The sequence below is a fragment of the Actinomyces slackii genome (genome assembly GCF_900637295.1).
Taxonomy (GTDB): domain Bacteria; phylum Actinomycetota; class Actinomycetes; order Actinomycetales; family Actinomycetaceae; genus Actinomyces; species Actinomyces slackii.
Genome location: NZ_LR134363.1, coordinates 3,107,054 through 3,163,930, shown reverse-complemented (window position 1 = coordinate 3,163,930; position 56,877 = coordinate 3,107,054). Strand labels below are relative to the sequence as shown.

Below are 56,877 nucleotides of genomic sequence, written 5' to 3'. Positions count from 1 at the left end.
GCGTCGCCCGCGTCCTGCTCATGGAACTCAACCGCATCGCCTCCCACGTCGTGGCCGTGGGCACCGGGGGCAACGAGATGGGCGGCACCACGCTCATGACCATCGCCTTCCGCTGCCGCGAGAACATCCTCAAGGCCTTCGAGATGGTCTCGGGACTGCGCATGAACCACGCCTTCATCCGCCCCGGGGGCCTGGCCCAGGACCTGCCCGAGGGCTTCACCGCCTTCGTGCGCTCGACCATGCCCGATATCAAGAAGGACCTCCACGAGCTCGAGCTGCTGCTCATGGCCAACCCCATCCTGAAGTCCCGCTTCATCGGGGTCGGGGAGATCTCACTGGCCGGGGGCCTGGCCCTGGGGCTGACCGGCCCCTGCCTGCGCGCCGCCGGCTACCCCCTGGACCTGCGCAAGTCCAATCCCTACTGCGGGTATGAGACCTACGACTTCGAGGTCCCCACCTACGACCGCTCGGACTGCTTCAACCGCCTGCGCATCCGCATGGACGAGTGCTACGAGTCCCTGACCATCATCTCGCAGTGCCTGGATCGCCTCGAGGAGATCGCCGAGCGGGGGGAGGACCCCTCCAACACCACGATGGTGGCCGACCCCACCATCGCCTGGCCCGCCCGCATGGCCATCGCCACCGACGGCCAGGGCCAGTCCCTGGAGCACGTCCGCCAGATCATGGGCACCTCCATGGAATCCCTCATCCACCACTTCAAGCTGGTCACCCAGGGATTCTCCGTGCCCGCCGGCCAGGTCTACCAGACCGTCGAGCACGCCAAGGGGGTCCTGGGCGTCCACGCCGTCTCCGACGGCGGAACCCGCCCCTACCGGGTCCACTTCCGGGACCCCTCCTTCTCAAACCTGCAGTCGGTGGCCATGATGGGGGAGGGCGGCATGATCGCCGACCTCGTCCCCGCCCTGGCCTCCATCGACCCCGTCCTGGGAGGCGTGGACCGCTGATGAGCACAACCAACAAGGCCGTGGCCGCACCCGGCCAGAGCCCCGCCCCCGGACAGGCCGCCCAGGCCCTGGGCTACAGCCCCGACGTCGCCGCCCGGCTCGAGGCCGACATCGCCGAGATCACGTCGCGCTACCCCGCCGGCTACGAGCGCAGCGCCCTCATCCCCATGCTCCACCTGGTTCAGTCCGTGGACGGCTACGTGTCCCCCGCGGGCATCGCCCTGTGCGCCGCCGAGCTGGGGCTGACCCGCTCCGAGGTCTCGGCCGTGGCCACCTTCTACAGCCAGTTCCGCCGCCACCCCGCCGGCACCTACCACGTGGGCGTGTGCACCAACGCCCTGTGCGCCGTGATGGGCGGGGACGAGATCTGGCAGGCCGTCTCCCAGGCCACCGGCCTTGGCGCCGACGAGACCAGCGAGGATGGGACCATCAGCCTGGAGCGCCTGGAGTGCAACGCCGGCTGCGACTACGCGCCCGTGGTCATGGTCAACTGGGAGTTCTTCGACAACCAGACCCCGCAGACCGCCGTCGCCATGGTCGAGGCCCTCCAGCGCGGGGAGGCCGTCTCCCCGACCCGCGGCCCGGATGCCCTGCCCACCTTCCGCGACAACGAGCGGCTCCTGGCCGGATTCGAGGACGGGCACGCCGATGAGGGCATCGGCGCCGGCGAGCCCTCCCTGCGAGGGCTGCGCATCGCCCGCGACAAGGGCTGGACCGCACCGAAGGAGGAGAGCAAGTGAGCGCTGAGACCAGCCAGGCCGCTGAGTCCCAGGGGCCCCAGGGCCCCTCCTACACCGAGTCGGGCACCCTGACCCCGGTGCTGACCGACATCTGGGACGCCCAGCGCTCCTGGAGCATGGAGACCTACCGCGCCCACGGCGGCTACCGCGGCCTGGCGCGCGCCAAGACCATGAGCCCCGAGGAGCTGGTGACCCTGGTCAAGGACTCCGGGCTGCGCGGCAGGGGAGGCGCGGGCTTCCCCACCGGGCTGAAGTGGTCCTTCCTTCCCCCTCCCGACGGCCTGCCCCGCTACCTGGTGGTCAACGCCGACGAGTCCGAGCCGGGCACCTGCAAGGACATCCCCACCATCCTGGCCAACCCCCACTCCCTCATCGAGGGCGTGGCCATCACCTCGCGCGCCATCGGCTGCGACCACGCCTTCGTCTACCTGCGCGGGGAGGTCTCCCACGTCTACCGCCGGCTCCTGGCGGCCGTGCGCGAGGCCACCGAGTCCGGGGAGCTGGACACCGGATTCGGGCTCGACGGCGACCAGCCGCTGCGCATCACCGCCCACGCCGGCGCCGGGGCCTACATCTGCGGTGAGGAGACCGCGCTGCTGGACTCCCTGGAGGGGCGACGCGGCCACCCCCGCCTCAAGCCGCCCTTCCCGGCCGTGGCGGGCCTCTACGCCCGGCCCACCGTGGTCAACAACGTCGAGACCATCGCCTCGGTGCCCGCCATCGTGGACCGCGGCGCCCAGTGGTACGCCGCCATGGGCACCGAGAAGTCCAAGGGTCACGGCATCTTCTCCGTGTCCGGGCACGTGGCCCACCCCGGCCAGTACGAGGCCCCCTTCGGCATCACCATGCGCGAGCTCATCGAGCTCTCCGGCGGCATCCGCCCCGGCCACGAGCTGAAGTTCTGGGTGCCGGGGGGCTCCTCCACCCCGATCTTCGGGCCCGAGGAGCTCGACGTCCCCCTGGACTACGAATCGGTCGCCGGCGCTGGTTCCATGCTGGGCACCCGCGCCCTGCAGGTCTTCGACGAGACCGTCTCGGCGGTGCGCGTGGTCACCCGCTGGACCGAGTTCTACCAGCACGAGTCCTGCGGCAAGTGCACCCCCTGCCGCGAGGGCACCTACTGGATGCGTCAGATCATGCTGCGCCTGGAGGCGGGCCGGGGCCTGCCCGGCGACGTCGAGAAGCTCGAGGACATCGCCTCCAATATCGCCGGGCGCTCCTTCTGCGCCCTGGGCGACGCCGCAGCCACCCCGGTGCTCACCGGCATCCAGCGCTTCCGCACCGAGTTCGAGGCCGGCTGCACCACGCCCGCCTGGGAGCTCTTCCCCTACGCCGCCTCCTCCATCGCAAAGGCACGGTGAGCCATGACCGAGACGACCACGGCCAAGCCCGCGGCCCCCGCCGAGCCCCCCGTCGAGATGGTCTCCATGACCATCGACGGCCAGCCCGTGAGCGTGGAGAAGGGCACTCTGCTCATCCGCGCCGCCGAGCAGGTGGGCGTGCGCATCCCCCGCTTCTGCGACCACCCCCTCCTGGCGCCCTCGGCCAACTGCCGCCAGTGCCTGGTGGAGGTGGCCATGCCCGGGCGCGACGGCGTCGTGCGCCCCATGCCCAAGCCCCAGCCCTCCTGCGCCATGACCGCGATGGAGGGCATGGAGATCTCCACCCAGGCCACCAGCGAGGTCGCCGCCAAGGCCCAGGCCGGCACCATGGAGTTCCTCCTGGTCAACCACCCCCTGGACTGCCCGGTCTGCGACAAGGGCGGGGAGTGCCCCCTGCAGAACCAGGCCCTGGAGCTCATGGCCTCCGGCGCCCAGTCCGCCACCCGCTTCACCGACGTCAAGCGCACCTTCCCCAAGCCCCTGCGCCTGACCAGCAATGTGCTGCTGGACCGCGACCGCTGCATCCTGTGCCAGCGCTGCGTCCGCTTCGCCGACCAGATCCCCGGCGACCCCTTCATCGCCCTTCAGGGGCGCGGCGGAGGCCACCCGCCCGCGGACATGGACGGCGTCCCCGAGCACTCCGGCGGCCTGTACTCCGAGCAGATCGGGCGCTTCGACACCCAGGTGCTGGACTTCTACGAGGCCGACTCCACCGGCGACCCGGCCCTGTCCACCATCCGCGGGGAGCACGGCCTGAGCGCCGCGGCAGGCCTGGCCGGCCCCGGGGGCGACCCCGGCGTGGTCTCAGGCGCGGCCGCAGGCCCGGGCATCGAGGCCGGACGGGCGGACCTGGATGTCTCCGGGCGCCCCTTCGCCTCCTACTTCTCGGGCAACATCATCCAGATCTGCCCGGTGGGGGCGCTGACCAGCGCCCGCTACCGCTTCCGCGCCCGGCCCATGGACCTGGTCTCCACCGACTCGGTCACCGAGCACGACGCATCGGGATCGGCCATCCGCGTGGACATGCGCCGCGGCACCGTGCTGCGCCGCCTGGCCGGCAACGACCCGGAGGTCAACGAGGAGTGGATCACCGACAAGGACCGCTTCGCCTTCCCCTGGTCCAGCCTGGAGGACCGCCTGACCACGCCCCTGGTGCGCGATGAGGACACCGGCGAGCTGGTGCCCACCAGCTGGTCCGACGCCCTGGACGTGGCCGCCACGGGCCTGGCCCGGGCCGCGGGCGACGGCGGTGTGGGCCTGCTGCCCGGCGGGCGCCTGACCCTGGAGGACGCCTGGGCCTGGTCGCGATTCGCCCGCACCGTGCTGGGCACCAATGACATCGACCAGCGCGTGCGCCACCACAGCGCCGAGGAGGACTCCTTCCTGGCCAAGCGGGTCGCCGGCACCGGCCTGGGCGCGGTGACCTACCGCTCCCTGGAGAGGGCCGGGCAGGTCCTCCTGGTGGCCTTGGAGCCCGAGGACGAGTGCGGCTCCCTCTTCCTGCGCCTGCGCAAGGGGGTGCTGGCCGGGGGCGTGAGCGTCGCCAGCCTGACCGCCCGCCTGACCGCCGGCAGCCGCAAGCTCTCCGCCCAGACCATCCTGACCGCCCCCGGCCAGGAGGCCCGCGCCCTGGCGGTCCTGCCCAAGACCCACCCCGAGCTGGTCGAGGCCCTGGGGGCGCCCGGGGCCACCATCCTGGTGGGGGAGCGGGCCGCCGCCGTGCCCGGGCTGCTGGCCGTCATCGACGCCCTGGCCGCCGCCACCGGCGCCCGCCTGGCCTGGGTGCCGCGCCGCGCCGGAGAGCGCGGAGGCATCGAGGCCGGCCTGCTGCCGGGCCTGCTGCCCGGCGGCCGCCCCGTGGACCAGGCCGAGGCCCGCGCGCAGGTCGAGAGCGCCTGGGGCCTGCCCCCCAGCCAGCACCTGCCCAGTGCCGCGGGCCGGGACGCCACCGCCATCCTTACCGCCCTGGCCGAGGGCGAGCTCGGCGGCGCCGTCATCGGCGGCATCGACCTGCGCGACTTCCCCGACCCGGGCCTGGCGCGCACCGCCCTGGGCTCGGCCGGCTTCCTGGTCCAGCTCGAGGTGCGGCGATCCGAGGCCGGCGAGCACGCCGACGTCGTCCTTCCCGTGGCCCCCGCGGTGGAGAAGAACGGCACCTTCGTCAACTGGGAGGGCCGGGTGCGGCCCTTCGGCCAGGCCCACGTCTCCCGGTCCCGCACCGACCGCCAGGCCCTGGGCATGCTGGCCGCGGAGATGGGCCATGACCTGGGCGTGGACGACCTCGAGGTCCTGCACTCCCAGATCGAGGCCCTGGGCCTGTGGGACGGCCCCCGCCCCGCCATCGACGCCTCCGGCGTCGCCGACCCCCAGGACTCCCAGGACGAGGCCCCGGGCGTGCCCGCGGTCCTGGCCACCCACAAGCCCATGCTGGACGCCGGGCGCCTCCAGGACGGCGAGCCCTTCCTGGCCGCCACCGCCCTGCGGCCCGTGGCCCATGTGGGCGCCGATATCGCCGCGCGCCTGTCCCTGACCCCCGGCGCCCCCGTGGACGTCACCACCGCGGCGGGAACCATCACCCTGCCGGCCGTCGTGGGCGGCGTGGCCGACGGCGCCGTCTGGCTCCCCGAGTGCTCCCAGGGATCCACGGTTCACCAGACCCTGGATGCCGGCCACGGCTCGCCGGTGAGGGTCGCGGCGGCAGGGCCAACCAGTTCCCCGACCCCCGCGGAGGTGCTCCGATGACCGCCACCCAGATCCTGGCCGCCACCACCGTGGGAGGCTCCGGAGGCGTGACCGCCGACTTCTCCCAGGAGACCTGGTGGCTGACCCTCATGAAGGCCGGATTCATCGCCGGCTTCCTCATCGTCAGCGTCATCATGGTCCTGTGGGTCGAGCGGCGCGGACTGGCGCGCATGCAGACCCGCCTGGGCCCCAATGTCAACGGCCCCCTGGGCCTGCTCCAGGCCGTCGCCGACGCCGGCAAGCTCATCCTCAAGGAGGACTTCTGGCTCAAGGGAGCCGAGAAGCTCGTCTACATCCTGGCCCCGATCATCGCGGCCTTCAGCGCCTTCATGGTCTACGCCGTCATCCCCTTCGGGCCCGAGGTCACCATCTTCGGGCGGGTCACCCCCCTGCAGCTGACCGACTTCCCCGTGGCCGTGCTCTACATCCTGGCCATCACGGCCTTCGGGGTCTACGGCATCATCCTGGGCGGCTGGTCCTCCCACTCCACCTACCCGCTGCTGGGGGCCGTGCGCAGCGCCGCCCAGGTCATCTCCTACGAGCTGGCCATGAGCCTGTCCATTCTCACGGTCTTCCTGGCCTCGGGGACCATGTCCACCTCCGGCATCGTCAGCGCCCAGGAGCGCATGTGGTGGGCCGTGGCCATGATCCCCTCCTTCATCATCTACGTCATCTCCATGGTCGGGGAGGTCAACCGCCTGCCCTTCGACCTGCCCGAGGCCGAGGGCGAGCTCGTGGCCGGGCACATGGTGGAGTACTCCTCGATGAAGTTCGCCTGGTACTTCCTGGCCGAGTACATCAACATGTTCAACGTCTCGGCCGTCTGCGTCACCCTCTTCCTGGGCGGCTGGCGCTCCTTCATCCCCACCGCCCTGTGGGAGGGGGCCAACTCCGGATGGTGGCCCATGCTGTGGTTCATCATCAAGGTCTGGATGGTCATGTTCTTCATGGTCTGGACCCGCGGCACCCTGGTGCGCATCCGCTACGACCACTTCATGAAGCTCGGCTGGAAGCTGCTCATCCCCGTGGCCCTGGCCTGGTTCGTCCTGGTGGCCATCGTCCAGGCCATCCGCACCTTCTCCGACATCCCCGTCCAGTCGCTGCTGGTGGGCATCGCCATCGTGTTCGTCATCGCCATGGCCGTGCTCTACATCGTGACCTGGATGCAGGAGCGCGAGGAGGAAGAGGCCCTGGCCCGCGGCGCCTACGGGGATGACGACGACGAGGACTGGGACGACGAGATCACCGCCCCCGGCGAGGAGCTCCTCGCCCACGCCGGCGGATTCCCCGTGCCCCCGCTGCCCGGGGAGTCGCTGCCGCCCTCGCCCCGCGCCCGGCGCGCCGAGGCCGCACAGGATGCTCACGATGCTCAGGAGGCTCTGACGGCGACCGCTGAGCCGGACGACGCCCCGCAGGGCCAGGCGCCTCGGGACGGCGCCTCCGCCCTGCCCTCACTCGCCCTCGGCATGGAGGCCGACCCCCAGGAGGGAAACGATGACTGACCAGCCCGATCAGCCCACCCGGCCCGACTCCGACCACGAGGCCTGGCTGCGCGACGCCCCCGCCCGGGGACTGGCGGCCCTCTTCGCCCCGGTGGCCGGCTACGGGGTGACCATCTCCTCGATGTTCCGCCCGGTGGTCACTGAGCAGTACCCCTTCGAGCCGGCCCAGGTCATGCCCCGCTACCACGGGCGCCACCGCCTCAATCGCTACGAGGACGGCCTGGAGAAGTGCATCGGCTGCGAGCTGTGCGCCTGGGCCTGCCCGGCCGACGCCATCTACGTCGAGGCCGCCTCCAACGAGCCCGGCCAGCAGTACTCGCCCGGCGAGCGCTACGGCCGCGTCTACCAGATCAACTACCTGCGCTGCATCTTCTGCGGACTGTGCATCGAGGCCTGCCCCACTCGGGCCCTGACCATGTCCACCGACTTCGACGAGCTGGTCGGCCCCACCCGCACCGGCCTCATCTACGAGAAGGAGGACCTGCTGGCCCCCGTGCCCGCAGGCGGACTGGAGTCCCCCCACCCCATGGTGGCCGGCACCGAGGACGGCGACTACTACCGCGGCGCCGTCACCGGCCCCACCCAGGAGCAGATCGACTGGGTGCGCGCCCACCGCCCCGAGGACCCCAGCCTGTCCACCGCCCAGCCCGTCCCCGGCCCGGAGGACCCCGCGATGAAGGAGGCCCTGCGATGAGCGCCGCAAGCGCAGCGATCGCCCAGCTCGCCGGATCGGCGTCGCTGCCCGCAGCCGCGGGCGGCACCGGCGATCCGGGGCGGATGGCCACCGGGGAGGTGGTGCTCTTCATCGCCGTCGCCCTCATCACCGTGGCCTGCGGCCTGGGGGTGCTCACCGCCAAGCGCGCCGTGAGCGCCGCCGTCAACATGATCGGCATCATGATCAGCCTGGCGGTCCTCTACATCGCCAACAGCGCCCCCTTCCTGGGCATCACCCAGATCGTCGTCTACACCGGGGCCGTCATGACCCTCGTGCTCTTCGTCGTCATGCTCGTGGGCGTCGGCGGGGAGGAGCCCATGGGCGGGACCACCTCCCGCATCCAGCGCCCCATCATCGCCCTGCTGGGCCTGGGCCTGGCCGGGCTCCTGGCCGCCATCGTCTGGCGCACCGCCTGGCCCCAGGCCCAGGGCCTGGCCGGAGGGGATGCCGCCACCCCCGACCGTCTGGCCGAGGTGCTCTTCGGAACACACGTGGTGACCATGGAGCTGACCGCCCTGCTGCTGGTGGTCGCCGCCGTCGGCGCCCTGACGCTGACCCACCGCCAGCGCATCCGCGCCAAGCGCAGCCAGGGGCAGATCGCCGAGGACAAGATGCGCGACTACGCCGCCACCGGCGCCCACCCCGGGCAGAAGCCCATGCCCGGCGTCTACGCCTCGACCAACACCGCCGCCGCCCCCGCCCTGGACGCCCAGGGGCAGGTGGTCGAGGAGTCCATCCCGCGGGTGCTGCGCGCCCGCGGCCAGGGCCTGGAGCTGTCCGAGGCCTCCCCGGAGATGGGCGCCGCCCAGCGCTCCGGCGAGATCATCGCCCGCGAGGACGGCGCCGTCGGGCTCTCCGGCATGGCCTCCATGCCCGGTGCCCGTGCCCCCCGGGTGGCCCAGCCCACCGCGAAGGACCGTCCCCAGGACGGCGCCGCGCAGAAGAATGAGGAGGAGGGCCAGTGAGTCTGCCCATCACCGCCTACGTCGTCCTGGCCGCGGTCCTGTTCACCCTGGGGGCGCTGACCGTGCTCCTGCGCCGCAACGCCCTCATCGAGCTGATGGGGGTCGAGCTCATGCTCAACGCCGTCAACCTCGTCCTGGTGACCTTCTCCCGCCTCCACGGCGATCTGACCGGTCAGGTCTTCGCCTTCTTCGTCATGGTGGTCGCCGCCGCCGAGGTCGTGGTGGGGCTGAGCATCGTCGTGTCCATCTTCCGCACCCGCAGGTCCACGTCGGTCGACGACGAGAACCTGCTCAAGAACTGAGAGGACCGTGGTGACAGCCATGACCGCACTGAGTGCCGCTGCCCCCGTCCTGACCGGGCCCGCCAGCGCTCTGGCCCAGGCCGAGGGCGGCTCCGTGGTCGGCGCCGCCGCACCGGCCACGGGCGCGGCCGCCCTGGCCTGGCTCCTCATCGCCGTGCCCGCCGCCAGCGCCGCCCTGCTCCTGCTGGCCGGGCGCCGCTCGGACGCCTGGGGCCACTGGCTGGGCCTGGCCGCCGCCCTGTTCTCCGCCTGCCTGGGGCTGGGGATCCTCGCCCAGGTCCTGGGCCTGCCCGCCGACCAGCGGGTCATGGAGGCCGACCTGTGGCGCTGGTTCGCCTCCGGGGACCTGGCCGTCGACGTCGGCCTGCGCATCGACCCGCTGTCCCTGACCTTCGTGGTCCTGGTGACCTTCGTCGGCTTCCTCATCCACCTGTACTCGGTGGCCTACATGAGCCACGACCGCGACCGGCGGCGCTTCTTCGCCTACCTCAACCTGTTCGTGGCCGCCATGCTCACCCTGGTGCTGGGGGACAGCTACATCGTGCTCTTCGTGGGCTGGGAGGGCGTGGGCCTGGCCTCCTACCTGCTCATCGGCTTCTGGAACACCGCTGAGGCCGACGCCCCCCGCGCCGAGCGGGAGAAGTCCCTGGAGAACGCCACGGCCGCCAAGAAGGCCTTCATCATGAACCGCGTGGGCGACCTGGGACTGCTGGCCGCCATGATGGTCATGGTCGCCCAGGTCGGCTCGGTGTCCTTCGACGCCGTCCTGCCGGCGGCCGCCCACGGCGAGATCCCCAGCGGATGGCTGCTCGCCGCCGGCCTGCTGCTCCTGGTGGCCGCCTGCGGGAAGTCCGCCCAGTTCCCCCTCCAGGCCTGGCTGGGCGACGCCATGGCCGGCCCCACGCCGGTCTCGGCACTCATCCACGCCGCCACCATGGTCACCGCCGGCGTCTACCTCATGGTGCGCTCCGGCGCCATCTTCGAGGGCGCCCCCTCCGCCCAGCTGGCCGTTGCCGTCATCGGCGCCATCACCCTGGTGCTGGGCGCCGTGGTCGGCTGCGCCAAGGACGACATGAAGAAGGTCCTGGCCGCCTCCACCATGAGCCAGATCGGCTACATGATGCTGGGCGCCGGACTGGGGCCCATCGGCTACGCCTTCGCCATCTTCCACCTGCTGACCCACGGCTTCTTCAAGGCCCAGCTCTTCCTGGGGGCCGGGTCCGTCATGCACGCCATGGGCGACCAGGTCGACATCCGCCGCTTCGGAGCCCTGCGCCGCGCCATGCGGATCACCTGGATCACCATGGGCATCGGCTGGCTCGCCATCCTGGGCATCCCGCCCTTCTCCGGCTTCTGGTCCAAGGACAAGATCATCGAGGCCGCCTTCGTCGGGCAGGGGGCCCAGCCCTGGATCCTGGGGAGCGTGGCCCTCATCGGCGCCGGCATCACCGCCTTCTACATGTCCCGACTGTTCTTCATGATCTTCCACGGCACCGCCAGGTGGACCACCGAGGAGGACCTGGAGGGCGAGGTCCACCCCCACGAGTCGGGCTGGCTCATGACCCTGCCGCTCATCATCCTGTCGGTCTTCTCCCTGGGACTGGGAGGGGTGCTCAGCCTGGGCGACGGCTTCGTCACCTGGCTGGAGCCGGTGACCGGCCACGCCGAGCACCATGAGCCGGTGCTGCCCATCCCCGCCATCATGGGCGCCACCCTGGCGCTGGTGGTCATCGGCGCCGCCGCGGCCTGGGTCATGTACGCCCGCCGCGAGGTCCCCGTGGTCATCCAGCCCGGAAGCGCCCTGGTGGAGGCCGCCCGCCGCGACATGTACCAGGACGCCATCAACGAGGCCATCGCCATGCGGCCCGGCCAGGGGCTGGTGGCCGCCGCCAATGCCGCCGAGGCCGCCGCCGTCGACGGGGCCGTCGAGGGGCTGGGCGCCGGTACCGCCGCAGTGGGCCGCCTGGCGCGGCGCACCGAGTCCGGATACGTCCGCTCCTACGCCGGCTACATGCTCGGCGGGGCGGTGCTCGCGCTCATCGCCGTCCTGGCCGCCAGGTTCTGAGAGGACACGACACATGCAGACCATTTCCGCACCGCAGCCCCTCCTGAGCCTGATGGCCCTCCTGCCCCTGGCAGGGGCGCTCCTGCTGTGGGCCGTGCCCCCACTGGGACGGCTCGCCCGCCCCCTCGGGCTGCTGGTCTCCCTGGGAGTCCTGGGCCTGGGCATCCGGGTCCTCACCCTCTTCGACGCCTCCCAGGCCTCCACCGTTCAGATGGCCGAGACCCGCCAGTGGATCCCCGCCCTGGGCGCCCACTGGGCGCTGGGCGTCGACGGCCTGGGCCTGGCCATGCTCCTGCTGGGGGCCTTCCTGACCCCCATCGTGCTGCTGGCCTCCTGGGGGGACGTCCCCGCCGACCGCCAGGCGCGGTTCACCGGCCTGGTGCTGTGCCTGGAGGCCTTCATCGTCGTCATCTTCGCGGCGCGGGACATCTTCCTGTTCTACGTCTGCTTCGAGGCGATGCTCCTGCCGGTCTACTTCCTCATCGGAACCTTCGGGGGCCCGGGCCGGCGCCGCGCGGCACTGAAGTTCCTCCTGTACTCCCTGGCCGGCGGGCTCGTCATGCTCGTGGGGGTCGTGGCCCTCATGGTCAACAGCATCCCGGCCCCCGACCCGACCACGGGCATCGCCGGCGGCCCCAGCCTCCTCATCTCCGACGTCGCCGCCAACCTCCAGGTCTCCCAGGGCGCCGCCCGCTGGATCTTCCTCAGCTTCTTCCTCGCCTTCGCCATCAAGGCCCCCATGGTCCCGGTGCACACCTGGCTGCCCGACACCGCCGAGCAGGCCACCCCGGGCACCTCCGTGCTGCTCATCGGAGTCCTGGACAAGATCGGCACCTACGGGATGATCGCCCTGGTCCTGCCGCTCTTCCCGGAGGCATCCAGGTGGGCGGCTCCCGTCATCCTCGTGCTGGCCGCCGTCTCCATCATCTACGGGGGACTGGTGGCCATCGCCCAGGATCACCTCTACCGCCTCATCTCCTACACCTCCATCAGCCACTTCGGATTCATGGTGCTGGGGATCTTCGTGGGCAGTCAGGTGGCGGCCAACGGCGCCATGGTCTACATGGTGGCCCACGGCCTGTCCATCGCCGGGCTCTACCTTGTCACCGGCTTCCTGGCCCGGCGCACCGGCACCGTCCTCATCTCCGAGCTGGGCGGCATGGCCCGCGTCACCCCGCTGGTGGCCGGGACCTTCCTCGTCTCGGGCCTGGCCTCCATCGCCCTGCCCGGGCTCTCGGGCTTCGTGCCGGAGTGGATGGTGCTCACCGGCACCTTCTCGGTCTCCACGGCGCTGGGCGGCGTCGCCCTGGCCGGGGTGGTCATCGCCGCCGTCTACGTCCTGGTGCCCTACCAGAGGGTCTTCACCGGGGCCCCCGACCCCAGCCGCACGGGCACCCCCGATCTTGAGGGCCGCGAGAAGCTGGTGCTGGTCCCGGTCATCGCCGCCATGCTCGCCCTGGGGCTGGCCCCAGCGGTCCTGACCAGCACCCTGGACGGGGTCGCCGAGCAGGTCTCCACCACCGTGAGCCGGCAGGCCGCCGGTGACGCGGCCACCAGCGCCTCCTCCGCAACGGAAGGGATCACCAAGTGAGCTTCACGCAGCCGATCATCAACTGGGCCGCTCTGACCCCGGCCCTCATCGTGCTTGTGGGCGCCGTCCTGGGCGTCCTGGTGGAGGCCCTCGTCTCTCGCCCCTCTCGCCATTTCACCCAGGTGCTGCTGGGAGTGGCGGCGATCGCGGGCTCCGGATTCGCCCTCTACCGGCGCTGGGACGCCATGCCCGGCCCCAACCAGCCCTGGCCGCCGAATATCGCCCCGGGCCTGGTTGAGGACCCCTTCGCCATCGCCGCCCAGGGCGTGCTGCTGGTGATCGGGTTCCTGGCGGTCCTGGTCATGGCCGACCGCACCGCCGTCGGCGACGGGGCCTTCGCCGCCCAGAGCGCCGACCGTCCCGGCAGCGCCGAGGAGGCCGAGTCCCTGCACGCCGGCTGGACCACCACCGAGGTCTTCCCCCTGGCCCTGTTCTCCCTGGGCGGGATGATGCTCTTCGGGGCCGTCAACAACCTCATCGCCCTGTTCGTCATCCTCGAGCTGGTCTCGCTGCCGCTCTACATCATGGCCGCCACCGCCCGTCACCGGCGCCTGCTCAGCCAGGAGGCGGCCCTGAAGTACTTCGTCCTGGGGGCCTTCGCCTCCGCCTTCCTCCTCATGGGCGCCGCCCTCCTCTACGGCCTGAGCGGCGCGGTGGACTACGCCTCGATCGCCCAGGCGCTGCGCGGGCAGGTCGTGGGCGCCGACCTGCTGGCCCTGGGGGGTCTGGCCCTGGTGACCGTCGGGCTGCTGTTCAAGGTGGGCGCCGTGCCCTTCCACGCCTGGAGCCCGGATGTCTACCAGGGGGCTCCCACCCCGGTGACGGGCTTCATGGCCGCCGGGGTCAAGGCGGCGGCCTTCTTCGCACTCGTGCGCTTCCACTACGAGGCCGCCGGGCTCATGGGCTGGGACCTGGCCCCCTTCCTGTGGGGCGTGGCCATCGCCACCATGGTCCTGGGCACGGTGGCGGGGATCGTCCAGAAGGATGTCAAGCGCATGCTCGCCTACTCGGCGATCGCCCACGCGGGCTTCATGCTCATCGGCATCATCGCCTACAACCGGGTCGGCATCGCCTCCCTGACCTTCTACGCCCTGACCTACGGGGTCTCCACGGTGGGGGCCTTCGGCCTCATCTCCCTGGTGCGCTCGCGCCACGAGGGGGCCGTGGGCGGGGAGGCCAATGACCTGGAGGCCTTCAAGGGCCTGGGACGGCGCAGCCCCTGGGCGGCCGGGGCCATGACGGTGTTCCTGCTGTCCTTCGCCGGCATCCCGCTGACCGCGGGCTTCACCGCCAAGTTCCAGCTCTTCGTCTCCGGAGTCACCGGCGGGGCGACCTGGCTGGTGATCCTGGCCGTGGCCTGCTCGGCGGCCACCGCCTTCTTCTACATGCGCCTGATCGTCCTCATGCTCTTCCACGCCCCCAAGGGTGAGGAGGTCGCCGTCGTCGACAGCCAGGGCATGGTGAGCGTGGCCGTCCTGCTGGCGGCTGTGGTCACTGTGGTGCTGGGCATCCTGCCGCAGGCCGTGATCGATCTGTTCGGCCAGACCGCTATGCTCCTGCCGTGATCGGATCGCTACCACTGAGCACCCCGCGTCTCGAGGCCCGCATCTCCGGTGCCCTGGAGGCCATTGAGGCCCGGCTCCTGGAGGTGGTGACCAGTGCGGATGAGACGATCAACCCGCCGACCTCTCACCTGGCCAAGGCCGGGGGCAAGCGGCTGCGGCCGGTGCTGGCCCTCCTGACCGCTCAACTGGGGGACCCCGAGCTGGCCACGGGCCCCATGGTGCGCGACGCGGGCGTGGCCGTGGAGCTGACCCACATCGCCACGCTCTACCACGACGACGTCATGGACGACGCCCCTTTGAGGCGCGGCGCGCCCAGCGCCCAGACCGTCTGGGGCAACTCCGCCGCGATCCTCACCGGTGATGTCCTGGTGGCCCGGGCCTCCCAGCTGGTGGCGGCCCTGGGCCCCGAGGCGGTCCTGGCCCACGCCAAGACCTTCGAGCGCCTGTGCATGGGCCAGCTCCACGAGACCCTGCCCCGCCCGGCGGGAACCGACCCGGTGGAGCACTACATCCAGGTCCTGGCGGACAAGACCGGCTCACTCATCGCCGTCTCTGCCCGCTACGGCGCCATGCTCACCGGGGCGGGGGAGCGCACCGAGCAGATCGTCGAGGCCTTCGGCGAGAAGATCGGCGTGGCCTTCCAGTTGGCCGACGACGTCATCGACCTGGTGGGCAGCTCGGAGACCACCGGCAAGACCCCGGGAACCGACCTGCGCGAGGGAGTCGAGACCATGCCGGTGCTCCTGCTGCGCCAGGCCCTGGCGGCCGGGGAGCTCGACGCGAGCGGGCAGTCGATCCTCTCGGCCCTGTCCACCGCGGATCTGGCCGACGACGAGGCCCTGGCCCAGGTGGTCGAGCGCCTGCGTGAGCATCCGGTGCTCGCCCGCACCCGGGAGATGGCCTTCGCCTGGGCGCGCGACGCCGTGGCGGCCCTGGAGGGGCTGGAGGAGGCCGTTGCTCAGGGGACCGCGGAGCGCCTGGCCGGGCAGGGGGCGGCTGAGGTGGAGGCCGCCCAGGCCGAGGCGCGCGAGCGCACCGCCATGGTGCGCGAGGGCATGGAGGACTTCGCCCGCCTCCTGGTGGACCGCGCGGCCTGAGCGGGGCATAGACAGGCCGGGCGGGACTGCCGGGAGGGTGCTTGGACGCCCACCGCCACCGACAAATCGGTGCCGTCGCTCCGTCACCGCCAAGGTCCTTCGACGCTACTCCAGCATTTCCCGCTCCACGCGATGATATTCTCTGACGTGCCGGGATCAATGCGTCTGGTGAAAATGGGGGAGTCGGGAATGCGGATAATCGACCTGGAGCACGTGTGCAAGAAGGTTGGTTCAGCGCAGGAGAAGACCATTCTCAGCGACGTGAGCCTCAGTGTTGACTCGGGGGCGTACATCGCTGTGCGCGGGCGCAGCGGATCCGGGAAGAGCACTCTGCTGTCCATTATCGGCGGCATGCAGCAGGCCACGTCGGGGCGCGTCCATGTCTGCGGGGAGTCCCTGGAGTCTGCGAGTGAGGAGCGAAGAGCGCGCTTCCGATTGAAGAACATCGGCTTCGTGTTCCAGTCCTTTCATCTGCTGGGCAGATTGAGTGCCTGGGAGAATGTGGCCGTGCCGCTGGTGCTGTCCTCGCGGCTGAAGCGGGGGTCGATCGAGGCGCGCGCCCGCCAGACCTTGAATGATCTGGGGATCGGAGACCTGGCGGATGCCCGCCCGTCGCAGCTCTCGGGTGGGCAGCAGCAGAGGGTGGCTATTGCGCGCTCACTCATCATGGAGCCAAATCTGCTGCTCGCCGATGAGCCGACCGGCAACCTGGATGAGCATTCCGCGGCTGAGGTGATGACCGTCCTGGAGCGAGCCCGCGCCGTCAATGGTGCGACACTCATCATTGTCACTCACGACCCGATGGTGGCAACTACGGCGGATAGGGTGATCGACATCGTCGACGGGAGGGTCTGCCCGGAGGGGGCGCGGGAATGAGGGAGTTCATTCGACTGGTGCTGGCTCTGTTCCGCACATCATGGGTCCGCTCCGCCACGACGATCCTGGGCATCGCGGCCACCACCGCCATGAGCTGCAGTGTGCTCCTCGTCATCAACGCCTTCGAATCAGGGATCAGGGATCAGCTCGACGGACTGTTCCACTCTCACAACAGGATCGTCCTGACCCAAACCGGCGGCCCCATGACAAGGGAGCAGATCGAGTCCTTGGCCGAGACCGCGGGGGAGGGGCGCGCGCTCCCGCTCGCTCAGCACGAGGCCATGGTGGATGGTGAGAAGACTGTGCTGCTCGTCATCCCGGATGACCGCTCCCAGGACGCCTCCCCGGCTGAACGGGATCAGGTGTGGCTCTCCTCGACCTTGCGCGCCAGCATCGGGGGAGAGGTCGGCGAATCCATCACGGTGAGAGTGGGGGCCAAGACCTGGGAGGCCGCGATCGGCCCGGATCCCTCGAGCCAGGGACATCCGGAATTCGACCGCTCCACCTATGCCGTGGTCTCCGCGTCCACGCTGGCCCGGCTTGGCCATGCCGAGCTCGGAGCCCCCAATGCGGTCCTCGTCGATGCCGATTCTCCTGACCTCCTGCGAGAGCTGGAGGCGTATGCCCAATCGCATCCGGGCCTGCTGCTGCAGGATCGCTCCGCCGCGGATGCACTGTTGCGCACCGGCATCGATCCGGTGCTGAAGAACCTCCCGCTGGTCGCCGTCATGGCCTTTCTGCTCAGCCTGGTCCTCATCTTCACCATCACTCGATCCAGCGCGGATTCCCAGCGCCAGAGCTTTCTGCTCCTGCGCGCTCTGGGCGCCTCCGCCGGCCGTCTGCGGGGCCTGGCGGTGGCCTCTGGGCTGGGGCACGGGGTCCTCGGTCTTGCGGTCGGACTGCTCGCCGCGGCTCATGCCGCGGATGCGCTGATGGAATCCATCCCCGCGGCATTCAGGAACAGCGCGGCACCGATGCCTGAGATCCCGCTCTCGCCCCAGGTCTACATCGGCGTGTCCAGCGCCGTCCTGCTGATCTGCGTGATCGCCTCCAGGTCAGGAGTTCGTCCGATCATCTCGCTGTCCACCGAGGATCAGTACCGAGGTGAGGCGAGGCAGCGTCGATGGACCACACCGCTGGCGGCCACCTGCGGGGCCCTCGCGGTGCTCCTCGCCGTTCTCGCGGTGCGGTGGCACCCGCGAGACCTGGGGACGCTCGGCCTGTTTCTTCTCATGCTCGGGTGGGTACTGCTCGGATCCGTTCTCATCGCCGTCCTGCTGAGATGCTTCGATCGTCTAGTGCTGCGATCGCGCCCGGGCTTCGTGTCACGCAGCGCTGATCGCCGTGTCGCGGCCCAGATGCAGTCGGGCGCGCTGGTCGTCAGTGGCGCCCTCGTCCTGCTCGTGTCCCTATCCGGGCTGGCCACGAATCTGCAGAGGTCCATCGAGCCGACGATGGCCGGGATGGGGGACATCGAGCTCCTGGCCCAAGATGCCGCGCCTGACGATCTGCCAACGATCCGGAACATGCCGGCATCCTCCGTGGAGTCCGTGGAGGGGGTTGACGGTGTCACCCATGTGCGTCCCATTCAGATGGGGTACATCACCCACAAGAGCAAACGGGTCCTGATCCAGGGAGTGAGCGAGGGCTCCCAGCTGCCTGTCGTGCAGCAGGCAGAGGCGGCAGGAGGCCGGCTGGCCCCCGGCAGCGCATTCATCTCAACGCAGTTCGCTGAGCAGAACGATCTCTCCGTGGGCGACGTCGTCACACTGCGCACTCCCGACGGGGCGACTGTGCGGCTGACGGTGGACGCCGTCGTCCACTCCTTCCTCTGGCCCGGGGGCCTGGTGGCCATGAGCATCGAGGACAGCCGCAGGCTGTGGCCGCAAGACGGCGTCAGCGCCCTGGAGATCAGCTGCAGCCTGCCATGGCAGGATGTCGCGAGCACCATCCGCAGCCGTCTGGGGGACCTCGGGCTTGCGGACACCACGGTGCTGGCCTCGGGGCCCGATCAATCAGCCCAGGCCTCCAAGGTTGTCGAGGACAGCACGCAGCTCTACCGGTCCTTGGCCATGATCGGTCTGTTCGTCGCCATGCTCATCGCCAGCAGTGCCATCACGCTCGATACGTCCAGGCGCCTCAAGGAGTTCGGGATCGTGCGAGCGGTGGGCGCGCGGGGACGGTTCCTGGTCTCGATGGTCGTGACCAGGGCGGCACTGCTCGTTGCCCCGGCTGTCGTCGTCGGCGGCCTGTTCGGAGTGCTGCTGCTGTGGATGATGACCCAGATCTCGGCGGAGAGCCAAGGGGCGAGTCTGCGGATGCACTGGTCCGGGAGCACCACTGCCGGTGCGGCCCTGGCCTGTCTCGCGGTCATCGGGGTGTCCGCGGTGAGCTCCGCCCGACTCGTGACCAGGAGGCCAGCGCCCGAGATGCTCGGCTCGGACGAATGAGAGGGTGCGCGGGTAGGCGGGCCTCGTCGCCTGAGCGCGCGGGATACATACGCTCGGCGGAGACGAAGTCAGAGCGTGTCGATAAGGTCGCGCAGGACCTGAGAGGGCGTGGTGTGCTGCTGCTGCGCAGCGTGGTCGAGCTTGGCGCGGCGGGCCGCATCAAGCCGCAGAGTGAAGGGTCTTGCCTCGTGCCCAACACTGATCGGCCGGCCCGGAACTGCCCGGCCGAGGTGGGAGCCTCCATAGCTCTGCTCAGATTCAGCCTGGCGGGCCCACCGCTCGATGTCCTCGTCGGAGAACTCGGTCCCGTTGGCCGCTGTGTACCGGCTCATGGGGCTACCTCCTCATTCCGATCTCGCGAAGCACCTTGGTCGTGGCGACCATCGCATGGAAGACGAGCCATTCGTGACTATCCAGCTCAACGGCGATGAACTCCAGTAGTCGGCCGCGCCCATCCAGTCCGACCCCGACCCACTGCACCGGGTCGGTGTCCCGGGCACGAGATCTCAGTGCCCCGAGAAAGGCGGTCTTCACATCCTGTGGTGTGATGCCTGGGTGTCTGACACTCACGCGCGGATGGACCCTCACCGTCTCATCCATGGCGGGCCACTCCTCGTGCTTCTGTCAGACGACCCCAAGTGTAGTACGAAACTATGGAGTGCGGGAGGGAGTGCACGGCCCGCCTCCTGGTGGACCGCGCGGCCTGAGCGCCTGGATCGCGCCTGGCGTGGCGTATCTCGCCTGGGGGCGGTGCGCCCGACTCTTTAGACTGTGTCCCGGCCCGCAGCCCGTGCGCTGACCAGGGCCGAACCGACCCCCGACCCGTCAGGAACGAACAGTGAACGCACGTCCTCTCAATGTCGCCGTCATCGGAGCCGGTCCCGCAGGCATCTACGCCTCGGACATCCTCTCGAAGTCGGGCATGGAGGTCTGTATCGACCTGTTCGAGCGCCTGCCCGCCCCCTACGGGCTGGTGCGCTACGGCGTGGCCCCCGATCACCCGCGCATCAAGCAGATCATCGTGGCCCTCTACAAGATCCTCCAGCGCGGGGACATCCGCCTCATCGGCAACGTGGAGGTTGGCCGGGACATCTCCGTCGACGAGCTGCGCACGCACTACGACGCGCTCATCTTCTCCACCGGCGCCGACACCGACGCGCCCCTGGACATCCCCGGCATCGACGCCCCCGAGTGCCACGGCGGAGCCGACTTCGTCTCGTGGTACGACGGCCACCCCGACCACCCCCGCAGCTGGGAGCTCACGGCCAAGGAGATCGCCGTCATCGGCGTGGGCAACGTGGCGCTGGACATCGCCCGGGTGCTGGCCAAGCACCCCGAGGACCTCATGACCACCGAGATCCCGGCCAACGTCGCCGAGGTCCTGCGCACCTCCCCGGCCACCGACATCCACGTCTTCGGCCGCCGCGGCCCCGCCCAGGTCAAGTTCACCCCCCTGGAGCTGCGGGAGCTGGGCAAGCAGCCCGACGTCGACGTGCTGGTCGACGAGGAGGACTTCGAGTACGACGAGGGCTCCCAGGCCGCCCTGGCCGCCTCCAACCAGCAGCGCCAGGTGGTCAAGGCCCTCGAGGGCTACGCCATGCAGGAGCCCGAGGACCTCACCGCCTCCCAGCGCATCCACATCCACCTCTTCTCCGCGCCCCACGAGGTGCTCACCAATGAGGAGGGCCATGTGGTGGGGCTGCGCACCGAGCGCACCCGCCTGACCGGCGACGGCAACGTCACCGGCACGGGGGAGTACCGCGACTGGCCCGTCCAGGCCGTCTACCGCGCCGTCGGCTACGCCTCCAGCCCCATCGAGGGCCTGCCCTTCGACCACGAGCGCCGCGTCCTGCCCAATGAGGGTGGCCGAGTGCTCGGCGAGGATGGCAAGCCGCTGACCGGCGTCTACGCCACCGGGTGGATCCGCCGTGGGCCCATCGGGCTGATCGGCTCGACCAAGTCCGACGCCCAGGAGACCATCACCAACCTCGTGGCCGACGCCGAGGCCGGGCTGCTGCGCGCCACCGCCGAGGACCAGGCCCAGGTGGGGCACGAAGCCGTCATGGTCATGCTCAACCAGCGCGGGGTCCCCTTCACCACCTGGCAGGGCTGGGAGCTCCTGGACGCCTACGAGCGCGAGCTCGGCGAGTCCTACGGCGAGGTCACCGTCTCCACCGGGCAGGCCAAGGGGCGCGAGCGCGTCAAGGTGGTCTCCCGCGAGGCCATGACCGCGATCTCGCGATCCACCCAGGTCCCCGAGGATCTCATCGGAGACCCCGAGGCCGATCGCGTCCCCGATCGCGTCGCCCACCGCCTCCAGGCCTGAGCGGCACACATCGGGGCCGGATGGTCGAGGACGAGACCTCTCGCCCTCGACCATCCGGCCCTCTCAGTGCTGAGCGCGTACTATCGTGCTCCGTCGCACATTCCCGAATGAAAGGCTCCCCATGCGAGTTGGCGTTCCCACGGAGATCAAGGACAACGAGTATCGCGTGGCCATCACCCCGGCCGGCGTCCACGCCCTGGCCCAGCGCGGGCACGAGATCCTCATCCAGGCCGGCGCCGGGACCGGCTCGGCCATCACCGACGAGCAGTACGCCCAGGCCGGCGCCACTGTCGTCCCCCGGGCGGCTGACGTGTGGGACCAGGCGGAGATGGTCCTCAAGGTCAAGGAGCCCATCGCCTCGGAGTACGAGCTCATGCGCCCCGGCCAGCTCCTGTTCACCTTCCTGCACCTGGCCGCCGACCGCCCCCTGACCGAGGAGCTCCTGGCCCGCAGGATCACCTCCATCGCCTATGAGACCGTCCAGACCGACGACGGCGGGCTGCCCCTGCTGGCTCCCATGAGCGAGATCGCCGGGCGCCTGTCCGCCCAGGTGGGCGCTGACGCCCTGCTCAAGCCCCACGGCGGGTCCGGCGTGCTGCTGGGCGGGTCCTCCGGGGTGCGCCGCGGATCCGTCGTCGTTCTGGGCGGGGGCACCGCCGGGCTGTGCGCGGCCCAGGTCAGTGCCGGCATGGGGGCGGATGTCACCGTCTTCGACATCTCCGCCGCCCGCATGCGCCACATCGAGGAGATCTCCGGCGGTGCCATCCGCACCCGCTACTCCACCGCCCTGGACGTCGCCCAGGCCGTGGCCCAGGCCGACCTGGTCATCGGCGCCGTCCTCGTCCCCGGGGCCAAGGCCCCCCGCCTGGTGACTCGCCAGATGGTGGCGAGCATGCGCCCCGGCTCAGTGCTGGTGGACATCGCCATCGACCAGGGCGGGTGCTTCGAGGACTCCCGGCCCACCACCCACACCGATCCCACCTACCAGGTGGAGGGGACCACCTTCTACTGCGTGGCCAACATGCCCGGCGCCGTGCCCTACACCTCCACCCACGCGCTGACCAACGCCACCCTGCCCTACGCCCTGGCCCTGGCCGATGAGGGCTGGCGGGGCGCCTGCGCCGCCCGCCCGGACCTGGCTCGCGGCGTGAGCACCCACGAGGGCGCCCTCTACACCGCAGGAGTGGGGCAGACCCTGGGCATCGAGACCGCCGACGTCGCCGAGCTGCTGGCCTGAGGGCCCGACGCCACGAACACGGAAAGGGATGACATGACCACTATCGGATCGCTCTCGCCCACGCACTGGTACAACCTGGCCGCGGACTTCCCCGAGCCCCTGCCCCCGGCTCTGCACCCGGCCACCCGCGAGCCCCTGCGGGCCGAGGACCTGGAGGCCCTCTTCCCCCGGGCGCTCATCGACCAGGAGATGTCCACCGAGCGCTTCATCGCCATCCCCGAGCCGGTGCGCGAGGTCTACGCCAAGTGGCGTCCCTCCCCGCTCATCCGCGCCGATCGTCTTGAGCGGGCGCTGGGCACCAAGGCGCGCATCTTCTACAAGTACGAGGGCGTGAGCCCCGCCGGCTCCCACAAGCCCAACACCGCCATCGCACAGGCCTGGTACAACGCCCAGGAGGGCACCACCCGCCTGACCACCGAGACGGGGGCGGGGCAGTGGGGCGCCTCCCTGGCGCTGGCATGCTCGCTGTTCGGCATGACCTGCGAGGTCTGGCAGGTTCGCTCCTCCTATGAGGCCAAGCCCTACCGCCGCTACCAGATGGAGGTCTACGGCTCGACCTGCCACTCCTCGCCCTCCGAGCTGACCGAGGCCGGCCGGGCGATCCTGGCCAAGGATCCGCAGACCACGGGAAGCCTGGGCATGGCCATCTCCGAGGCCGTCGAGGTCGCCGTGGCCCACCAGGACGTCCACTACGCCCTGGGCTCGGTGCTCAACCACGTCATGCTCCACCAGACCGTGATCGGCCAGGAGGCCATCGCCCAGCTGGTGCAGGCCGGGGTGGAGCAGCCCGACGTCGTCTTCGGCTGCGCCGGGGGAGGCTCGAACCTGGCGGGACTGGGCTTCCCCTTCATCGGCCGCAACCTCACCGAGGGCACCTCCAGCCGCGTCGTGGCCTGCGAGCCGGCCGCCTGCCCGACGATCACCCAGGGGGAGTACCGCTACGACTACGGGGACGTGGCGGGGATGACGCCCCTGCTCAAGATGTACACGCTCGGCGCGGACTTCGTGCCTCCGGCCATCCACGCCGGGGGCCTGCGCTACCACGGCATGGCGCCGATGGTCTCCCACGCCGTCGATCAGGGACTGATGGACGCCGTCGCCGTGCCCCAGGACGAGGCCTTCGCCGCGGGCCTGATCTTCGCCCGATCCGAGGGGGTCATCCCGGCCCCCGAGTCCACCCACGCGGTGGCCGCGGCCGTGGAGCACGCCCGCCAGGCCGGGCAGGGAGAGACCATCCTCATCGGCCTGTCCGGCAACGGCGTGCTCGATCTGCCCGCCTACGAGGCCTACCTCTGAGGGGACCGCCCCGCTGCCCCGCCGAGCCGTGAGCGCCGTGGCCGGCGGGGCGGCGGCTCCCGCGGCGGGGCGGGCGGGGCGGGCGGGGCGCCCGGCAAGGGGAGGATGACCTGGGGCGCTGCCGGTGTGCGCCTGCTGGCTGAGAGCGGTCCTTCCGCTGGATGAGGGCCCTGCGGAACCAGGATCGGCATCGGGGCGAATCACTGACATCAGTCGTCAGATCTACGGTGTGCCCATGAGATCACGACGCACAACACCACACACTGTCCGACGCAGCCTGCCCCTGGCGGTGGCTGCAGCATGCCTGGCGCTCAGCGCATGCACCCCGGGGATGATGGCGGGGCACTCCACCCAGGCCACCCCTGTGGAGGCGGCATCAGCCGCGCCCGTCCCCGCCGGGCTGGAGACCTTCTACACCCAGAAGGTCGATTGGAAGGACTGCGAGGATGGCAAGTCCTTCAAGTGCGCCACCGTCAAGGTGCCGCTGGACTACAAGGACCCCTCGGGTCAGAGCATCGATCTGGCGCTCAAGAAGCTCCCCGCCAGCTCGGGCAAGCCCATCGCCTCGCTCATGATCAACCCCGGTGGCCCCGGTGGCTCGGGCATCGAGCTGGTTGAGGGCGGGGAGGCGGCCTTCTCCGGGGACCTGCGCGCGAACTTCGACATCATCGGATTCGACCCCCGCGGAGTGGGCGCCTCTACCCCGCTGACCTGCCTCAGCGCTGAGGAGATCTCCCAGGCCGTCGAGGCGGTCGCCGCCGGTGGCGATGCGCAGGCCGCTGTGGGGGACGATGCCGAGGCCTCCCAGGAGGACACCGCCAAGGCGTCGGTGGAAGCCGGTCGGGAGGCCGCGACCACCTGCGAGCAGAACTCTCCCGTCCCGGGGATCATCGACCACATGGACACCGACTCGGTGGCCCGCGACCTCGATGTGCTGCGCGCCCTGGCCGGCGATGAGCGCCTGTACTACTTCGGCACCTCCTACGGCACCTTCCTGGGAACCCGCTATGCCGAGCTGTTCCCCGCCAACGTGGGGCGCATGGTCCTGGACTCCGCCCAGGACCCCTCGATCGGACTCGCTCAGGTGGGCCGGGACCAGTCCGTCGCCATCGAGAACAGCTTCCGCTCCTACGTCGAGACCTGCCAGTCCGGCAAGGACTGCCCGCTGGACGGCGACGTCGAGGCCGGCATGGCTCAGCTGAGGGCGCTGTTCGAGAAGGCCACGAAGTCCCCACTGCCCACCGATCAGGACGGTAAGACCGTCAATGGCGAGACCATCCGCCAGACCATGACCGAGCTCATGTACGACGACGGGACCTGGGAGTCGCTGACCTCGGCGCTGAAGCAGGCCATCAAGGACGGCAAGGGCACCGAGCTCGCCGCCCTCGCCGAGAAGCCCTCCGACGAGACCGACCCGAAGGCGGCGGCTGAGGCCGAGGTCCGCAAGCTCGCCAATCAGCCGGCCATCAGTGCCGTGGACTGCCTCGACTACCCGGTCGAGGGTGATGAGGCCCAGTGGGACAAGGAGGCCGCGGAGCTTCGCAAGGAGACGCCCACCGCCGGTGGCGCGCAGGCCCTGACCCCGGGCCTGTGCAAGGGCTGGGGGCGCCAGTCGGAGCGCACGCCGGCTAAGGCGAGCGCCCCGGGGGCTGCGCCGATCCTCATCCTGGGCATCACCGGTGACCCGGCCACGCCTTACCAGTGGGCCGAGTCCCTGGCCTCACAGCTCGAGTCCGGCCATCTGGTGACGGTCAAGGGCAACGGTCACGGCGCCTACATCCGCACCGGTGAGTGCGCCACCTCGGCGGTGGACGCCTACCTGCTGCGCGGGGAACTCCCCGAGAAGGGCCTGACCTGCGAGGCGGAGATCGCGCAGAAGTGAGCCGCGGCGGTGGGGCGAGTGGCACCCTCGGGTGTCCGCGCGATCGATGCTCCGCGACTGAGAGGGATGGCGCGGAGTGAGATGAGAGCCCCCCGGTGAGATCCCATGGGATGGGGATCAGTGCGGGTCCCGCCGCAGATGATGCGGCGGGACCCGCACCGTCGGCTCTCAGAGACGACGCCCATAGCCGGTCACGACATTCCTCGCAGCGATCACACAGAGAATATCCATAGAATGAGCCTCATGACTGGGACGACGCATCACAACGGCCTCAAGACCGCCGTTCTTATGGGCGGGCTGTGGAGCCTCCTGCTCCTGGTGGGCTGGCTGCTGGCCCAGGGCACCGGCTCCTCCATCTGGCTGTTCATCATGCCGCTCATCGGCGTGGCCCAGACCGCCTACACCTACTGGAACTCCGACAAGCTCGCCGTGCGCTCGATGGGGGCCATCGAGGTCACCGAGGCTCAGTACCCGGCCATGTATGCCATCGTCCGCGAGCTCTCGACGACGGCGGGCCAGCCCATGCCGCGCCTCTACGTCGCGCCGTCGATGAGCCCCAATGCCTTCGCCACCGGTCGCAACCCGCAGAACGCGGCCGTGTGCTGCACCCAGGGCATCCTCCAGCTGCTCAATGAGCGCGAGCTGCGCGGCGTCCTGGGCCACGAGCTCTCCCACGTCTACAACCGCGACATCCTCACCGGATCCATGGCCGCGGGCATCGCCGGAGTGATCTCCTCGCTGGGCACCATGGCGCTGTGGTTCGGCGGAGGCCGGGACCGCGACCGCGGCGGCGCCGGCGCCCTGGTAGTCCTGCTCATGGCGATCCTGGCGCCACTGGCCGCCACACTGACCCGCTTCGCGGTCTCGCGCACTCGCGAGTACGACGCCGACCACGACGGCGCGGTTCTGACCAACGACCCCCTGGCCCTGGCCAGCGCCCTGAGCAAGCTGGAGTCCGGGGTCTCCTCGGTGCCCATGGACCGTGATCCGCGCCTGGAGCCCGTCTCCTCGATGATGATCGCCAATCCCTTCGGCAAGCTCGGAAGCCTGTTCGCCACGCACCCGCCCATGGCCCAGCGCATCCGGCGCCTGGAGGAGATGGCGGGCTACTGAGCCTCGGCCGAGTACCCCGATCCAGGGCTTCCGGGCCCCGAGGCGGCCGCTGATGCTCCGTGGATCGCGCAGGGACCGTGAGGCGGAATGATCGTGAATCCTCAGAGGGGAGAGCCGGTGACAGCATCCGACGAGGCCCCGGGGCTCCGGAGAGACGCGGATGACCCCGGTCTCGCCGTCGTGCTGGAGGACATGGCCCGCCAGGGCTCACTCACGGGTGCGCCGGCGCCCGCCATCACGGCGAGCCGCCTGGGAGCGGGGGAGAGCTACACGGCTTGGCTCCTGCGGCCGGCCGACCAGGGAGCGGGCGCGCATGTCCTGCGCCTGCCCCGGCGCCCAGCGGCGCAGATGCCCCGGCCCATGGCCGAGGAGTACGCGGCCTTGCAGCGCGTCCCCGCCGACCTGGGCTCCAGCGCCGTCGCGATGGAGCCCAGCGCCGACAACCCCCTGGCAAGCCCCTACATCGTGACCACCTATGTTCCCGGCAGGCCCCTGAGCCGCGGCGACTGGTATCCCGGCCTCGTCCCCGCCCTTGCCGAGCTGATCGCCCGCTTCCACCGGGCCGTGGACGAGGACGCCCCGCCCCAAGGACCACTGCCCACGGCCACCCATGAGGCGGAGGCCCTGCTGTCCTGGTGGGGCGAGAGCCATCCCGGCACCCTGGCCGACCCGCGTGCGCGCCCGCTCCTGGAGCCCTGGCGCCGGGCCCTGGCCGCCTGCGACGAGGCCTTCGAGGGTCAGCGCGCTCACCGTCTCATTCACGGGGACGTCGTGCTGCCCAACCTGGTCCTGGGCCCGGATGGGCGCCTGCGCCTGATCGACCTGGAGTGGTCAGGACCGGGGGACCGGGCCAAGGACCTGGCACTGGTCGGCGGAGCCATCACGGGCGGCCCCTGGTACGCGCCCATCGACGGCGAGCAGGTCCGCGCACTGGTCGAGGACTATGCCCGCCTCAGTGCCACGCTCGGCGCCATGCCCGAGGACGCTGGGCGGCTGGCACGTCGTCGTGAGGCCTGGGAGCTGCTGGACCGTCTGGACAACCTCCTGTACTGCCTGAGCCGGGCCACCGAGGAGGAGGGGCGCCGCTACGCCCGGTGGGCCGATGAGCTCGCCGCGGGCCTGGCCCGAGTGGTGAGCAGCTGTGCCCCGTAGCGCGCCGCAGTCGCCGGGCCGGCAGCCGGGGGCCGAGGCGTCGGCGCCCGCCGCCTGTGCCTGGCCGGATCGTGGTGAGGGTTCGCGCTGCACATTCATCTTGCACGGCTGCGATGAGAATCGTTGGAATTCCAACGTTCTGTCCGTGCAGGCACCTGTGGCGACAAAGATGAATGTGCATGAGCGACGCTCATGCACATTCATCCTGGATCCGCACCGGAGGCTCAGGGGAAGAAACCGCAGAATCATGCGGATTCCAATGAACTCACCCCACCGCAGTCCATGAATGAATGTGCAAGTCCGGCCCCGTCAGACGAGCCACCCCGCCCGGCGGCGCACCTGAGGCCCGCGACCATGGTGAGAAAGGGAAGACAGCAGTGCGCTCGGGGCCGGCATTGCAGCCGGGCGTCGTCTGGTGGGGACGCTACGAGGCGACACCGGTGACGAGGGTGGCGATCCGGCGAGCGCTGTCCCTCAGGGCACGGTCGTAGGCGGTGCGCTCAGCAGTGCCCGCAGGCGGCAGGAGGGAGGCTCCGTAACTGATGACGGTATCGAGCAGCCTCAGGCCGACGCCTTCGAGCGTGCGGTAGACCGGGCAGAGATACTCTTCGACGCTATGGGGCTCGCTGCCCGCTGGGGTGTAGAAGGCCTGAGTCTCGCCGACGGTAAGGGACAGCACCGCGGGCTTGCCGTCGAGCGCACAGCCGGCCGCGCTGCCCGAGCGGAAGGCCCACCCATCAGCCCACACCTCCTCGACCCACTGCTTCATCAGCCCACTCCACGAGTACCAGTACAGGGGCGTGGCCAGGACGACGGCATCGGCCTCATCGAGCAGGGCCTGCTCGGCGGGGACGTTGAAGCGGGTACGGCCTTCGGGGCTGGTCGGAGCGGTATCAAGACGATGGATCGTGGTGCCTGGCAGCACGGCCCTCAACTCGTCCAGGATGGCGGCGTTGGCGTTGGAGCCCTCGAGGTGAGGGTGACCGGAGACAACGAGGGCGCGCATGACTGGGAGTCTACGCAGGATGCGCAGGTCCGTGACCAGCATGCATCTGCGCGTCGGCCCGTGCCGGGTGGGGCGTCGGGGGTCACGCCAGGCCTGAGGGCTCCTCCGGGCCAGGCAGGCGATGCCTTCCGACCCGCGATGGTGTCCGGCCCTACCGGTAGTTGACGAACTGGAGCGCGGCCTCGACCTCGAGCTCCTTGAGCAGGGCGATGACGGACTGGAGGTCGTCGCGGGACTTGGAGGACACGCGCACCTCGTCGCCCTGGATGGTGGCCTTGACGCCCTTGGGGCCCTCGTCGCGGATCGCCTTGGTGATCTGCTTGGCGACCTCCTGGCTCAGTCCCTCCTTCAGTGGGCAGACCAGGCGGTAGAGCTTGCCCTGGGGGCGGGGCTCCTTGTCGCCCAGGTCCAGGGCCTTCAGGGAGACGCCGCGGCGGAACAGCTTGGACTCCAGGACATCGAGGATCGCCAGGACGCGCTCGGCGGTGTTGGCCTCCATGGTGATCGTGTCGCCCGCCAGGGACACCGAGGCGTCAACGCCCCGGAAGTCGTAGCGCTGGGCGATCTCCTTGGCGCACTGGTTGACGGCGTTGTCGACCTCCTGTCGGTCGAGCTTGGAGACGACGTCGAAGGAGGACTCGGATGCCATGGTCTGCCTTTCTCTTCGGTGGCCCGGTGACCCGGTGGCCCGGTGGCCCGGGAGCGGGGCGCTCGGGCCGCTGTTGCCGGATACGGCCCGATCCTGCCATGGATCCGCAGGCTGTGAGGAGAGTCCTACGAGCGCGGATTGGCGCCCCTGCCACGGGCTTGCTATTCTTCCACGGCGCCAAGCGATGGCCCCAGCGGCCGGAGTGAGGAGCGACGGCGGGTTGCCCGAGCGGCCAATGGGAGCTGACTGTAAATCAGCCGCGAAATGCTACGGGGGTTCGAATCCCTCACCCGCCACCATGACAGCACGGATCATCTCCGTTGCCGTCAGATCCGCCCCAGGGCGGAGGCCCGCAGTGAGAGGGAGCCCACGGGGGTCCGGATTGCTTCCGCGATCCAGATCTGCCTAGGATTCCGCTCGTTGCCCCGATAGCTCAGTAGGCAGAGCGTCTCCATGGTAAGGAGAAGGTCAAGGGTTCGATTCCCTTTCGGGGCTCTGAGCATAGCGGGGGCCGATGGCCCCCATTGTGGTCATATGGCGAGGTAGCTCAGCTGGTTAGAGCGCACGACTCATAATCGTGAGGTCGAGGGTTCGAGTCCCTCCCCCGCTACGCAAGGTTCGAGTACCGCGCTTCCGTCGCATGCTCGAGGATCGAAACGAGGAGTACAACGTGGCCAGCAAGTCCGCCGACGTTCGCCCCAAGATCACTCTGGCCTGCTCGGAGTGCAAGGAGCGCAACTACATCACCAAGAAGAACCGTCGCAACACCCCCGACCGCCTGGCCATCTCCAAGTTCTGCTCCCGCTGCGGCAAGCACACGGAGCACCGCGAGACCCGCTGAGGCGCCGGTACATCGCCCAGGCCCCGCTGATCCGTGATCGGCGGGGCTTCGTCGTGCCCGACTAGAATCGGGCCATGAATCCTGGACGCCCCGTGGGCGGTGAGCAGGCAGGGGGGCGCGAGGCGGAGGAGCGGCTCATCGCAGGGCTTGCCGAGGCTCTAGTCCCGGCGCTCGCCGCGCCCTTGGGCGAGGGGGCCTTCCGCGCCGCACGAATGGGCGCCGTGGCGGTCCTTCCCGCTGTGCTGACACTGCGGGACCTGCGCGAAGGCGCGCTGGGACCGTGGAACGGCATGATCCACCGGCGCTGTGAGTGGAGGCCTGCTGAGACGACGGCGGGCGCCGGGAGCGCATCGACGTCGCCAGTGATCGACAGGCGGAGGCGGGCTGGGTGGGACCTGCTGCGGGCCAGGTGCCGGGTTGCGGCGCAGGGGCGCGACTGGCTGGTCACGCATGACCTGGCGCAGCGCACCGGCAGGAGCCTGCGGCCCGCTGAGCCCGCAGAGCTTGCTGAGCCCGCAGAGCTCTCCGACGCCGCAGCGAGGGCAGTGGGGCCGGCCTCGGACCTGGTACTGCGCGTGACTGCTTCGCAGATCGCCGCATGGGCTCGGGGCAGCGGTGACGGCAATGAGATCCACCTGCGGCCTGGAGCGCCGAGGGCTGCGGGCCTGGATGCGGGGCCTGAGGACGTGGTCGCCCATGGGCTCATGCTCGGAGCGCTCAGCTTTGCCGTCACCGGCGGGGGCCAGGGGGGAGGGCTTTTCCGCTTTCCCGCGCCCGCGACGATCCCGGCCGGGTTTCAGCGCGACGAGCGGGGGTCGAGCCTCACGGTGGAGCGTCTCAGCGGCACGATGCTGATGAGGGGCACCTCGGTACTCGAACGGCGTTGAGACACGGGGACAACTCCCCGTGGAGTTCACGGGTATCTGAGCTCCTCGAATATTGCCAAGCGACCTTCACTGTGGGGTAACATGTGACCGTTACTGATCTGTGATGCTCCACGTGTCACATCTTTGGGCATGATCGTGGTTCACCGCACTTGCAGTTTTCGACGAAAAACAGGACTATCGACCTACTGGATGTTATAAATGATGCATACGGATAGTTCATGCATGAATCAAGCCCGACGCGACCTCCTGACTACCGGGAGCGAGAGGAGCCGACACGGTGTCCACCACCGACATTCGGACTGCTGAGCCCACCACCTGCGGCCAGGATGAGGTCGTGGTGACCTCGTGTGGCCAGGAGGTTGTCGAGCCTGCCAAGACCTGTGGGCAGGAACCCGTCGAGCCCGCCGAGACCTGTGGGCAGCAGGCTGCTGAGCCCGCTGAGACCTGCGGCCAGGAGGTTGTCGAGCCTGCCAAGACCTGCGGGCAGCAGCCGGCTGAGCCCGCCGAGACCTGCGGCCAGGAGGCCGTCGAGCCCGCCGAGACCTGCGGCCAGGAGGCCGTCGAGCCCGCCGAGACCTGCGGCCAGCAGCCCGCTGAGCCCGCCGAGACCTGCGGCCAGGAGGCCGCCGAGCCTGCCAAGACCTGCGGGCAGCAGCCCGCTGAGCCCGCCGAGACCTGCGGGCAGCAGCCCGCTGAGCCCGCCAAGACCTGCGGGCAAGAGGCTGCCGAGCCCGCCGAGACCTGTGGCCAGGAGCCTGCCGAGCCCGCCAAGACCTGCGGCCAGCAGGCCGCTGAGCCTGCTGAGACCCGCGGGCAGGTCGCTTCTCGCCACCGCCGGCTCGACGACCTGGAGATGGACTCCTGGCGGTCCTTCCTGGCGGCCTCAACCTCGGTGACCGCTCGACTCAACCATGAGCTCGAGGCCGGCTGCGGCATCTCCATGCACGAGTACGAGATCCTCGTCCGCCTCTCCGAGGCCCCCAAGCACTCCATGCGCATGTCCACGCTGGCCGAGCGCGTCTCCCACTCCCGCTCCCGGCTGACCCACACGGTGGGGCGCCTGGAGAGGGAGGGCTACGTCGTGCGTGTCTCCTGCTCCTCGGATAAGCGCGGTGTCAACTGCGAGTTGACCGAGGAGGGCCTGGCCTTCCTGCGCAATGCGGCTCCGGTTCACCTTGACGGAGTGCGCCGCCATGTGGTCGACCGCCTCAGCCGCGACCAGTTGGAACTGCTCTCCGAGCTCATGAAGGTGATCTCCGAGGCGCCCACGGTGCAGGCCGCGCCCGTGTCGGTCCCGCCCCAGACGCTGTCGGCCTGACGGCGCCGGCCCGCCCGGGCCTCCGAGTCGGGGCGGCCCCAGCGGGCCCGCCGTCTCAGGTGCGATCGTCCTGATCAGCGCGGAGCGGGCGCCACAGGTCGGTCCACACGATCCCCAGATCGCCCAGGAGGCGGCGCAGCAGCGGCAAGGAGATGCCCACGACGGCATGCGGGTCGCCCTCGATCCCCTCGATGAAGGCCCCTCCCAGGCCGTCGATCGTGAAGGCCCCCGCGCACCACAGGGGCTCGCCCGAGGCCACATAGGCGTCGATCTCCTGCTCGCTGGGCACGCCGAAGCGCACCACGGTGGCGCTGGCCTGACCGCAGGCCTCGCCGTCGGCCAGGCGTACCAGGTGGTGGCCCGTGTGCAGGATGCCGCTGCCCCCGCGCATGGCCAGCCAGCGGCTGCGGGCCTGCTCGGCGTCGGCCGGCTTGCCGACCACCTCGCCGTCGATCTCCAGCATGGAGTCGCAGCCCACCACCACCTCGGCCTCGCCCGGATCCGTGCGCCCGGCAACCTCCATCGCCTTGGCGCGCGCCAGGGCCTGGACCTGCTCCGCCGGCCCGGCCTCGGGGTCGCTGCGGGCCAGGTCGGCCAGGACGGCGGGCTCATCGACCCTGGAGACGCGCACCAGCGGCTCCACACCAGCAGAGCGCAGGGTGGCGAGGCGGCCGGAGGACTGGGAGGCCAGGATGATCATGCCGCGATACTACGGCGCGCTCGCCGCCACCCGGCTGCTGTGGAGCGCCCGGGCCGCCTTGGACGGCCCCCCGGGCATCGCAGGATCGCCGCGCTCCAGGTCGCTAGGCTGGGCCCATGAGCCCGGAACCCTCGGTCTTCAGTCCCCTTGTCACGGTGGATGCCACCGGCTCCACGCAGGACGACCTGCGCGAGGATCTCCTGGGCGGCCGCTCGGAGCGCTGGCCGCACTTCTCGGCCCTGCACGCGTTGAGCCAGAGTGCGGGGCGGGGGCGCTCGGGTCGTGCCTGGGTGACCCCGCCCGCCGGCGCCCTGACCGTCTCGGTGGTGCTGCGCCCTCTCGTTCCCGCCTCGGCGCTGGGCTGGTTGCCCCTCCTGGGCGGGCTCGCGGTGCGCGACGCCCTGGCGCCCCTGGTCGACCCGAGCGCCTGCCAGGTGGGGACCAAATGGCCCAACGACGTCGTCGCCCACTGCCCCGGCCTGCCGGACCTACCAGGATGGCAGCGCCACCGGAAGCTCGCCGGCGTCCTGGCCGAGCTGGTCGCCCCGGCGGCCCGCCCCGCCGAGAAGGCCTCCTCGCGCGAGCAGGCTGCGATGGTCGTCCTGGGCATCGGGGTTAACGTGGATCAGGTCCCTGAGGAGCTCCCGGTGCCGTGGGCCGCGTCCCTGCGCATGCTGGGCGCGCGGGCGGAGGTCGGCGAGCTGCGCGAGTCCGTGGGGATCCAGCTGCGAGCCCGCCTGGAGCAGTGGGAGGAGGCGGACGGCCGGCCCGGACCCGACCTGATGGAGGAGCTGCGCAGCGCCTGCACCACATTGGGGCGGGCCATCAGTGTCCAGACCCCTGATGGCCAGGTGAGCGGAACCGCTGTTGACCTGCGCCCCGAGCTCGTCGTCGATACCGGGGAGCGCCTGGTGTCCCTTCAGGCCGGTGAGGTCAGCCTGCTGCGCACCCAATCCCAGCCCGGTGACCAGTGATGAGCTGAGCGGCCAATGTCCACCGTATGGCGCTCATTGAGCACATTCGTGTGACCTGCGCTACTCTAGCGCGGTGACGTCGGATACGCCCGGCCTGGAGGAGGCCGACAGACAGCAGCCCAGCAGCGCGGACTGGGCCTCTATCGCGGGCCATCAGCGACTTCTCCTCGGGGAGGAGCCCAGCCTGGCCCTCGCTCAGCTGGCGCAGCAGGCCGGAACGGATGAGGAGACGGCCAAGAGCTTCTGGCGCGCCATGGGATTCGCCGACGTCGACCCCCAGGAGGTGCGCTTCACCAGCAACGATGTCGCCGCGCTGCGCAACACCCTGGCCCTGGTGGGGAAGGATCCCGGTCAGGGCCTGGCGATGGCCAGCGCCCTGGAGCTGCTGCGCGCCCAGTCCTACACCATGGATCGCCTGGTGCTCTGGCAGCTCGAGACCCTGGTGGTGGACCTCGGCCAGCGCCTGGGCCTGGACGACACCCAGGCGCGACTGGCCGCCCTCGACGAAGTGGGGGACATGGTCGACATCCTGTCCAAGCAGCTCGCCTACGTCTGGCGGCGCCACCTGGCCTCCCTGCTCAGCCGGACCGACGCCGAGGTCGCCGGCAGGGACCGGGAGGAGGCCGGCCCCGACTACTACCCGCTCATCCGCTCCCTGGGCTTCGTCGACATCGTCTCCTTCACCCAGCGGGCCCAGGGCATGAGCAAGCAGGACCTGACCCTCATGCTCGAGGACTTCGAGCACACCACCCGCGACGTGGTGACCTCCAGGGGCGCCCGCGTGGTCAAGACCATCGGCGACGCCGTCATGTACATCGCCGATGACCTGCCCACGGCGGCCGACGTCGTCACGGCGCTGGTCGATGAGCTCCAGGGCGGCCCCGAGGCCATCCGCGTGCGCGCCTCCCTGGTGCACGGGCGGGTCGTCTCACGCTCCGGCGACGTGTTCGGCCCCACCGTCAACCTGGCATCCCGACTCGTGGATACCGCGGAGCCGGGCGGGATCCGCATGGACGAGGCCACGGCCATGGCCCTCCTGGACGGGCCGGTGGCGCACCTCTACCGGGTCGGCCAGTGCCACCAGGTGGTGGCCAAGGGGCTGGGACGGATCGTGCCCTGGTCCCTGGAGCGCGCCTGAGACCTCACGCACGTTGTCGCCGTGTTGATCGATTCGATCTCCGGGACGATGGCGGGCGCGGCCGTAGTCGCCTACGATCGCCAATGTGACCACTGTTCTGCTCGTTGAAGACGACCCCGCTATCTCTGAGCCGCTCGCCCGGGCCTTCGGCCGGGAGGGCTACGCGGTCCTCACCCATGGCACCGGAAAAGGGGCCCTGGAGGAGGTCGCCAGCGCAGACATCATCGTGCTCGACCTCGGCCTGCCCGACATCGACGGCCTGGACGTCGCCCGGGAGGTGCGCGCCCAGGGACTGACCATCCCCATCCTCATGCTCACCGCCCGCAGCGAGGACTCCGACCTCGTCGTGGGCCTGGATGCCGGGGCGGATGACTACGTGACCAAGCCCTTCCGCCTGGCCGAGCTCCTGGCCCGCGTGCGCGCACAGGTGCGCCGCGCATCCGGGGAGGCCACCGAGGATGCGCTCTCCCTGGGGGCCATCCGCGTGGATGTGGCCGCCCACCGCGCCTTCGTCGGCTCGCGCGAGCTGCAGCTGACCATCCGCGAGTTCGAGCTGCTGCGCGTGCTCGTGCGCGGGGGCGGCGCCGTGGTCAACAGCGAGGACATCCTCAAGGAGGTGTGGGGCGAGGACCCCACCGGCAGCGCGCAGACCCTCCAGATGCACGCCAGCTGGCTGCGCCGCAAGCTCGGTGATGATGAGGAGGCCCCCCAGATCCTGCTCGCCGAGGCCGAGGGATACCGCCTGGCGCCCTGAGGCCGGCTGCCGGCCGGCTGGCCCAGCAGCGTCACTGGCCGCGCCGCCGACGGGCTCGCGATCACGCCCCGGCCCACCTGGGTCGGGGCGCTCTCCTATCCCGTCCAGCCGGACCCGATGAGAAGAGGTAGCAGATGCGTCGTCGAACCATGATGATGACGATGGGCGCGGTCGCCGTGGCCGTGGTGCTGCTGGGCGTTCCCCTGGGCGGTGCCTGGATCATCCTGGCCCTGCGCACCACCTCGGAGCGCGGTGACCAGGTCAGTGCCGTGGCCACGGTGCTCCTGACCGTCCTGGCCCTGACCGGGGTGGCGCTGACGGCGGCCTCAGTGGTGGCCTCCAAGGCCGCCCGTCGGCTCTCGGCGCCCTTGATCTACCTGGCGGCCGAGGCCGAGCAGATCGGCTCGGGCCAGGTCCGCCCGCGCCTGCGCTCCTCGGGCATTGAGGAGATCGACCTGGTCCAGGCCGAGCTCGTGCGCTCCGCTGAGCGCGTGGCCGGGCGCATCGCCGCCGAGCGGCAGTTCGCCTCGGACGCATCGCACCAGCTGCGCACGCCGCTGACCTCGCTGAGCCTGCGCCTGGAGGAGATCGAGCTGCTCACCGACGAGGAGGAGGTGCGCGCCGAGGCCCACGCCTGCCTGGAGCAGGTCGAGCGCCTGACCGGAGTGGTGGAGGACCTGCTCAAGATCTCCCGGCGCACCGGGGGCGGGACCACCGAGGCCCTGCATCTCAGAGATGTCTTCGATCAGCAGCGTGAGGAGTGGGAGCCGGCCTTCGACGCCGCCGGGCGCCGCATCACCTTCACCGACGAGGTGCTCCAGCCGGTACTGGCCACTCCGGGATCACTGGCCCAGGTCCTGGCCACTGTGATCGAGAACTCCCTGCGCTACGGGGACGGGGAGACGACGGTGAGCGTGCGCAGCGCCAACGGCGGGCACGGCGTCTTCATCGATGTGGCCGACGAGGGCAAGGGGGTGGCCGATGACATCGCCCCGCATGTCTTCGAGCGCCACGTCTCGGGACACGGATCGACGGGCGTGGGACTGGCTCTGGCCAAGGACCTCATCGAGGCCGACGGCGGGCGCATCGAGCTCGCCCAGCGCCATCCGGCCGTCTTCTCCATCCTCCTCAACGCGGTCCCGCGCTCCCTGGACCCCAACAACGTCCTGCCCCAGGGGGCGCTGGTCTCGGTGGGGCGCCGTCGGCGCTTCTGAAGCGTCCTGACGCGCGAGCCTTGCCGCTCGCGCCCTGCCCCGCTCAGCGCCGGAACCACAGGCGCCGCAGGCAGTGGGCGGGCGGACATGGCCGTGCGATGCGCAGGCGCCTTCACATGCAGGTCGCTCGGATGCGGGAAGGCCCTCTCCGCTGGCCAGGGGCCGGCCTGGGGGACAATGCAGGTCGCTCGGATGCGGGAAAGCCCCCAGCGGGCACCGTGCGGTGCCGCTGAGGGCCGTGCCCGCCGGGAGTGGGCCCGGCTCAGGCGCGGTTGGCGGGCTCTCGGGTCGGCTCTGAGGCCGCCTCCTTGCGGGAGGCGAGCTTGGACTGCAGCCAGGCCCAGATCATCGGGGCCACCGAGACGAAGACGATCCCCAGGATGACGAAGTCGATGTTGTGGCGGATCCACTCGAACTCGCCCAGGAAGTAGCCCAGCCAGGTCAGGGCGAAGGCCCAGACCGTGGCGCCCAGGACGTTGTAGAAGATGAAGTGCCGGTACCCCATCTTGCCCACGCCGGCCATCACCGGGGTGAAGGTGCGCACGATCGGCACGAAGCGCGCCAGGGTCACCGCCTTGCCGCCGTGGCGCTCGAAGAACTCGTGGGTGCGCTCGACGTACTCCTGCTTGAACAGGCGGGAGTCGGGCTTGTTGAAGATCGCCGGTCCGGCCTTGTGACCGATGTAGTAGCCGGTCTGATCACCCACGATGGCCGCCACCCACATGGTCAGGGAGACGATCCAGATGTTGACGGGCACACCCTGACTCGGGTCGACCTCGCCGAGGTGGACGAAGAGCCCCAGGGTGAACAGGAGGGAGTCGCCGGGCAGGAAGAAGCCCACCAGCAGGCCGGTCTCGGCGAAGATCACCAGGGCGACGGCCAGGACCGACCAGGGGCCGACCCAGCCGACAAAGGCCGTGATCATGTTGGCGGGGTCGAGCCACTCGGGGCCAAGGGCGGGAGCCGGCCCCATGGCCGGCAGGGCAGTGGTCATGACGGTGGATAGGGCGCTCACCGTTCAAGGCTAAGGGCCCGCCCCCGCCCTGCGCCGTGAGAGGCGTCCCCTCCGGCATGTGGGATCGGGCACCCCTCAGGCCCGGGGTGACGGGTGCTGAGCCCGCACCGGGGCCTCAGCGGCGCATGCCGTCATTGACCTCATCCCACTCCTCGGGGATGCCGCCCAGGCTCGCGCCCACGACGACCCCCTCCTGGGCGGGCTCGTCGGGGACGCCGGTGAAGACGATGTAGTGGTAGAAGAAGAAGCGGAATGCCGTGGCCAGGCCGAAGCCCACCACATAGGCGGCGATGTTGTCCGCCAGGGGCGAGGACAGCCCCAGGATGTGGTGGGTGAACAGCAGGCAGAACTGGGTGATGAGCACTCCGCCCGCATTGGCGAAGGCGAACAGGAGCGCCTCGCGGGCGGTGTTCTCCTGGGTGCGGCCGCGGTAGGTCCACATTCGGTTGGCCACCCAGGAGAAGAGGGTCGCCGTGGCCGCGGCCACCGCATTCGAGGTGTTGGGGTGGCCCGCCAGGATGCCGGTGGGCCCGTGCTGAAGCAGGTTGAACAGCCCGACGTCCACCACGAAGGCCAGTGCTCCCACCAGACCGAACTGCATGAACTCCGTGACCCATGCCCTGATTCGCTCCCGGAGCGACGGGTGATGGTCAGTGGTTGAAGCGGCCATGGAGGGCATCCTATTGACTTTGAGTGAATTGTGGGACGACCCGATCATTGGGGTGTGCTCCCCGTGTCATCACGGCACCCAGCGGATCGAGATCGAGCCCAGGTCCCACACCCAGGAGACCCACAGCAGTTGGCCCACCACGCCGGCCGCGATGACGGCCAGGCGACGGCGCGTGGAGCCCGCCGCCTGGGCGGCGGCCCAGGCAAGGGGGGCCAGGGGCAGCAGCAGGCGGAAGAGCGACGTCGTCGGATCGAAGAAGGCCAGCAGGTAGAGCATGTAGCCCGCGCACCAGAACCATGCCGGTGCCCCCAGGGTGCGCAGGGAGCGCGAGGTCAGGACCAGTGCGGCAAGGGCGAGGACCGCCAGCACGAGCATCCAGCCCAGGTGCGCCCCCACCCACCACTGGGAGCGGACGAGCCAGGGGGTGAAGGGCATGAGGTGCTCGCCCCGCCAGGAGGTCTCGGTGGCCGTGTAGGCGTCCATCCGGCCCGTGGTCGCCCAGGCGATGACCGGCCAGCTCAGGGCCGCGGCGCAGGTGGTCAGGGCCAGGATGGCCAGGCGCGGATGCTGCCCGGCACTGGTCGGCGTGTGGGTGGGCAGGAGGCGGGAGTACCAGTGGTGGGGGACCCATCCCCGTGCGCGCGCCTCCTCGAAGGCCCACCACAAGCACAGGGCCGCCCCCAGGGGCACCCCGACCGGACGGGCGAAGGCGGCCAGGACGGCGAAGGGTATCGCCGTCAGCGCCCGTCCCCGATCGGCCAGCATGAGGGTCGCGCCCACCAGCAGCAGGCCCAGCGACTCGGCGTAGGGAACCTGGAGGATCGCCGCGCAGGGGGAGGTCCACAGGATCGCCACCCCCCACAGGGAGGCGGTCGGTCCCGTGCGGGGGGCCAGCCAGCGGTCCATGACCACGGCGGCGCCGGCGGAGGCGATGATGGCGACCAGCGCCGCGCAGGCGTAGAAGGACCACCCCGTCCATCCCAGCGCCCCGGCCAGGGCGGGCAGGAGCGGCATGAAGGCCCAGGTGTTCTGCGAGACCCTGCCCGAGGGGTCGGTGGGAAGCGTCTCGGGGTAGCCCTCCCGGCTGACGCGCTCATACCAGCCCGCGTCCCAGAAGGCCATGTGCTCCAGCCAGCTCGGGGCGGCCTGCCCCCAGTTCGTGGCAGGGGTGTCCTGGGCGCCCAGGCGCAGGATGATGAAGCTCAGGGCGGTGGCCGCCGCCCAGACGGCCAGCACCTGGCCGGTGCGCGAATTCCTCACCTTCTTCACCCGCCACACCTTAGTGGGACGGAAGGGGGATCCGTCCACGAGCCGGGCCGCGCGGCGATGGTTGTTTCCACCATCGGGGGCGGGGGCGGCAGCGGGTAGCCTAGGCGGTGTGAGCACACCGATCGTTGCCGTGGTGGGAGGCGGGCAGCTGGCCCGCATGATGCAGGAGGAGGCATCGGCCCTGGGGCTGGGGCTGCGGGTGCTGGTCGAGGCCGCCGACGGCTCGGCCGGGCAGGTCACCGTGGACGCCCCGGTGGGGGCGGCCGACGACGAGGCCGCGGTGCGGGCCCTGGTCGACGGCGCGCAGGTGCTCACCTTCGAGCATGAGCATCAGGACTCCGCGCTGCTGGAGACCCTCCAGGGCGAGGGCGTCAGCGTTCAGCCCACTCCGCGCGCCCTGGAGCTGGCGCGTGACAAGCTCGCCATGCGGCGCGCCATGGAGGCGGCGGGGCTGCCCCAGCCCGCCTGGGCCCAGGTCGCCGGCAGCGCCGAGCAGATGGCCGAGGCCATCGCCTCCTTCGCCGCCGAGCACGGTTGGCCGGTGGTGCTCAAGACCCCGCGCGGGGGCTACGACGGGCACGGCGTGCTGCTGGTGCACGGTCGGGAGGCCCTGGAGGAGGGGGAGGCGGCCTCCTGGCTGGCCGCGGTGGCCGCCGCGGGCGCCGTCGGCTCACAGGCCGCAGCGGAGACCGGCTCGCAGTTCGAGGCAGCCTCCGCTGCCGGCTCGCCCGACCCCGATGGCCAGCAGGGCTCCGCTGACCGACAGGGCCCCGCCGGTGAGCCGGCCCAGGCGCCGTCGGCCGGAGGAGGGGGAAGCCTGGGCGGGGGAGCGGTGAGCAGCCTCCTGGTGGAGCAGGCCATCCCCTTCACCCGTGAGCTGGCGGTGCTCATCGCCCGCAGCCCCAGCGGGCAGGTGGAGGCCTGGCCCGTGGCGCAGACCCTCCAGGAGAACGGTATGTGCGCCGAGGTCATCGCCCCGGCGCCGGGCCTGGACTCAGGGGCCGCCGACGAGGCTGAGGCGATCGGGCGGGAGGTGGCCGAGCGCTTCGGGGTCACCGGAGTGCTGGCCGTCGAGCTCTTCGCCGTCGAGCGCTTCGGGGAGCCCACCCGCCTCTACATCAACGAGCTGGCGATGCGCCCCCACAACTCGGGGCACTGGACGCAGGACGGGGCGGTGACCAGCCAGTTCGCCCAGCACCTGCGGGCGGTTCTGGACCTGCCGCTGGGGTCGGGGGCCGCGGTGGCCCCCACGACGGTGATGGTCAACGTCATCGGCGGTGCCGGCCAGCCGGGGCAGGGCGCCGTGGCCCGGGCCATGGCGGCCGAGCCGGCGGCGAGCATCCACCTCTACGGCAAGGACTGGAGGCCCGGGCGCAAGCTGGGGCATGTCTCCATGGCGCTTGACGACCCCCATCGGGCCGGGGAGGCCATCGAGCGCCTGCGCGAGGTGGCGGCGATCCTGGGCGGACAGGCCTGAGGCCGCTCCGCCGGCTGGAGGCGCAGTGATCGGGCCGCAGCGGCCCGCGAGGAAAGGAATGAGGGATGAGTGAGACTCAGCCGGCGGTCGGCGTCGTCATGGGATCGGACTCGGACTGGCCGGTGATGGAGGCCGCGGCCCGGGCCCTGGAGGAGTTCGGGGTGGCCTACGAGGCCGACGTCGTCTCCGCCCACCGCATGCCCACCGAGATGATCGATTATGGGCGGCAGGCCGCCGAGCGGGGCCTGCGCGTCATCATCGCCGGGGCGGGGGGCGCGGCCCATCTGCCCGGCATGCTGGCGGCGGTCACCGAGCTGCCGGTCATCGGGGTGCCCGTGCCGCTCAAGCACCTGGATGGGATGGACTCGCTGCTGTCCATCGTGCAGATGCCCGCGGGCGTTCCCGTGGCCACGGTCTCCATCGGCGGGGCGCGCAACGCCGGGCTGCTGGCGGTGCGCATCCTGGCCGCGGGGCAGGGGGAGGAGGCGGCGCGCCTGCGCCAGGCCATGCGGGACTTCCAGGCGGACCTGGCCGAGGTCGCCCACGCCAAGGGCGCCGCCCTGCGCGAGCGCCGCGCGGGGGAGGGTGGTATGGCGCAGCGGTGAGGCGGCGTTCTCCCGCTGTGAGCCGTGCTGTGACGGGGACACTGCTCGGTGCTGCTGAATAGAGAAAGACCCCCCGATTTGGGCGTGTACCAGAGGCCTGGGGGGTGTCGTGCTCCCACGATATCCCGCTGGGTGGGTGCGGAGTACCTCGCTCGGAGTGCGAGCCGGAGAGAGGTGGGGCACATCTCGCGACTGGGTGCCGGCGGCGGGTGAGGCGGACCCGCCTCGGAGGACTGCTGCCGTGCGGCCTGGAACCGTCTTCTGCGTGGGCCGGTGCGACGGCGTCGACCGTGTGATGTTCGGAATCGAACCTTTCTGTTCGGGTGTGTTCGTTGTTAGGATGGCGGCATGAGCATTCTCGTTGCCGGCGGCGCAGGCTATATCGGCGCCCATGTGGTCAGGCTCCTGGTCGAGCGAGGAGAGGAGGTGGTCGTGGTCGATGACCTCTCCTACGGGACCCCGGACCGGGTGGCAGGAGCAGCACTGGTCGAGCTCGACGTCGCCTCCGGTAAGGCCACCGAGGCGCTGACCGGCCTCATGCGCCAGCACGGCGTCACCGCCGTCATCCACTTCGCCGCGCGCAAGCAGGTGGGGGAGTCGGTGGCCCGCCCAGCCTGGTACTACCAGCAGAACGTCGGGGGCCTGGCGAATATGCTCGCGGCCATGGAGGCCGCCGAGGTCAACCAGATGATCTTCTCCTCCTCGGCCGCCGTCTACGGCATGCCGCCCGTCGAGGTGGTCCCCGAGGACATCGAGTGCCACCCCATCAACCCCTACGGCGAGACCAAGCTCATCGGCGAGTGGATGATGGCGGATGCCGAGCGAGCCTGGGGCCTGCGCTGGGCGGGCCTGCGGTACTTCAACGTCGCCGGCGCGGGATGGGACGACCTGGGGGATATGGCCACCCTCAACCTCATCCCCATGGTGCTCGACCGGCTCTCGCGGGGCGAGACGCCCAAGATCTTCGGCACCGACTACCCCACTCCGGATGGCACCTGCATCCGCGACTACATCCACGTCAAGGACCTGGCCTCGGCCCATATCGCCGCGCTGGACTATCTGGCTGGGGGAGGGGAGATGGCCGAGCACGTCTTCAACGTGGGCACCGGCGCCGGCTCCTCGGTGCGCGAGGTCGTTGATCGAGTCATCGCCGCCACCGGGCTGGACCTGCGGCCCGAGGAGCTGGAGCGCCGCGCCGGCGACCCGCCCCAGCTCATCGGCAACGCCGAGCGCATCGGGCGCGTTCTGGGCTGGAGGGCCGAGCACGATCTCGACGACATCGTCGCCTCCTCCTACTCGGCCTGGCAGGCCGATCCCGCGCGGCCGCACTTCTGACCCCGTCACTCCGCCAATTTGCGTGAGTTCGTACTTTTCCGGGCCCGGAAAAGTACGAACTCACGCAAATTGGCGGAGTCAGGAGGGGAGTTGGTTTCCACAGGGGAGGAGATCGTCTGCCGCCTCCACAGGGCCGCTCTGACGCCGTGGCAGACCCAGCAGGTCCCTGCCCATAGTGCTGGCATGACTTCCACCGGCATGTCCTTCTCCTCGTCCTACCCGGGCTCTCACCAGCCCGCCCCCACCACCAAGCTCAAGATCCGCGACGGCGCCTACATCGCGCCGCTCGACCCCGCCCAGCCCACATGGCGACTCAAGCAGCAGGTCACCCGCGCACGCTGTGAGGCGGCCCTGCACTGCTCGCGCACCGACGCCGTTCTCTCCCATGAGGCCGCGGCCCACATTCATGGGCTGCCGCTGTGGGAGGCCGAGCCCGACATCACCACGGTCCAGCGCCGCACTCCCCACCGCGTGACCTACGCCTATCCCGTCGTGGACTACCCGTCCGCCTCCCCGGCGGATGAGCGGCCTGACGCCGCGCAGATTCGCCCGGGGCGCCGCACGGTCCACCGGCGCAGGGTCCAGCATCTCGAGGACCATGAGGTGGTGGTCATCGACGGCCTGAGAGTCACCGCTCTGCAGCGCACGGTTATCGATTGCGCGCTCGACCTCCACCCCCGGGATGCGCTGGTCGTCGTCGACGGATATCTGCGCCGATGCGCCCTGGCCAGTGGGAGCGAGGACCCGGAGAGCCCCCGGTTCCGTCGGGCGGAGAAGAAGGCGCGCTCCGAGCTCAGGGCTTGCCTGGCCCGCCATCGGGCACGTCGAGGACGACGGCGCGCCGAGACGATCCTGGAGCACGCCTCGGCCCGGTCAGAGAGCCCGCTGGAGTCCGCGTTGCGATGGGTGATCCTCCAGGCGGGCTTCCCACCGCCGGTCCTGCAGCTGCGCGTGACCGGGGATCGCGGTTACTACCGCGTGGATATCGCCTGGCCGGCGCTGGCGATCTTCGTGGAGGCCGATGGGCTCATGAAGTATGAGGCGCGTGACGGGCGTGTCCTGGCCCAGGAGAAGATGCGCGAGGACGACTTGCGGCGCCTGGGGACGGTGCTGCGCTTCGTGTGGCGGGAGGTGGCCGCCGTCGAGCCTGTGGTCGATGCGCTCATGCAGGTCTTCCCGGACAAGATCGTGGCGAACCTTCACCCGGTGCCCGGGCTCCTGCCCTGACCCCGTCACTCCGCCAATTTGCGTGAGTTCGTACTTTTCCGGGCCCGGAAAAGTACGAACTCACGCAAATTGGCGGAGTCAGGGCTGGTTGAAGTCGGAGGTCGTCAGGGTGCCGTCGCGCAGCTTGGCGAAGAAGTCCGGGGCGGTGGTGTCCTGGAGAAGCACCGCCTGCCCGATGTCCCCGGGCTCGTAGGCGGGGTCGGCGATCGGCGGGGCCCCGGTCATCTGCTCGCCCGAGGCCGAGCGGAACGCCAGCACCATCTGGGCCAGATCCAGCACCCCGGCCTCCTGCTCCACCCTCAGGGCATTGGTGCCGGCGTCGACCAGCGCGTCCTGCCGGGGAAAATTGATCACCGTGGAGGGCGAGGCCGCCTTGGAGACCACGGCGGAGATCACCGCGCGCTGACGCAGGCCCCGGCCGATGTCCCCGGTGGGGTCCGCCTTGCGCATGCGCGCGTACGCCAGGGCCTTGGTGCCGTCCACGGTCTGGCAGGTTCCCTGGGAGGTGTCCCACACCAACCCGGAGTCGGGGTCGTCGACGTCGTAGTCCATGCAGACCTCCACGCCGCCAACGGCGTCGACCATCTGGGAGACCCCGCCCATGCCGACCTCGACGTAATGGTCCACGGTCAGCCCCGAGAGCGACTCCACGGTGCGCACCAGCAGCTGCGGGCCGCCCATGGAGTAGGCGGAGTTGATCTTCTCCCCGCCGTAGTCGGGGATCTCCACGTAGGTGTCACGCGGCAGGGTGGTCAGGCTCGCCTGCCCGTTGTCCGCGCGGTGCAGCAGCATCACCGAGTCGGCGCGCGCCCCCTCGGTGCCGTCCTGGATGGGCCCGTCGGCGCGGGCATCGGAGCCCACGATGAGCCAGGTCTCCCCGGGGGTGTCCTCCGCTCCGGACAGGGCCTCGACCCTCTGGAGTTGGGAGGAGACCGAGTACCACAGCCACCCCACGCGCCCGACCGCCAGGACCAGCAGCACGACGACGGCGATCCCCGCCCACTTCAGCGCGCGCCGCCTCCGCCCGGGGCCGGCGGGAGTGGGGGACTGGCCCGGGGGCCGGCCGGGGCGCTGGGGCTCAGACGGATCTGGCAGGACCTGGGGGGAGGGCCGCGGGCCCGCGGGCATCACCTGCGTCCCGGCGGGGCGCCCCACCGGGTAGGAGTCCCGGCTCGGCGCGGCCAGCCGCTGATCGGCATCCCCGGCCCCGCTCAGGGGGACCGCCGAGGAGCCGGAGCGGGCGCGACTGCGGCCCGAGGGGGCCTGCGACTCGGGCCGACGCCGTGGCTCGGGCTGACGCTGCGACTCGGCCTCACGCCGTGGCTCGGGCCGACGGGGACGAGCGGGGCCCTCGGACACCGATCGCCTGACGGGCACCGACCGCGGGCGCCCCGTGCTGGACGACGGCGAAGCGCCGGCCTGAGCCCCGTTGGGAGCAGGCGCCTGATCCCGCTTGGGGCGCGGCGAGCGCGGCGCGATGCTGCGCGGGGGCGCCTCGCCGTCCGGGCGAGCCTCCGGCCGGCGCCGACCGCCCTTGGCGCCCGAGCCCGGGGCGATGGAGGGAGGCAGGCTGTCCTCAGAGCTCACTGCGGATCCCTCAGCGGCACTGCTGCGCGGCGGCGGCTGCGCTGGCCTGCGCGGCGGACGGGTCGGCCGGCGTGGTCTGCGGGGCGGCCTCCTCAGTCTCCTCAGTCTCCTCGGAGGCGGCCTCCTCGGTGTCCTCCGCGGTGGCGCTGGCAGCTGCCGAGGCGCCGTCGGCCTTGGAGGTCACGGACTCCGGGTCGACGGGCTTGTCCGCGCGCAGCGCCTTCCAGACCGCGTCGGCCTCATCCGTGGCCACCACACGGTTGGGGTCCCAGGGGGCCTCCTCGTTGGGCATGGTGATGAAGTTGATCTTGTCCATGCCGATCTTCTGGACGCTGGAGGCCAGCCCCACCAGGGTGTTGAGGTTGCCCAGGCGCTCGGAGGCGGTCAGCGTCTCCAGGGCGCTTCCGGCGAAGGAGTAGAGCTGGCTGCCATTGGTCAGCAGGTTCTTGGACTGGGCGGTGCGCATCATCGCACTCATGAGGTTCTGCTGGCGGGCGATGCGCGAGACATCCGAGCCGTTGCCCACGCCGTGGCGCACGCGCGAGTACTGCAGGGCGGTGTGCCCGTCCATGGTGTGGCAGCCCACGTCCAGCGTGAGGCCGGTGTACTCCGGGTCGTCAATGGCCTCATCGACGTAGACCTTCACCCCGCCCAGGGAGTCGACCATGGTGGACATGCCGTTGAAGTCCACCACCATGAAGTCGTCGATGCGGATCCCGGTCATCCTCTCGGCCGTGCGCATGGTGCAGGCGGCCCCCGAGGCGACGTCGTTGGTGGAGGTGCCCCCATTGGCGCCGTTGGAGAAGGCGAAGTTGAACTGGGTGTCGGTGGAGGCGTCGATGGTGCTGCCGTCCAGGGTGGTGCACTCGGGGATGTCCACCAGGGTGTCGCGGGGGATGGAGACCACGTCGATGCGCGATCGGTCCGCCGAGACGTGCATGATCATCGCGGTGTCCGAGCGGGCGCCGTCGGCCTCGCCCGTGCCCTCGGCCCCGTCGACGTTGTTGGCCCCCGCACGGGAGTCCGAGCCCAGGATGAGGATGTTGACCGCACGGCCCTCGTAGGAGTCGGGGAGCTCATCGCCGGGACGGTCCGTGCCCAGGATCCCCTCGACTCCCACACGGTTGATCCTGGACTGCAGGTCCTGCCAGCCGAAGCCCAGTCCGGAGACCACGAAGAGCACGAGCGCTAGGGCGCACAGCATGACCCGGCGCGCCACGCGGTGGCCGAGGTCCTTGACGGAGTGCCGCGCATGCGGCGTGACTGGATGGGGCACACCTGCGATCATAGGGAACTCCTCGCCGAATCCCTATGGGATGCACTCCACCTCTCGGATGATATTCGCCTAGGAAGGGTGAAGCCCCTCACGTCGGTCACGGCGTTAGGCTCGCGCCGTGACCGAATCTGCCAAGCCGACCGTTCCCACCCCCGCCGAGCACGGGGAGAGTGTGCGCATCGTCACTGTGGCCTACAATCCCGGCAGGGAGCTGGAGCGCTTCCTGGCCTCCGTGCGGGATGCGACCAGCCTGCCCCTGAGAATCGTCATCGCCGATAACGGCGCGCAGCACGACGTCGTGGAGGCCGCCGCGCGCAAGCACGGTGCCCGCGTGGTCGGGGACGGCCGCAACCGCGGATACGGCGCCGGGGCCAACCTGGCGGCCGCCGACCTGGACGAGGACTGGATCGTGGTGGCCAATCCGGACCTGGTCTGGGAGCCGGGCAGCCTGGACACCCTCATCGAGGCCGCCCGCGCCAATCCCCGTGCCGGGGCGCTGGGCCCCCGGCTGCTCAACCCCGACGGCACCGTCTACCCCTCGGGCCGCGCCCTGCCCTCCCTGTTCAAGGGAGCCGGGCATGCGCTCCTGGGCCGCATCTGGCCCTCCAACCCCTTCTCCAGCGCGTATCACAACGCGACCCGGGAGGATGCGCGCGAGGAGCGGGTCGTGGGCTGGCTCTCGGGCGCCTGCCTGCTGCTCCCCGCCGCTGCGTGGAAGCGCCTGGGCGGATTCGACGAGCACTACTTCATGTTCTTCGAGGACGTGGACCTGGGGGCGCGCATCGGCAAGGCCGGATGGCTCAACATGCAGGTCCCCGGGGCGGTGGTCATCCACGAGCAGGGGGCGAGCTGGAAGGCGCGCCCCGAGCGGATGATCCGGGCCCACCACGCCTCGGCCCGGCGCTACCTGTGCAGCGTCTACTCCGCCCCGTGGCAGGCGCCGGTGCGCTGGGTGCTGAGCCTGGGACTGTGGCTGCGCGAGGAGCTGGCTGTGCGCTCCTCCCGGCGCGCCCAGGCCTCGCAGCGCTGAGGCCCTCCGTCGGATCCCCCTCGGATCCGGGATCGGCGCGCCCCGGGGCGCCGCCCTGGATTCTCCTGGCGCGGAGCCCCCGCGCTGGATGCCCGCCGCTCGACGACGGCGGTGGCCGCCGGTGGGCGCCGTCGGCCACCGCTGCCCGGGCCTGAGGGCCGGGGTCCAAAGCCGAGCCGGCGGGGCTGGTTCTGCGGGGCTAGTCCTGGCGGTCGGGCCCGCCGGGCTGCGGGACGGCCGGCGTCGGGGCCTCGTTGAGGGCGATGCGGCGGGCCAGCTTGGTGATCTGCCGCTCCCGGGCGGCATTGGCCCGGAAGGAGGAGAGGACCTGGACGGGCAGGGCCACCGCCAGGGCGTAGAGCAGCAGGTCGGCGCCGCGGCCCACCCCCACCAGGTGCGCCACCCGGGTCATGAGCGAGGGCGAGGCGATGGCGGTGACGGCGAAGAGCACGAAGGCCAGTGTGGCCAGGCGGCGCCCCGCCTGGTGGCGGGCACCGCCGGGGCTGCGCAGCATCATCCAGCCGACGGCGGCCATGGCGGAGATGAGCAGGATCTGGATGATGAACTGTGAGGGCATGCGGCGTTGTCCTAGGCGGTAGTGCTGGTCGGAGCGTCAGGAGAAGGCCAGGTCGACGAGGATGTTGACCGAGTTCCACAGCGATTGGCCCTTGGCCTTGGAGTACTCGGTGTAGGTGATGGTCACCGGCATCTCGCGCCAGGGCAGGCCGGTGGCGCCGATCTGTCGGATGATCTCTGAGGCGTGGGCCATGCGGTTCTGGGTCAGGTTGATCTGCATGAGGGCGTCGCGGCGCAGAACCCGCAGGCCGTTGTGGGCGTCGGTCAGGCGCATCCCCGAGGTTCGCGAGCTCACCGCGGCGGCGGTGCGCAGGATGAGCCGCTTGAGCGGCCCCACGGGGGAGGGGCCCTTGAGGAAGCGCGAGCCCAGGACAATGGCCAGGTCCTGGCTGCGGGCGGCCTCGACCATGGCGGCGGCGTCGTCGACCGAGTGCTGGCCATCGGCGTCGAAGGTCACCGCGTAGGCGGCATCGGTGTACTCCAGGACGTAGTCGAAGCCGGTCTGCAGGGCCGCGCCCTGGCCCAGGTTGATGGGGTGGCGCACCACCATCGCCCCGGCGGCCTCGGCCTCCTGGGCCGAGTCGTCATGGGAGCCGTCATCGACCACGACCACCCCGGGGAAGCGCTCGCGGGCCTCCTCGATGACCTGGCGGACCACGGTTGCCTCATTGAACAGGGGGATGACGAGCCAGGCGTCAGTCAGCGCAGCACCGGTGCCCCCTGGGGAGGGGACGGGGCGAGTGTCCGAGTCGGGGGAAGTCACAGTGGCATTGTTGCACGGCGGTCGCCGGGCACCATGATCGCGGCTGTGTGGGGTTAGGATTGCGGCGGACGCGGATTCGCTGTGCTGGTCTGCGGCCAATGGCGCTGCCGCGCATCGCGGCGGGGCCGTCCCTTTCATGATCCATCAATGCTCAGGAGCCGCCGTGGCCACCCGCATAGCACCTTCCGCCGATGTCTCTGCCGAGGCGCAGATCGGTGAGGGATCAAGTATCTGGCACCTGGCGCAGGTGCGCGAGCACGCCGTCATCGGCGAGAGCTGCGTGATCGGGCGCGGCGCCTACATCGGCGAGGGCGTGACCATGGGGCGCAACTGCAAAGTGCAGAACTATGCCCTGGTCTATGAGCCCGCGACCCTGGCCGACGGTGTCTTCATCGGCCCGGCGGTCACCCTGACCAATGACCATTTCCCCCGCGCCATCAATCCCGACGGCACCATCAAGTCGGCCTCCGACTGGGAGCCCGTGGGCGTGGACATCGCCGAGGGGGCCTCGATCGGGGCGCGGGCCGTGTGCGTGGCGCCGGTGCGCATCGGAGCCTGGGCCACCGTGGCCGCCGGCGCCGTGGTCACCCGAGACGTCCCCGACCACGCACTGGTCGCCGGGGTCCCGGCCCGCCGCATCGGCTGGGTGGGGCGGGCCGGCGAGCCCCTGGTCGCCGAGCCCGGCGGCGACGGCGCCCCCCGCTGGCGCTGCCCGGTCACCCAGACCCTGTACGAAGAGTCCGACACCACCATCCGAGAGGTCACCCACTGATGACACGTGAGTTCATCCCCGCAGCCAAGCCGATTATCGGACAGGCCGAGCGCGACGCCGTCGACGCCGTCATCGCCTCGGGCATGGTGGTCCAGGGGCCCCAGGTCAAGGCCTTCGAGGAGGAGTTCACCGCCCAGGTGACTCCCGGCGCGGAATCGGTGGCCGTCAACTCCGGCACCTCCGCCCAGCACGTGGCCACCCTGGCCAGCCAGCTCCCCGAGGGGGCCGAGGTCATCGTCCCGTCCTTCACCTTCGCGGCCACGGGCAACTCCGTGGCCATCTCCGGGGCCACACCGGTCTTCGCCGACATCGACCCGGTCACCTTCACCCTGGACCCGGCCAGTGTCGAGGCCGCCATCACCGAGCGCACGGCGGCCATCGAGGTGGTCCACCTCTACGGCCTGCCCGCCAACATGCCCGAGATCCTGGCCATCGCCGAGCGCCACGGGCTGATGGTCTTCGAGGACGCCGCCCAGGCGCATGCCGCCGCCATCGACGGCAAGCCCGTGGGGACCTTCGGGGCCTGGGGCTCCTTCTCCTTCTACCCCACCAAGAACATGACCAGCCTTGAGGGCGGCATGATCACCACCGCGGACCCGGAGATCGCCCGCCGCTGCCGGCTCATCCGCAACCAGGGCATGGAGAAGCAGTACGCCAACGAGCTTGTGGGGCTCAACAACCGTATGACGGATGTGGGAGCGGCGGTGGGCCGCGTCCAGTTGGGCCGTCTCGCCGAGTGGACCGCCGTTCGCCAGGCCAACGCCGCGGCCCTCGATGAGGGGCTGGCAGGCGTGGAGGGCGTGGTCACTCCCCACGTCCCCGAGGGCTACACCCACGTCTACCACCAGTACACGATCCGCTTCGAGGGGGCCAGCGCCCAGGAGCGCGACGCCATCCAGGCGGCCCTGCGCGAGGAGTGGCAGGTGGGCACCGGCGTGTACTACCCCATCCCCAACCATCGACTGGAGTCCCTGGCCGGCTATGCCCCGGGCCTGGAGCTGCCCGCCACGGAGAAGGTCGCGCGCGAGTGCCTGTCCCTGCCGGTCCACCCCTCCTTGTCCCAGGAGGACCTGGAGCGCATCGTCGAGGCCGTGGCCGCGAGTGTGAAGGCTGGTGCCTGAGATGAGCCAGACCCCCACCCCCCAGCGCCTCCAGGACAAGGGGACGGCGGATCGCCCCCTGCGCGTGGGCCTGATCGGCCTGGGCTCCATGGGGCGCCACCACGCCCGGGTCATTCGCGGCACCGAGGGCATGGATCTCGTGGCCGTGGCCGATCCCGGTGGCGACCGCTTCGGCGTGGCCGGGGATCTGCCCGTGCTCAGCAGCGCCGAGGAGCTCATCGAGGCGGGGCTGGACGCCGCCATGGTGGCCGTTCCCACCGTCTACCACGAGGATGTGGCCCTGGCCCTGGCCGAGGCCGGCGTTCACACCATGGTGGAGAAGCCCATCGCCCATGATGTCGCGGCGGGCCGGCGCGTGGCGGAGGCCTTCGAGTCGCGCGGCCTGGTGGGCGCCGTGGGCTACGTGGAGCGCTGCAACCCGGCGCTGCGGGCTCTGCGCGAGCGCCTGGACCGCGGCGACCTGGGGCAGGTCTACCAGGTCATCACCCGCCGTCAGGGCCCCTTCCCGGCGCGGATCTCCGATGTGGGCGTGGTCAAGGACCTGGCCACTCATGACATCGACCTGACCGCCTGGGTGGCCGGTGCCCCCTACGCCAGCATCAGTGCTCAGGTGGCCCACCGCTCGGGCCGTCAGACCGAGGACCTGGTGGTGGCCAATGGGCGCCTGACCAACGGCGTCATCGTCTGCCACGAGGTCAACTGGCTGACTCCCTTCAAGGAGCGGCTCACGATCGTCCTGGGGGAGAAGGGCGCCTTCGTGGCAGATACCCTCACCGGGGACCTGACCTTCCACGCCAATGGGACCGTGGCCTCCTCCTGGGACCAGGTGGCCAATTTCCGCGGGGTCTCGGAGGGCGATGTCATCCGCTACGCCATCGCCAAGCGCGAGCCCCTGGCCCTGGAGCAGGAGCACTTCCGTGACGCCGTGCGCGGTCTGGAGGCCAAGCATGTGACCATGGCCGAGGGCGTGGCCACGCTGGAGGTCGTTGAGGCCGTGCTGGCCTCGGCCGCTGAGAATCGCACCATCGCGCTGTGAGCGCCTGTGCCCGGCTCTTGCCCGCAGGGTGAGGGCCGGGCACGCGGTTGCGATCGCTCCGCCCGCCCCGGCTCCTCATGCGGCTCGCCCCGGTGGGTCGCGCGATCGGGGCGCAGCCGCAGGGAAATGAAACCAACCCTGACCGCTTGTGGGTTTCGCAGGCGTCTGTCTGGCGGGAGGGGCTTGCCTGGTTGGGCTGGTCTTGCACATTCATTCCCGGGCGGCGCCAGGACTGCCGTCTGGGGATCGGCGTGATTCTGCGGATTCAGCTCCTTTGACTCATGTGCTGCGCAAGGATGAATGTGCGTCGGTGTCGCTCATGCACATTCATTCCTGTCAGCAGCGGTGCTTGGGAGCGCAGATCTTTGGGATTCCAACGGTCTGCCATGTGGGCGAGCGGGATGAATGTGTCATGCGGCGGCTCACCACGACCCGGCCCGACCGCTGGCAGGCTCACAGCTATCGCGGTTATGCGGGAGGTACCGACATGGGTGGTCTCCTGGCGCTTCTCACGTGCAGCGGGTTCGGGCATGATGGTCATGGGGATATTCAGCACTATTCAAACGCGGGCGCTGCCTGGGGGTGACCGATCACCCGCCCGCCGGGCATGAGGAGGAGGGAGTCAGCGTGACCAGCCGTCGCAGAAGCACAGGGCTGTGTCTTCTCCTGGTCGGACTGCTCGCTGCGGGCGTCTCGGGCTGCGGCACGTCGCCTCAGATGGACGGCGAATGGACGGTGACATCAGCCGAGGGGCATGAGTTCGTGGGGAGCACGCGGCCTCGAATGACGATCGATGGTGACGACATCCGCGTCAACGCAGGCTGCAACACTATGAACGGCCGGGTGAGCCTGACCGATGACGTCCTGAAGGTCCGGAACGAGTCCACCACCCTGATCGGGTGCGATCAGGAGCTGCAGGCCCAGGACGAATGGATGGCCCGCTTCTTGGCCGACGGAGCCACGGTCGGACTCGAGGGCGACACGATGACGCTCACCCAAGGCGATGTCACCCTCACCCTGACCAAGCAGGACTGAGCACGCCCCCGCAGAGACCGCCTGGACGGGTGCTCTGGCGGCTGGCCATGCTCCTCGGCTGCCGGAGGCGGAGGACTCCGTGAGCCTGCGGGCCGCCGGATCAGTCGACCCGAGCCAGAGCCTCGCCGTGCACGACCACGAACCAGCCGTCGTCGGCGGCCTCCCATTCCTGCCAGGCGGATGTCATCGCCTCCAGGTCCTCCTGGGTGGCCAGGCCCAGCGCCACCGCCTGCGAGCCGAGACTTGTCGCTGTCCGCTCAGCCCACGTCCGCGCCCACCAGGCGCGGTCCTCCGCGGTGGCAAGGCACCAGGTCGACGCCGAGCTCTCCACCTGCGTCAGCCCGGCCGCCAGGCACCAGGAGAGCAAGCGGGAGCCGGCGTCGGGCTCGCCACCGTTGGCGCGCGCCACGGCCAGATAGACCTGTCGCCACATCTCCAGGCCCTCGGGCTGAGGGAACCACGCCTTCGCCGAGTAGATCGAGTCGCGCACCGCAACGAGCCCGCCAGGGCGGGTCACCCGGCGCATCTCCTCCAGCGCGTGCACGGGATCGGCGACGTGCTGGAGGACCTGGTGGGCGTGGACCACGTCGAAACTGTTGTCCGCGAAGGGCAGGTCGTGAACGTCGCCACTGGTCAGTTCAACGATGTCGGCCAGGTGCCGCTCGGTGAGGGTGGCGCGAGCCGCCTCGATGGCGGCCGCCTCCGCATCGAGCCCGACGACGCGCCCGGGCGCGACAAGGCCCGCCAGGTCAGCGGTGATGGAGGCCGGGCCGCAGCCCACATCGAGCAGGTCGAGACCGCTGCGCAGGTGCGGCAGGAGATAGGCGCAGGAGGTCGCAGCCGTGCGCCGCGAGTGGCTGGCCAAGGCTGCTGGTCCGTGACCGTGGGTGTAGCGGGCTGAGCGGGGCATGGGAACACGGTATCCCACGAACTCTTAGTCGCTGGGCGGCAATCGGCCGCGAGACCACGACCTCAGGGCAAACCCGCCTTCCCATCAGAGCGCCTGCCCAGGGCGTCGGCGCCAGGGGTCCCAGAGCGCCCCATCCCGCTCTGGCGCACTGGCGGAGCAACGGACTACTGTAGCCTTCAGCACCTTCCGACCATCACCGATCAGCCGAGGAGGCGAGATGAGCATCGAGATGACCACGCTGACCCTTGAGGACATTGAGAGGCGTCGCGCCGAGATCGAGGAGATTATCAGTCAGCCTGATTTCAAAGAGCGACAAGAGGAGGGTGTGCTCCTCTCCCGCGAGCAGCGACTTCTTGATGAGCTTGAGGATCTGAACTTCTTGAGATATGGACACGTCGAGACTGACTAAGCAGGCGGGACACTTCGCCCAGGACGTCGAGGATCTCCTGACCAGCACCATTTGTCAATCGGCTGAGGTGACTGCTCTGGAAGCCAAAACTCCGAACGGGCTCGCTGTGGTGATTAGGACTGCAGAGAAGCGCGAGGAAGACCCGGCGCCCTGCTATCTGACAGTTGAGAACAAGAAGCTTCTTGTGCTCGAGGTGTCATACAAGGTTCTCCTTGGACGAGACTCAAGTTACCTTCGAGTCGAGCAGTCATCCTTCCAGGTTAAACCGTTGAAGGGTGCTCCGTTCTTTCGCTATGACTACATGTCCCGCCCAGAATCAATGGCAGTTCCCACCTCCCACTTTCAGATTCATGCGCACCGCGATGAAGTTCTCCATGCCATGTACGTGTCAGCCAAGTCTCGCTCAAAGGGTTCCAAAAAGAAGGACCTTGACCCGGATTCCCCCAGAGGGTTGCAGATGCTGCATTTTCCCCTCGGAGGTGCTCGCTTCCGACCATGCCTGGAGGATGTCATCGAGATGCTAATACGGGAGTTCGGGGTTGACGCTCAGCTCAACTGGGAGGAGCGGATTAAGAGCGGTAGAATCGCCTGGCGCCACATTCAACTCGCCGCTGCCGTACGCGACGATCCAGAGACCGCGCGCAGTGCCCTTAGGGAGGTCGAGAGCTCCGGAGGAGCCACTGATGAGGCGCGACTCTCGCGATACTGAGCCGTCTCATCGCGGTGAGTTGCTGTGTCGGTTTGTCCACGGTGAACAACTTTACCCGCCTCTGATCACGGGTCTACTGTTGGAAAAGTACTCTGACCAGCACGTTTAGAATGGAGGTTGGCGGTGGCAGGTCTTAAAGTTGTTCGTGGTGGACAAAGTGGGAGGGCGGAGCGATGGACACCGTGCGACAGGTAGTGGTCGGCGGCATCGCGCTGATCGTGGGGGCGTGGTCGATCATCGACGGGGTGCGGTGGCTGCGCGGGCTTGGCTTCTACGCCCCCGGCGGGCGGCTGGGGCCGTGGGCGGATCTGCTGCAGCGCCTCGGCATCGACCCCGACAGCCGGCTGGTCGCCGTCGTCTTCGTGGTGTACGGCGCGTCGCTCCTCGCGGCGGCCGCCGCCCACCTGTGCGGATCGACGGCGGGCTCGATCGCGCTCATCGTCGTGGCCGCCTCGGGGCTGTGGTACCTGCCGGTGGGGACCCTGGGCTCGCTGATCATCATGGGCGTGGTCGGCTGGGAGATGATGGCTCGCTCGTAGCCTCCCAGCAGAGCCCCACGATGACGGAGGCCGCCCCGGGCGCCGGCGCCTGCGGGCCCCGCCCCATCCCTC

At 70.4% G+C, this 56,877-nt stretch carries 52 protein-coding genes and 3 tRNA genes (1 of these 55 running past the window's edge); 42 read left to right on the top strand and 13 right to left on the bottom strand.

Translation table 11 applies throughout. The features are described 5' to 3' along the window. The 14 genes from EL266_RS13065 to EL266_RS13000 all read left to right on the top strand — a co-directional run. Positions 1-965: the 3' portion of an NADH-quinone oxidoreductase subunit D gene (locus tag EL266_RS13065; protein WP_026426463.1), read on the top strand. 421 nt of this gene lie to the left of the window's left edge; only the last 965 of its 1,386 coding nucleotides appear in the window; its start codon lies off the left edge, out of view; its stop codon occupies positions 963-965. Continuing rightward, positions 965-1,705: an NADH-quinone oxidoreductase subunit NuoE gene (gene nuoE / locus EL266_RS13060; RefSeq protein ID WP_034514697.1), complete on the top strand. Its 741-nt coding sequence runs from the start codon at positions 965-967 to the stop codon at positions 1,703-1,705. Before EL266_RS13065 ends, nuoE begins: the two co-directional genes overlap by 1 nt. 68 nt (positions 1,706-1,773) lie before the next feature. Beyond that, a complete protein-coding gene (nuoF, locus tag EL266_RS13055; protein ID WP_026426465.1) occupies positions 1,774-3,066 on the top strand; it encodes an NADH-quinone oxidoreductase subunit NuoF in 1,293 nt (430 codons plus the stop codon). Positions 3,067-3,069: 3 nt separating this feature from the next. Beyond that, positions 3,070-5,829, top strand: coding sequence for an NADH-quinone oxidoreductase subunit G (locus EL266_RS13050; RefSeq protein WP_051280989.1), 2,760 nt, complete (start codon positions 3,070-3,072; stop codon positions 5,827-5,829). Beyond that, positions 5,826-7,331 (top strand): NADH-quinone oxidoreductase subunit NuoH, encoded by a 1,506-nt coding sequence (gene nuoH / locus EL266_RS13045; RefSeq protein ID WP_084500525.1) that lies wholly within the window; start codon positions 5,826-5,828, stop codon positions 7,329-7,331. Before EL266_RS13050 ends, nuoH begins: the two co-directional genes overlap by 4 nt. Next, a complete protein-coding gene (nuoI, locus tag EL266_RS13040) occupies positions 7,324-8,025 on the top strand; it encodes an NADH-quinone oxidoreductase subunit NuoI (RefSeq protein WP_026426466.1) in 702 nt (233 codons plus the stop codon). The genes nuoH and nuoI overlap by 8 nt, the downstream gene beginning before the upstream one ends. Next, positions 8,022-9,011, top strand: coding sequence for an NADH-quinone oxidoreductase subunit J (locus EL266_RS13035; protein WP_084500527.1), 990 nt, complete (start codon positions 8,022-8,024; stop codon positions 9,009-9,011). Before nuoI ends, EL266_RS13035 begins: the two co-directional genes overlap by 4 nt. Continuing rightward, the gene (nuoK, locus tag EL266_RS13030) at positions 9,008-9,313 is read left to right on the top strand and encodes an NADH-quinone oxidoreductase subunit NuoK (RefSeq protein WP_026426468.1); all 306 of its coding nucleotides are present in this window, start codon (positions 9,008-9,010) and stop codon (positions 9,311-9,313) included. Before EL266_RS13035 ends, nuoK begins: the two co-directional genes overlap by 4 nt. Positions 9,314-9,332: 19 nt before the next feature. Further along, complete coding sequence (gene nuoL, locus EL266_RS13025; RefSeq protein ID WP_126412399.1) at positions 9,333-11,378, top strand: NADH-quinone oxidoreductase subunit L; 2,046 nt, start codon at positions 9,333-9,335, stop codon at positions 11,376-11,378. Between the two features lie 13 nt (positions 11,379-11,391). Then, a complete protein-coding gene (locus tag EL266_RS13020; RefSeq protein WP_026426470.1) occupies positions 11,392-12,969 on the top strand; it encodes an NADH-quinone oxidoreductase subunit M in 1,578 nt (525 codons plus the stop codon). Then, positions 12,966-14,534, top strand: coding sequence for an NADH-quinone oxidoreductase subunit NuoN (gene nuoN / locus EL266_RS13015; protein WP_026426471.1), 1,569 nt, complete (start codon positions 12,966-12,968; stop codon positions 14,532-14,534). The genes EL266_RS13020 and nuoN overlap by 4 nt, the downstream gene beginning before the upstream one ends. Continuing rightward, on the top strand, positions 14,531-15,631 hold the full coding sequence (locus EL266_RS13010; RefSeq protein ID WP_026426472.1) for a polyprenyl synthetase family protein: 1,101 nt from the start codon (positions 14,531-14,533) through the stop codon (positions 15,629-15,631). Before nuoN ends, EL266_RS13010 begins: the two co-directional genes overlap by 4 nt. Before the next feature lie 132 nt (positions 15,632-15,763). Then, positions 15,764-16,507 carry an ABC transporter ATP-binding protein gene (locus EL266_RS13005; protein WP_084500529.1) on the top strand — a complete coding sequence of 248 codons (744 nt, stop codon included), beginning with the start codon at positions 15,764-15,766 and terminating at the stop codon, positions 16,505-16,507. Continuing rightward, the gene (locus EL266_RS13000) at positions 16,504-18,957 is read left to right on the top strand and encodes an ABC transporter permease (protein ID WP_026426474.1); all 2,454 of its coding nucleotides are present in this window, start codon (positions 16,504-16,506) and stop codon (positions 18,955-18,957) included. Before EL266_RS13005 ends, EL266_RS13000 begins: the two co-directional genes overlap by 4 nt. 68 nt (positions 18,958-19,025) lie before the next feature. On the opposite strand, the gene EL266_RS12995 is transcribed toward EL266_RS13000, so the two are convergent. Together EL266_RS12995 and EL266_RS12990 are read right to left on the bottom strand one after the other, a co-directional pair. Beyond that, a complete protein-coding gene (locus EL266_RS12995; RefSeq protein ID WP_026426475.1) occupies positions 19,026-19,289 on the bottom strand; it encodes a hypothetical protein in 264 nt (87 codons plus the stop codon). 4 nt (positions 19,290-19,293) lie between these two features. Beyond that, entirely contained in the window at positions 19,294-19,557 is a 264-nt protein-coding gene (locus EL266_RS12990; protein ID WP_026426476.1) for a hypothetical protein, read from the bottom strand. 238 nt (positions 19,558-19,795) lie between these two features. Between EL266_RS12990 and EL266_RS12985 the strand changes: the two genes are divergently transcribed. The 6 genes from EL266_RS12985 (at position 19,796) to EL266_RS12960 (ending at position 27,963) form a co-directional block, all read left to right on the top strand. Beyond that, on the top strand, positions 19,796-21,283 hold the full coding sequence (locus tag EL266_RS12985; protein ID WP_026426477.1) for an FAD-dependent oxidoreductase: 1,488 nt from the start codon (positions 19,796-19,798) through the stop codon (positions 21,281-21,283). A 121-nt stretch (positions 21,284-21,404) separates the two neighbouring features. Next, a complete protein-coding gene (ald, locus tag EL266_RS12980; RefSeq protein WP_026426478.1) occupies positions 21,405-22,520 on the top strand; it encodes an alanine dehydrogenase in 1,116 nt (371 codons plus the stop codon). 33 nt (positions 22,521-22,553) lie between these two features. After that, positions 22,554-23,816, top strand: a complete 1,263-nt coding sequence (locus tag EL266_RS12975) for a TrpB-like pyridoxal phosphate-dependent enzyme (RefSeq protein ID WP_051280990.1) — start codon at positions 22,554-22,556, stop codon at positions 23,814-23,816. Positions 23,817-24,105: 289 nt separating this feature from the next. After that, positions 24,106-25,698, top strand: coding sequence for an alpha/beta hydrolase (locus EL266_RS12970; protein ID WP_232012046.1), 1,593 nt, complete (start codon positions 24,106-24,108; stop codon positions 25,696-25,698). A 243-nt stretch (positions 25,699-25,941) separates the two neighbouring features. Beyond that, positions 25,942-26,811, top strand: a complete 870-nt coding sequence (gene htpX / locus EL266_RS12965; RefSeq protein ID WP_026426480.1) for a zinc metalloprotease HtpX — start codon at positions 25,942-25,944, stop codon at positions 26,809-26,811. A gap of 117 nt (positions 26,812-26,928) precedes the next feature. Continuing rightward, complete coding sequence (locus EL266_RS12960; protein ID WP_232012045.1) at positions 26,929-27,963, top strand: aminoglycoside phosphotransferase family protein; 1,035 nt, start codon at positions 26,929-26,931, stop codon at positions 27,961-27,963. A 424-nt stretch (positions 27,964-28,387) separates the two neighbouring features. On the opposite strand, the gene EL266_RS12955 is transcribed toward EL266_RS12960, so the two are convergent. Beyond that, the gene (locus EL266_RS12955) at positions 28,388-28,969 is read right to left on the bottom strand and encodes an NAD(P)H-dependent oxidoreductase (protein WP_034514718.1); all 582 of its coding nucleotides are present in this window, start codon (positions 28,967-28,969) and stop codon (positions 28,388-28,390) included. Between the two features lie 151 nt (positions 28,970-29,120). Further along, positions 29,121-29,618 carry a YajQ family cyclic di-GMP-binding protein gene (locus EL266_RS12950; RefSeq protein ID WP_026426482.1) on the bottom strand — a complete coding sequence of 166 codons (498 nt, stop codon included), beginning with the start codon at positions 29,616-29,618 and terminating at the stop codon, positions 29,121-29,123. A 214-nt stretch (positions 29,619-29,832) separates the two neighbouring features. Here EL266_RS12950 and EL266_RS12945 point away from each other — a divergent pair. The 6 genes from EL266_RS12945 (at position 29,833) to EL266_RS14115 (ending at position 32,664) form a co-directional block, all read left to right on the top strand. Further along, positions 29,833-29,917 (top strand) — tRNA-Tyr (locus tag EL266_RS12945). A 123-nt stretch (positions 29,918-30,040) separates the two neighbouring features. Next, a tRNA-Thr gene (locus tag EL266_RS12940) sits at positions 30,041-30,113 on the top strand. Between the two features lie 41 nt (positions 30,114-30,154). Beyond that, a tRNA-Met gene (locus tag EL266_RS12935) sits at positions 30,155-30,228 on the top strand. Positions 30,229-30,288: 60 nt separating this feature from the next. Beyond that, positions 30,289-30,459: a 50S ribosomal protein L33 gene (rpmG, locus tag EL266_RS12930; RefSeq protein WP_026426483.1), complete on the top strand. Its 171-nt coding sequence runs from the start codon at positions 30,289-30,291 to the stop codon at positions 30,457-30,459. Between the two features lie 74 nt (positions 30,460-30,533). Beyond that, positions 30,534-31,346, top strand: a complete 813-nt coding sequence (locus EL266_RS12925) for a hotdog family protein (RefSeq protein WP_126412394.1) — start codon at positions 30,534-30,536, stop codon at positions 31,344-31,346. A gap of 277 nt (positions 31,347-31,623) precedes the next feature. Further along, positions 31,624-32,664, top strand: coding sequence for a MarR family transcriptional regulator (locus tag EL266_RS14115; protein ID WP_428829239.1), 1,041 nt, complete (start codon positions 31,624-31,626; stop codon positions 32,662-32,664). A 55-nt stretch (positions 32,665-32,719) separates the two neighbouring features. Here EL266_RS14115 and EL266_RS12915 read toward each other — a convergent pair whose 3' ends face one another. Next, positions 32,720-33,364, bottom strand: coding sequence for a Maf family protein (locus EL266_RS12915; RefSeq protein WP_026426484.1), 645 nt, complete (start codon positions 33,362-33,364; stop codon positions 32,720-32,722). Positions 33,365-33,480: 116 nt separating this feature from the next. On the opposite strand from EL266_RS12915, the gene EL266_RS12910 reads away from it, so the two are divergent. From EL266_RS12910 to EL266_RS12895, 4 genes are all read left to right on the top strand, one after another. Then, entirely contained in the window at positions 33,481-34,338 is an 858-nt protein-coding gene (locus EL266_RS12910; protein ID WP_026426485.1) for a biotin--[acetyl-CoA-carboxylase] ligase, read from the top strand. Between the two features lie 94 nt (positions 34,339-34,432). Then, positions 34,433-35,476 carry an adenylate/guanylate cyclase domain-containing protein gene (locus EL266_RS12905; RefSeq protein WP_034514721.1) on the top strand — a complete coding sequence of 348 codons (1,044 nt, stop codon included), beginning with the start codon at positions 34,433-34,435 and terminating at the stop codon, positions 35,474-35,476. 85 nt (positions 35,477-35,561) lie between these two features. Next, positions 35,562-36,230 (top strand): response regulator transcription factor, encoded by a 669-nt coding sequence (locus tag EL266_RS12900; RefSeq protein WP_026426486.1) that lies wholly within the window; start codon positions 35,562-35,564, stop codon positions 36,228-36,230. 134 nt (positions 36,231-36,364) lie between these two features. Further along, complete coding sequence (locus EL266_RS12895; RefSeq protein ID WP_026426487.1) at positions 36,365-37,444, top strand: sensor histidine kinase; 1,080 nt, start codon at positions 36,365-36,367, stop codon at positions 37,442-37,444. A gap of 262 nt (positions 37,445-37,706) precedes the next feature. Here EL266_RS12895 and EL266_RS12890 read toward each other — a convergent pair whose 3' ends face one another. The 3 genes from EL266_RS12890 to EL266_RS12880 all read right to left on the bottom strand — a co-directional run bounded on the left by EL266_RS12890 (position 37,707) and on the right by EL266_RS12880 (position 40,398). Further along, positions 37,707-38,438: a DedA family protein gene (locus tag EL266_RS12890; protein WP_034514698.1), complete on the bottom strand. Its 732-nt coding sequence runs from the start codon at positions 38,436-38,438 to the stop codon at positions 37,707-37,709. Between the two features lie 136 nt (positions 38,439-38,574). Beyond that, the gene (locus EL266_RS12885) at positions 38,575-39,129 is read right to left on the bottom strand and encodes a GtrA family protein (RefSeq protein WP_408608470.1); all 555 of its coding nucleotides are present in this window, start codon (positions 39,127-39,129) and stop codon (positions 38,575-38,577) included. A gap of 69 nt (positions 39,130-39,198) precedes the next feature. Next, positions 39,199-40,398, bottom strand: coding sequence for a hypothetical protein (locus tag EL266_RS12880; protein WP_232012044.1), 1,200 nt, complete (start codon positions 40,396-40,398; stop codon positions 39,199-39,201). Positions 40,399-40,507: 109 nt separating this feature from the next. On the opposite strand from EL266_RS12880, the gene EL266_RS12875 reads away from it, so the two are divergent. The 4 genes from EL266_RS12875 (at position 40,508) to EL266_RS12860 (ending at position 45,042) form a co-directional block, all read left to right on the top strand. Continuing rightward, complete coding sequence (locus EL266_RS12875; protein WP_026426489.1) at positions 40,508-41,875, top strand: 5-(carboxyamino)imidazole ribonucleotide synthase; 1,368 nt, start codon at positions 40,508-40,510, stop codon at positions 41,873-41,875. Between the two features lie 65 nt (positions 41,876-41,940). Then, complete coding sequence (gene purE / locus EL266_RS12870; RefSeq protein WP_026426490.1) at positions 41,941-42,480, top strand: 5-(carboxyamino)imidazole ribonucleotide mutase; 540 nt, start codon at positions 41,941-41,943, stop codon at positions 42,478-42,480. 348 nt (positions 42,481-42,828) lie between these two features. Beyond that, positions 42,829-43,815 carry a UDP-glucose 4-epimerase GalE gene (gene galE / locus EL266_RS12865; RefSeq protein ID WP_026426491.1) on the top strand — a complete coding sequence of 329 codons (987 nt, stop codon included), beginning with the start codon at positions 42,829-42,831 and terminating at the stop codon, positions 43,813-43,815. Positions 43,816-43,998: 183 nt separating this feature from the next. Next, positions 43,999-45,042 (top strand): hypothetical protein, encoded by a 1,044-nt coding sequence (locus tag EL266_RS12860; protein WP_126412392.1) that lies wholly within the window; start codon positions 43,999-44,001, stop codon positions 45,040-45,042. A gap of 78 nt (positions 45,043-45,120) precedes the next feature. Here EL266_RS12860 and EL266_RS12855 read toward each other — a convergent pair whose 3' ends face one another. Then, positions 45,121-46,629: an LCP family protein gene (locus EL266_RS12855; RefSeq protein WP_232012043.1), complete on the bottom strand. Its 1,509-nt coding sequence runs from the start codon at positions 46,627-46,629 to the stop codon at positions 45,121-45,123. Positions 46,630-46,639: 10 nt separating this feature from the next. Then, positions 46,640-47,905 (bottom strand): LCP family protein, encoded by a 1,266-nt coding sequence (locus tag EL266_RS12850; protein ID WP_331852929.1) that lies wholly within the window; start codon positions 47,903-47,905, stop codon positions 46,640-46,642. 118 nt (positions 47,906-48,023) lie between these two features. On the opposite strand from EL266_RS12850, the gene EL266_RS12845 reads away from it, so the two are divergent. Further along, positions 48,024-48,935 (top strand): glycosyltransferase family 2 protein, encoded by a 912-nt coding sequence (locus EL266_RS12845; protein ID WP_051280995.1) that lies wholly within the window; start codon positions 48,024-48,026, stop codon positions 48,933-48,935. 199 nt (positions 48,936-49,134) lie between these two features. Here the strand turns inward: EL266_RS12845 and EL266_RS12840 are convergent, their stop codons facing one another. Both EL266_RS12840 and EL266_RS12835 read right to left on the bottom strand, forming a co-directional pair. After that, positions 49,135-49,512 carry a DUF2304 domain-containing protein gene (locus EL266_RS12840; RefSeq protein ID WP_026426494.1) on the bottom strand — a complete coding sequence of 126 codons (378 nt, stop codon included), beginning with the start codon at positions 49,510-49,512 and terminating at the stop codon, positions 49,135-49,137. A gap of 36 nt (positions 49,513-49,548) precedes the next feature. After that, a complete protein-coding gene (locus EL266_RS12835) occupies positions 49,549-50,274 on the bottom strand; it encodes a glycosyltransferase family 2 protein (RefSeq protein WP_408608469.1) in 726 nt (241 codons plus the stop codon). A gap of 163 nt (positions 50,275-50,437) precedes the next feature. Between EL266_RS12835 and EL266_RS12830 the strand changes: the two genes are divergently transcribed. The 4 genes from EL266_RS12830 to EL266_RS12815 all read left to right on the top strand — a co-directional run bounded on the left by EL266_RS12830 (position 50,438) and on the right by EL266_RS12815 (position 54,238). Further along, on the top strand, positions 50,438-51,046 hold the full coding sequence (locus tag EL266_RS12830) for an acyltransferase (protein ID WP_126412390.1): 609 nt from the start codon (positions 50,438-50,440) through the stop codon (positions 51,044-51,046). Continuing rightward, positions 51,046-52,167 carry a DegT/DnrJ/EryC1/StrS family aminotransferase gene (locus tag EL266_RS12825; RefSeq protein WP_026426497.1) on the top strand — a complete coding sequence of 374 codons (1,122 nt, stop codon included), beginning with the start codon at positions 51,046-51,048 and terminating at the stop codon, positions 52,165-52,167. The genes EL266_RS12830 and EL266_RS12825 overlap by 1 nt, the downstream gene beginning before the upstream one ends. Before the next feature lies 1 nt (position 52,168). Next, positions 52,169-53,203, top strand: a complete 1,035-nt coding sequence (locus EL266_RS12820) for a Gfo/Idh/MocA family protein (protein ID WP_026426498.1) — start codon at positions 52,169-52,171, stop codon at positions 53,201-53,203. A 627-nt stretch (positions 53,204-53,830) separates the two neighbouring features. Continuing rightward, positions 53,831-54,238 (top strand): META domain-containing protein, encoded by a 408-nt coding sequence (locus EL266_RS12815; RefSeq protein ID WP_126412388.1) that lies wholly within the window; start codon positions 53,831-53,833, stop codon positions 54,236-54,238. 100 nt (positions 54,239-54,338) lie between these two features. On the opposite strand, the gene EL266_RS12810 is transcribed toward EL266_RS12815, so the two are convergent. Continuing rightward, entirely contained in the window at positions 54,339-55,148 is an 810-nt protein-coding gene (locus tag EL266_RS12810; RefSeq protein WP_051280996.1) for a class I SAM-dependent methyltransferase, read from the bottom strand. Positions 55,149-55,365: 217 nt separating this feature from the next. Between EL266_RS12810 and EL266_RS12805 the strand changes: the two genes are divergently transcribed. The 3 genes from EL266_RS12805 to EL266_RS13820 all read left to right on the top strand — a co-directional run bounded on the left by EL266_RS12805 (position 55,366) and on the right by EL266_RS13820 (position 56,805). Further along, a complete protein-coding gene (locus tag EL266_RS12805) occupies positions 55,366-55,557 on the top strand; it encodes a hypothetical protein (protein ID WP_026426501.1) in 192 nt (63 codons plus the stop codon). Next, on the top strand, positions 55,535-56,266 hold the full coding sequence (locus tag EL266_RS12800; RefSeq protein ID WP_126412386.1) for a hypothetical protein: 732 nt from the start codon (positions 55,535-55,537) through the stop codon (positions 56,264-56,266). The genes EL266_RS12805 and EL266_RS12800 overlap by 23 nt, the downstream gene beginning before the upstream one ends. Before the next feature lie 173 nt (positions 56,267-56,439). Then, positions 56,440-56,805 (top strand): hypothetical protein, encoded by a 366-nt coding sequence (locus tag EL266_RS13820; RefSeq protein ID WP_034514700.1) that lies wholly within the window; start codon positions 56,440-56,442, stop codon positions 56,803-56,805. Positions 56,806-56,877 lie beyond the last annotated feature (72 nt).

Bases quoted from the DNA above. Each gene is read 5' to 3' on its own strand.
- EL266_RS12895 (WP_026426487.1), top strand. From the start codon at position 36,365: ATGCGTCGTCGAACCATGATGATGACGATGGGCGCGGTCGCCGTGGCC.
- EL266_RS12890 (WP_034514698.1), bottom strand. From the start codon at position 38,438: ATGACCACTGCCCTGCCGGCCATGGGGCCGGCTCCCGCCCTTGGCCCC.
- EL266_RS13035 (WP_084500527.1), top strand. From the start codon at position 8,022: ATGAGCGCCGCAAGCGCAGCGATCGCCCAGCTCGCCGGATCGGCGTCG.
- EL266_RS12820 (WP_026426498.1), top strand. From the start codon at position 52,169: ATGAGCCAGACCCCCACCCCCCAGCGCCTCCAGGACAAGGGGACGGCG.
- nuoH (WP_084500525.1), top strand. From the start codon at position 5,826: ATGACCGCCACCCAGATCCTGGCCGCCACCACCGTGGGAGGCTCCGGA.
- htpX (WP_026426480.1), top strand. From the start codon at position 25,942: ATGACTGGGACGACGCATCACAACGGCCTCAAGACCGCCGTTCTTATG.
- EL266_RS12975 (WP_051280990.1), top strand. From the start codon at position 22,554: ATGACCACTATCGGATCGCTCTCGCCCACGCACTGGTACAACCTGGCC.
- EL266_RS12860 (WP_126412392.1), top strand. From the start codon at position 43,999: ATGACTTCCACCGGCATGTCCTTCTCCTCGTCCTACCCGGGCTCTCAC.
- EL266_RS12885 (WP_408608470.1), bottom strand. From the start codon at position 39,129: ATGGCCGCTTCAACCACTGACCATCACCCGTCGCTCCGGGAGCGAATC.
- nuoL (WP_126412399.1), top strand. From the start codon at position 9,333: ATGACCGCACTGAGTGCCGCTGCCCCCGTCCTGACCGGGCCCGCCAGC.
- EL266_RS12915 (WP_026426484.1), bottom strand. From the start codon at position 33,364: ATGATCATCCTGGCCTCCCAGTCCTCCGGCCGCCTCGCCACCCTGCGC.
- purE (WP_026426490.1), top strand. From the start codon at position 41,941: ATGAGTGAGACTCAGCCGGCGGTCGGCGTCGTCATGGGATCGGACTCG.
- EL266_RS12995 (WP_026426475.1), bottom strand. From the start codon at position 19,289: ATGAGCCGGTACACAGCGGCCAACGGGACCGAGTTCTCCGACGAGGAC.
- EL266_RS12800 (WP_126412386.1), top strand. From the start codon at position 55,535: ATGGACACGTCGAGACTGACTAAGCAGGCGGGACACTTCGCCCAGGAC.
- EL266_RS12910 (WP_026426485.1), top strand. From the start codon at position 33,481: ATGAGCCCGGAACCCTCGGTCTTCAGTCCCCTTGTCACGGTGGATGCC.
- EL266_RS12805 (WP_026426501.1), top strand. From the start codon at position 55,366: ATGAGCATCGAGATGACCACGCTGACCCTTGAGGACATTGAGAGGCGT.
- EL266_RS12955 (WP_034514718.1), bottom strand. From the start codon at position 28,969: ATGCGCGCCCTCGTTGTCTCCGGTCACCCTCACCTCGAGGGCTCCAAC.
- EL266_RS12990 (WP_026426476.1), bottom strand. From the start codon at position 19,557: ATGGATGAGACGGTGAGGGTCCATCCGCGCGTGAGTGTCAGACACCCA.
- EL266_RS13005 (WP_084500529.1), top strand. From the start codon at position 15,764: ATGATATTCTCTGACGTGCCGGGATCAATGCGTCTGGTGAAAATGGGG.
- EL266_RS12810 (WP_051280996.1), bottom strand. From the start codon at position 55,148: ATGCCCCGCTCAGCCCGCTACACCCACGGTCACGGACCAGCAGCCTTG.
- nuoI (WP_026426466.1), top strand. From the start codon at position 7,324: ATGACTGACCAGCCCGATCAGCCCACCCGGCCCGACTCCGACCACGAG.
- ald (WP_026426478.1), top strand. From the start codon at position 21,405: ATGCGAGTTGGCGTTCCCACGGAGATCAAGGACAACGAGTATCGCGTG.
- EL266_RS12840 (WP_026426494.1), bottom strand. From the start codon at position 49,512: ATGCCCTCACAGTTCATCATCCAGATCCTGCTCATCTCCGCCATGGCC.
- EL266_RS13050 (WP_051280989.1), top strand. From the start codon at position 3,070: ATGACCGAGACGACCACGGCCAAGCCCGCGGCCCCCGCCGAGCCCCCC.
- nuoE (WP_034514697.1), top strand. From the start codon at position 965: ATGAGCACAACCAACAAGGCCGTGGCCGCACCCGGCCAGAGCCCCGCC.
- EL266_RS12825 (WP_026426497.1), top strand. From the start codon at position 51,046: ATGACACGTGAGTTCATCCCCGCAGCCAAGCCGATTATCGGACAGGCC.
- EL266_RS13820 (WP_034514700.1), top strand. From the start codon at position 56,440: ATGGACACCGTGCGACAGGTAGTGGTCGGCGGCATCGCGCTGATCGTG.
- EL266_RS12925 (WP_126412394.1), top strand. From the start codon at position 30,534: ATGAATCCTGGACGCCCCGTGGGCGGTGAGCAGGCAGGGGGGCGCGAG.
- EL266_RS13000 (WP_026426474.1), top strand. From the start codon at position 16,504: ATGAGGGAGTTCATTCGACTGGTGCTGGCTCTGTTCCGCACATCATGG.
- galE (WP_026426491.1), top strand. From the start codon at position 42,829: ATGAGCATTCTCGTTGCCGGCGGCGCAGGCTATATCGGCGCCCATGTG.
- EL266_RS13020 (WP_026426470.1), top strand. From the start codon at position 11,392: ATGCAGACCATTTCCGCACCGCAGCCCCTCCTGAGCCTGATGGCCCTC.
- EL266_RS12950 (WP_026426482.1), bottom strand. From the start codon at position 29,618: ATGGCATCCGAGTCCTCCTTCGACGTCGTCTCCAAGCTCGACCGACAG.